Source organism: Azospirillum mesophilum (assembly GCF_053470405.2).
Genome location: NZ_JBPXMQ020000006.1, coordinates 170,022 through 224,602, shown reverse-complemented (window position 1 = coordinate 224,602; position 54,581 = coordinate 170,022). Strand labels below are relative to the sequence as shown.

The 54,581-nt window shown below is 67.9% G+C and carries 60 protein-coding genes (3 of these 60 running past the window's edge); 31 read left to right on the top strand and 29 right to left on the bottom strand.

The features are described from left to right. On the bottom strand, positions 1–18 hold the start of the coding sequence (locus tag ACSVC7_RS09440; protein ID WP_448205486.1) for a sensor histidine kinase. Its footprint begins 1,572 nt before the window's first position; only the first 18 of its 1,590 coding nucleotides appear in the window; the start codon lies at positions 16–18; its stop codon lies beyond the left edge, outside the window. Beyond that, a protein-coding gene (locus tag ACSVC7_RS09435; RefSeq protein ID WP_448205487.1) for a response regulator transcription factor crosses the window boundary here: on the bottom strand, positions 1–799 show its 5' portion. It extends 2 nt beyond the left edge of the window; only the first 799 of its 801 coding nucleotides appear in the window; it begins with the start codon at positions 797–799; the stop codon is cut by the window's left edge — 1 of its three bases falls inside, at position 1. Before ACSVC7_RS09435 ends, ACSVC7_RS09440 begins: the two co-directional genes overlap by 20 nt. After that, the gene (locus ACSVC7_RS09430) at positions 792–1,367 is read right to left on the bottom strand and encodes a hypothetical protein (protein ID WP_448205488.1); all 576 of its coding nucleotides are present in this window, start codon (positions 1,365–1,367) and stop codon (positions 792–794) included. Before ACSVC7_RS09430 ends, ACSVC7_RS09435 begins: the two co-directional genes overlap by 8 nt. A gap of 802 nt (positions 1,368–2,169) precedes the next feature. Beyond that, a complete protein-coding gene (locus ACSVC7_RS09425; protein ID WP_448205489.1) occupies positions 2,170–3,462 on the bottom strand; it encodes a hypothetical protein in 1,293 nt (430 codons plus the stop codon). Between the two features lie 251 nt (positions 3,463–3,713). On the opposite strand from ACSVC7_RS09425, the gene ACSVC7_RS09420 reads away from it, so the two are divergent. From ACSVC7_RS09420 to pepN, 14 genes are all read left to right on the top strand, one after another. Then, on the top strand, positions 3,714–4,757 hold the full coding sequence (locus ACSVC7_RS09420; RefSeq protein ID WP_448205490.1) for a hypothetical protein: 1,044 nt from the start codon (positions 3,714–3,716) through the stop codon (positions 4,755–4,757). Beyond that, positions 4,754–5,170, top strand: coding sequence for a phage holin family protein (locus ACSVC7_RS09415; RefSeq protein ID WP_448205491.1), 417 nt, complete (start codon positions 4,754–4,756; stop codon positions 5,168–5,170). The genes ACSVC7_RS09420 and ACSVC7_RS09415 overlap by 4 nt, the downstream gene beginning before the upstream one ends. Before the next feature lie 62 nt (positions 5,171–5,232). Continuing rightward, positions 5,233–6,177, top strand: coding sequence for a hypothetical protein (locus ACSVC7_RS09410; RefSeq protein WP_448205492.1), 945 nt, complete (start codon positions 5,233–5,235; stop codon positions 6,175–6,177). Positions 6,178–6,453: 276 nt separating this feature from the next. Continuing rightward, positions 6,454–6,918: an SUF system Fe-S cluster assembly regulator gene (locus ACSVC7_RS09405; protein ID WP_448205493.1), complete on the top strand. Its 465-nt coding sequence runs from the start codon at positions 6,454–6,456 to the stop codon at positions 6,916–6,918. A gap of 44 nt (positions 6,919–6,962) precedes the next feature. Continuing rightward, a complete protein-coding gene (sufB, locus tag ACSVC7_RS09400) occupies positions 6,963–8,450 on the top strand; it encodes a Fe-S cluster assembly protein SufB (RefSeq protein WP_448205494.1) in 1,488 nt (495 codons plus the stop codon). A 29-nt stretch (positions 8,451–8,479) separates the two neighbouring features. Next, positions 8,480–8,851, top strand: a complete 372-nt coding sequence (locus tag ACSVC7_RS09395) for a GIY-YIG nuclease family protein (RefSeq protein ID WP_483508211.1) — start codon at positions 8,480–8,482, stop codon at positions 8,849–8,851. A 126-nt stretch (positions 8,852–8,977) separates the two neighbouring features. Then, positions 8,978–9,730 (top strand): Fe-S cluster assembly ATPase SufC, encoded by a 753-nt coding sequence (gene sufC / locus ACSVC7_RS09390; RefSeq protein ID WP_448205496.1) that lies wholly within the window; start codon positions 8,978–8,980, stop codon positions 9,728–9,730. A 3-nt stretch (positions 9,731–9,733) separates the two neighbouring features. After that, positions 9,734–11,083, top strand: a complete 1,350-nt coding sequence (gene sufD, locus ACSVC7_RS09385) for a Fe-S cluster assembly protein SufD (RefSeq protein ID WP_448205497.1) — start codon at positions 9,734–9,736, stop codon at positions 11,081–11,083. Between the two features lie 14 nt (positions 11,084–11,097). Continuing rightward, positions 11,098–12,384, top strand: a complete 1,287-nt coding sequence (locus tag ACSVC7_RS09380) for a cysteine desulfurase (protein WP_448205498.1) — start codon at positions 11,098–11,100, stop codon at positions 12,382–12,384. Further along, complete coding sequence (sufU, locus tag ACSVC7_RS09375; RefSeq protein ID WP_448205499.1) at positions 12,381–12,848, top strand: Fe-S cluster assembly sulfur transfer protein SufU; 468 nt, start codon at positions 12,381–12,383, stop codon at positions 12,846–12,848. The genes ACSVC7_RS09380 and sufU overlap by 4 nt, the downstream gene beginning before the upstream one ends. Positions 12,849–12,905: 57 nt before the next feature. Further along, the gene (locus ACSVC7_RS09370; protein WP_448205500.1) at positions 12,906–13,310 is read left to right on the top strand and encodes an iron-sulfur cluster assembly protein; all 405 of its coding nucleotides are present in this window, start codon (positions 12,906–12,908) and stop codon (positions 13,308–13,310) included. 15 nt (positions 13,311–13,325) lie between these two features. Continuing rightward, positions 13,326–13,673, top strand: a complete 348-nt coding sequence (locus tag ACSVC7_RS09365) for a HesB/IscA family protein (protein WP_448205501.1) — start codon at positions 13,326–13,328, stop codon at positions 13,671–13,673. Between the two features lie 290 nt (positions 13,674–13,963). Next, entirely contained in the window at positions 13,964–15,664 is a 1,701-nt protein-coding gene (locus tag ACSVC7_RS09360; RefSeq protein ID WP_448205502.1) for a right-handed parallel beta-helix repeat-containing protein, read from the top strand. 147 nt (positions 15,665–15,811) lie between these two features. After that, complete coding sequence (pepN, locus tag ACSVC7_RS09355; RefSeq protein WP_448205503.1) at positions 15,812–18,469, top strand: aminopeptidase N; 2,658 nt, start codon at positions 15,812–15,814, stop codon at positions 18,467–18,469. 78 nt (positions 18,470–18,547) lie between these two features. Here the strand turns inward: pepN and ACSVC7_RS09350 are convergent, their stop codons facing one another. The 3 genes from ACSVC7_RS09350 to ACSVC7_RS09340 all read right to left on the bottom strand — a co-directional run bounded on the left by ACSVC7_RS09350 (position 18,548) and on the right by ACSVC7_RS09340 (position 20,290). Continuing rightward, positions 18,548–18,928 carry a c-type cytochrome gene (locus ACSVC7_RS09350; RefSeq protein WP_448205504.1) on the bottom strand — a complete coding sequence of 127 codons (381 nt, stop codon included), beginning with the start codon at positions 18,926–18,928 and terminating at the stop codon, positions 18,548–18,550. A 131-nt stretch (positions 18,929–19,059) separates the two neighbouring features. Beyond that, entirely contained in the window at positions 19,060–19,728 is a 669-nt protein-coding gene (locus ACSVC7_RS09345) for an SRPBCC family protein (protein WP_448205505.1), read from the bottom strand. Between the two features lie 112 nt (positions 19,729–19,840). Then, positions 19,841–20,290 (bottom strand): hypothetical protein, encoded by a 450-nt coding sequence (locus ACSVC7_RS09340; RefSeq protein ID WP_448205506.1) that lies wholly within the window; start codon positions 20,288–20,290, stop codon positions 19,841–19,843. Positions 20,291–20,480: 190 nt separating this feature from the next. Here ACSVC7_RS09340 and folK point away from each other — a divergent pair, with 190 nt between their 5' ends. The 3 genes from folK (at position 20,481) to ACSVC7_RS09325 (ending at position 21,905) form a co-directional block, all read left to right on the top strand. Further along, complete coding sequence (gene folK, locus ACSVC7_RS09335) at positions 20,481–20,984, top strand: 2-amino-4-hydroxy-6-hydroxymethyldihydropteridine diphosphokinase (RefSeq protein ID WP_448205507.1); 504 nt, start codon at positions 20,481–20,483, stop codon at positions 20,982–20,984. Positions 20,985–21,132: 148 nt separating this feature from the next. Then, positions 21,133–21,540: a dihydroneopterin aldolase gene (locus ACSVC7_RS09330; protein ID WP_448205508.1), complete on the top strand. Its 408-nt coding sequence runs from the start codon at positions 21,133–21,135 to the stop codon at positions 21,538–21,540. A gap of 206 nt (positions 21,541–21,746) precedes the next feature. Continuing rightward, the gene (locus tag ACSVC7_RS09325) at positions 21,747–21,905 is read left to right on the top strand and encodes a hypothetical protein (protein ID WP_448205509.1); all 159 of its coding nucleotides are present in this window, start codon (positions 21,747–21,749) and stop codon (positions 21,903–21,905) included. Between the two features lie 63 nt (positions 21,906–21,968). On the opposite strand, the gene ACSVC7_RS09320 is transcribed toward ACSVC7_RS09325, so the two are convergent. From ACSVC7_RS09320 to ACSVC7_RS09295, 6 genes are all read right to left on the bottom strand, one after another. Then, positions 21,969–22,337, bottom strand: a complete 369-nt coding sequence (locus ACSVC7_RS09320) for a response regulator (protein WP_448205510.1) — start codon at positions 22,335–22,337, stop codon at positions 21,969–21,971. A gap of 231 nt (positions 22,338–22,568) precedes the next feature. Next, entirely contained in the window at positions 22,569–24,938 is a 2,370-nt protein-coding gene (locus ACSVC7_RS09315; protein ID WP_448205511.1) for a PAS domain-containing sensor histidine kinase, read from the bottom strand. Positions 24,939–25,054: 116 nt separating this feature from the next. Beyond that, positions 25,055–25,414 (bottom strand): hypothetical protein, encoded by a 360-nt coding sequence (locus tag ACSVC7_RS09310; RefSeq protein WP_448205512.1) that lies wholly within the window; start codon positions 25,412–25,414, stop codon positions 25,055–25,057. A 155-nt stretch (positions 25,415–25,569) separates the two neighbouring features. Next, positions 25,570–25,830, bottom strand: a complete 261-nt coding sequence (locus ACSVC7_RS09305; RefSeq protein WP_448205513.1) for a hypothetical protein — start codon at positions 25,828–25,830, stop codon at positions 25,570–25,572. Positions 25,831–25,975: 145 nt separating this feature from the next. After that, complete coding sequence (locus ACSVC7_RS09300; RefSeq protein ID WP_448205514.1) at positions 25,976–26,842, bottom strand: universal stress protein; 867 nt, start codon at positions 26,840–26,842, stop codon at positions 25,976–25,978. A 139-nt stretch (positions 26,843–26,981) separates the two neighbouring features. After that, positions 26,982–28,520 carry a bifunctional aminoglycoside phosphotransferase/ATP-binding protein gene (locus ACSVC7_RS09295; protein ID WP_448205515.1) on the bottom strand — a complete coding sequence of 513 codons (1,539 nt, stop codon included), beginning with the start codon at positions 28,518–28,520 and terminating at the stop codon, positions 26,982–26,984. A gap of 245 nt (positions 28,521–28,765) precedes the next feature. Between ACSVC7_RS09295 and ACSVC7_RS09290 the strand changes: the two genes are divergently transcribed. The 4 genes from ACSVC7_RS09290 (at position 28,766) to ACSVC7_RS09275 (ending at position 32,117) form a co-directional block, all read left to right on the top strand. Beyond that, on the top strand, positions 28,766–29,335 hold the full coding sequence (locus ACSVC7_RS09290) for a hypothetical protein (protein ID WP_448205516.1): 570 nt from the start codon (positions 28,766–28,768) through the stop codon (positions 29,333–29,335). 163 nt (positions 29,336–29,498) lie between these two features. Beyond that, positions 29,499–30,056: a DUF2934 domain-containing protein gene (locus ACSVC7_RS09285; RefSeq protein ID WP_448205517.1), complete on the top strand. Its 558-nt coding sequence runs from the start codon at positions 29,499–29,501 to the stop codon at positions 30,054–30,056. A 113-nt stretch (positions 30,057–30,169) separates the two neighbouring features. Beyond that, on the top strand, positions 30,170–31,111 hold the full coding sequence (locus tag ACSVC7_RS09280) for a DMT family transporter (RefSeq protein WP_448205518.1): 942 nt from the start codon (positions 30,170–30,172) through the stop codon (positions 31,109–31,111). A 49-nt stretch (positions 31,112–31,160) separates the two neighbouring features. Continuing rightward, positions 31,161–32,117 (top strand): acetyltransferase domain-containing protein, encoded by a 957-nt coding sequence (locus ACSVC7_RS09275; RefSeq protein ID WP_448205519.1) that lies wholly within the window; start codon positions 31,161–31,163, stop codon positions 32,115–32,117. Position 32,118: 1 nt separating this feature from the next. On the opposite strand, the gene ACSVC7_RS09270 is transcribed toward ACSVC7_RS09275, so the two are convergent. The 3 genes from ACSVC7_RS09270 to ACSVC7_RS09260 form a co-directional block, all read right to left on the bottom strand. Beyond that, positions 32,119–33,153 (bottom strand): YihY/virulence factor BrkB family protein, encoded by a 1,035-nt coding sequence (locus ACSVC7_RS09270; RefSeq protein WP_448205520.1) that lies wholly within the window; start codon positions 33,151–33,153, stop codon positions 32,119–32,121. 12 nt (positions 33,154–33,165) lie between these two features. Beyond that, positions 33,166–33,924: a DUF2383 domain-containing protein gene (locus ACSVC7_RS09265; protein ID WP_448205521.1), complete on the bottom strand. Its 759-nt coding sequence runs from the start codon at positions 33,922–33,924 to the stop codon at positions 33,166–33,168. Positions 33,925–34,131: 207 nt separating this feature from the next. Continuing rightward, positions 34,132–34,779, bottom strand: a complete 648-nt coding sequence (locus tag ACSVC7_RS09260; protein WP_448205522.1) for a TerC family protein — start codon at positions 34,777–34,779, stop codon at positions 34,132–34,134. A 206-nt stretch (positions 34,780–34,985) separates the two neighbouring features. Between ACSVC7_RS09260 and ACSVC7_RS09255 the strand changes: the two genes are divergently transcribed. After that, positions 34,986–35,543, top strand: coding sequence for a histidine phosphatase family protein (locus ACSVC7_RS09255; RefSeq protein WP_448205523.1), 558 nt, complete (start codon positions 34,986–34,988; stop codon positions 35,541–35,543). A gap of 21 nt (positions 35,544–35,564) precedes the next feature. On the opposite strand, the gene ACSVC7_RS09250 is transcribed toward ACSVC7_RS09255, so the two are convergent. From ACSVC7_RS09250 to ACSVC7_RS09230, 5 genes are read right to left on the bottom strand one after another with little or no spacing between them, the layout of a single operon-like run. Further along, entirely contained in the window at positions 35,565–36,344 is a 780-nt protein-coding gene (locus tag ACSVC7_RS09250) for an SDR family oxidoreductase (protein ID WP_448205524.1), read from the bottom strand. Further along, positions 36,283–37,047: an HdaA/DnaA family protein gene (locus tag ACSVC7_RS09245; protein ID WP_448205525.1), complete on the bottom strand. Its 765-nt coding sequence runs from the start codon at positions 37,045–37,047 to the stop codon at positions 36,283–36,285. Before ACSVC7_RS09245 ends, ACSVC7_RS09250 begins: the two co-directional genes overlap by 62 nt. Next, positions 37,044–38,108 carry an AI-2E family transporter gene (locus ACSVC7_RS09240; protein WP_448205526.1) on the bottom strand — a complete coding sequence of 355 codons (1,065 nt, stop codon included), beginning with the start codon at positions 38,106–38,108 and terminating at the stop codon, positions 37,044–37,046. The genes ACSVC7_RS09245 and ACSVC7_RS09240 overlap by 4 nt, the downstream gene beginning before the upstream one ends. Further along, on the bottom strand, positions 38,105–38,665 hold the full coding sequence (locus tag ACSVC7_RS09235) for a CDP-alcohol phosphatidyltransferase family protein (RefSeq protein ID WP_448205527.1): 561 nt from the start codon (positions 38,663–38,665) through the stop codon (positions 38,105–38,107). Before ACSVC7_RS09235 ends, ACSVC7_RS09240 begins: the two co-directional genes overlap by 4 nt. Before the next feature lie 58 nt (positions 38,666–38,723). Continuing rightward, complete coding sequence (locus ACSVC7_RS09230) at positions 38,724–40,193, bottom strand: DUF2066 domain-containing protein (RefSeq protein WP_448205528.1); 1,470 nt, start codon at positions 40,191–40,193, stop codon at positions 38,724–38,726. A 156-nt stretch (positions 40,194–40,349) separates the two neighbouring features. On the opposite strand from ACSVC7_RS09230, the gene purM reads away from it, so the two are divergent. From purM to ACSVC7_RS09215, 3 genes are all read left to right on the top strand, one after another. Further along, a complete protein-coding gene (gene purM / locus ACSVC7_RS09225) occupies positions 40,350–41,384 on the top strand; it encodes a phosphoribosylformylglycinamidine cyclo-ligase (protein WP_448205529.1) in 1,035 nt (344 codons plus the stop codon). Continuing rightward, on the top strand, positions 41,372–42,025 hold the full coding sequence (gene purN, locus ACSVC7_RS09220; protein WP_448205530.1) for a phosphoribosylglycinamide formyltransferase: 654 nt from the start codon (positions 41,372–41,374) through the stop codon (positions 42,023–42,025). The genes purM and purN overlap by 13 nt, the downstream gene beginning before the upstream one ends. Positions 42,026–42,110: 85 nt before the next feature. Further along, entirely contained in the window at positions 42,111–42,263 is a 153-nt protein-coding gene (locus tag ACSVC7_RS09215) for an aa3-type cytochrome c oxidase subunit IV (RefSeq protein WP_448205531.1), read from the top strand. A 305-nt stretch (positions 42,264–42,568) separates the two neighbouring features. On the opposite strand, the gene ACSVC7_RS09210 is transcribed toward ACSVC7_RS09215, so the two are convergent. Together ACSVC7_RS09210 and ndk are read right to left on the bottom strand one after the other, a co-directional pair. Continuing rightward, positions 42,569–43,045 (bottom strand): hypothetical protein, encoded by a 477-nt coding sequence (locus ACSVC7_RS09210; protein ID WP_448205532.1) that lies wholly within the window; start codon positions 43,043–43,045, stop codon positions 42,569–42,571. A 169-nt stretch (positions 43,046–43,214) separates the two neighbouring features. Beyond that, a complete protein-coding gene (gene ndk / locus ACSVC7_RS09205) occupies positions 43,215–43,637 on the bottom strand; it encodes a nucleoside-diphosphate kinase (protein ID WP_448205533.1) in 423 nt (140 codons plus the stop codon). Between the two features lie 225 nt (positions 43,638–43,862). Between ndk and ACSVC7_RS09200 the strand changes: the two genes are divergently transcribed. From ACSVC7_RS09200 to ACSVC7_RS09190, 3 genes are all read left to right on the top strand, one after another. After that, positions 43,863–45,755, top strand: a complete 1,893-nt coding sequence (locus ACSVC7_RS09200) for an ABC-F family ATP-binding cassette domain-containing protein (protein ID WP_448205534.1) — start codon at positions 43,863–43,865, stop codon at positions 45,753–45,755. Beyond that, positions 45,752–46,435, top strand: coding sequence for an exopolysaccharide biosynthesis protein (locus tag ACSVC7_RS09195; protein ID WP_448205535.1), 684 nt, complete (start codon positions 45,752–45,754; stop codon positions 46,433–46,435). The genes ACSVC7_RS09200 and ACSVC7_RS09195 overlap by 4 nt, the downstream gene beginning before the upstream one ends. A gap of 250 nt (positions 46,436–46,685) precedes the next feature. After that, a complete protein-coding gene (locus ACSVC7_RS09190) occupies positions 46,686–47,192 on the top strand; it encodes a class I SAM-dependent methyltransferase (RefSeq protein ID WP_448205536.1) in 507 nt (168 codons plus the stop codon). A gap of 100 nt (positions 47,193–47,292) precedes the next feature. Here the strand turns inward: ACSVC7_RS09190 and ACSVC7_RS09185 are convergent, their stop codons facing one another. After that, positions 47,293–48,054, bottom strand: a complete 762-nt coding sequence (locus ACSVC7_RS09185) for an SDR family NAD(P)-dependent oxidoreductase (protein ID WP_448205537.1) — start codon at positions 48,052–48,054, stop codon at positions 47,293–47,295. Positions 48,055–48,179: 125 nt separating this feature from the next. Between ACSVC7_RS09185 and ACSVC7_RS09180 the strand changes: the two genes are divergently transcribed. Continuing rightward, the gene (locus ACSVC7_RS09180) at positions 48,180–49,046 is read left to right on the top strand and encodes a YicC/YloC family endoribonuclease (protein ID WP_448205538.1); all 867 of its coding nucleotides are present in this window, start codon (positions 48,180–48,182) and stop codon (positions 49,044–49,046) included. Between the two features lie 35 nt (positions 49,047–49,081). Then, positions 49,082–49,735, top strand: a complete 654-nt coding sequence (gmk, locus tag ACSVC7_RS09175) for a guanylate kinase (RefSeq protein WP_448205539.1) — start codon at positions 49,082–49,084, stop codon at positions 49,733–49,735. A gap of 116 nt (positions 49,736–49,851) precedes the next feature. On the opposite strand, the gene rsmA is transcribed toward gmk, so the two are convergent. From rsmA to ACSVC7_RS09150, 5 genes are all read right to left on the bottom strand, one after another. Further along, a complete protein-coding gene (gene rsmA / locus ACSVC7_RS09170) occupies positions 49,852–50,721 on the bottom strand; it encodes a 16S rRNA (adenine(1518)-N(6)/adenine(1519)-N(6))-dimethyltransferase RsmA (RefSeq protein ID WP_448205540.1) in 870 nt (289 codons plus the stop codon). A 41-nt stretch (positions 50,722–50,762) separates the two neighbouring features. Further along, positions 50,763–50,963 carry a hypothetical protein gene (locus tag ACSVC7_RS09165; protein WP_448205541.1) on the bottom strand — a complete coding sequence of 67 codons (201 nt, stop codon included), beginning with the start codon at positions 50,961–50,963 and terminating at the stop codon, positions 50,763–50,765. A gap of 232 nt (positions 50,964–51,195) precedes the next feature. Next, positions 51,196–52,041 (bottom strand): alpha/beta fold hydrolase, encoded by an 846-nt coding sequence (locus ACSVC7_RS09160; RefSeq protein ID WP_448205591.1) that lies wholly within the window; start codon positions 52,039–52,041, stop codon positions 51,196–51,198. Positions 52,042–52,098: 57 nt separating this feature from the next. Next, on the bottom strand, positions 52,099–53,025 hold the full coding sequence (locus ACSVC7_RS09155) for a lytic transglycosylase domain-containing protein (protein WP_448205542.1): 927 nt from the start codon (positions 53,023–53,025) through the stop codon (positions 52,099–52,101). Between the two features lie 69 nt (positions 53,026–53,094). Then, complete coding sequence (locus ACSVC7_RS09150) at positions 53,095–53,646, bottom strand: hypothetical protein (protein ID WP_448205543.1); 552 nt, start codon at positions 53,644–53,646, stop codon at positions 53,095–53,097. A gap of 144 nt (positions 53,647–53,790) precedes the next feature. On the opposite strand from ACSVC7_RS09150, the gene ACSVC7_RS09145 reads away from it, so the two are divergent. Continuing rightward, positions 53,791–54,581 carry the 5' end (the start) of a hybrid sensor histidine kinase/response regulator gene (locus ACSVC7_RS09145; protein ID WP_448205544.1) on the top strand. 1,504 nt of this gene lie beyond the right edge of the window, so only the first 791 of its 2,295 coding nucleotides appear in the window; it begins with the start codon at positions 53,791–53,793; its stop codon lies off the right edge, out of view.

The following is a 54,581-nucleotide window of genomic DNA, read 5'->3' as shown; positions in this document are numbered from 1 at the left end:
AATCGGCAGCAGCGCCATCGACCATCACATCGTCGGCGTCGTCGCGCGTCCGGCCCGTGCCGCCCGCGCCGTTGCCCCAGCGGTAGCCGAAGCCCGGATAGTTCTCGATGCAGTCGAAGTTGGCGTCGGCGACGCGGAACTTCTGACGGATGCGCTTGATGAAGGCGCGGACGTTGGCGCGGTAGCCCGACGGACCGTAGCCGGCGACGAAGCCCTTGCCGTGCACGAGGTCGTAGATCTCGCGGTAGGACACGTCCTCTTCGGGGCGCGTCGCCATCAGCTTGACGATGTTGAACTCGGTCAGCGTCAGGTCGATGCGCTGGCCGCACCACAGGGCGCGGCTGTTGTCCAGGCGAAGCTCCAGGTTGCCGAGCGTGTGGACGGATTCCTTCGGAACCTCCGCCTCCTCCGGCGTGCCCTTGGAACCGTCGACGATGAGGCGCATGCGCTTCAGCAGGATCGACAGGCTGCGCGACTTCTCCACGAAGTCCAACGCGCCGCCGGCCAGCGCGGCCTCTTCATAAATCTGGTCCGACAGCACGGTCAGGAAGATGACCGGCAGGTCGATGCCGCGGGCGCGCATCTGCCGCAGGACGTCGATACCGTCCATCTTCGGCATGCGCCAGTCCAGCAGCACGATATCGACCGAACCGCCGTTGGCGAAGAAATCGAGCGCGGGTTCCCCGCGGTCGAAGGTGACGACCTCGTACCCCTCGTCGCCGAGGTTGAGGCTCAAGGACTCGCGGAACAGGTCGTCATCATCGACCAGGGCCACGCGGGCGAGCGTCGCCTCAGTCATTGCGGACATCCCAGCCTTGGGCGAGGAGTTGAGCGAAGCATCGTTTATCGACATCTGGGACATTTTCGCTGCTCTTCAGATCGTAAGAGAGGGCTCGGAAGTCCTGGGAGGACGTCATGTCCATGAAGAAGAAGACTTTGAGCGTGCAATCGCCCTTGGCGTAGTGCCACACCTTCGCGGGTGTCGCCTCTTCCACTGCGGCAGGGGTGCCCAGGAGACGCCGGGTCTGGAGCTGGTCCAGGCCGACGAGCGTATCGGGTGACATCGTGGCGGCCGGCGTCTTGCCGACCATGGATGTTGCGGGCGGCGCGACGGGCAAGGCCGCCACTTCCGTTCCGGCCACGTTGACCGTTCCAGCGGCGTCGCCGGTCGTCGGACCGGGCATCGCACCAGACATCGCGAGCGGCGCCGTCGTCTCCTTTGCCGTGGCCTTGGCCAGCGACGGTGGAGCAGGCTTGGCTCGCGGAACCGGGGGAACGGTCATGGCCGTGCGCCCCGCGGCTGCGGTCTGCGTCTCGGGAGGAACGGCTGTGCCGGGACATCCCGCCAGCAGCAGAACCGCCAGCATCAGGCCCGCACTGCTGCGTCGGCACCCCGCTCCGACAACAGCTCCAGCCACTTCGCGTATGGTACCCGTCATGGTCTTGCTCGGGCCTTTCAAGCATCGTGGTTGAATTCGCGGGCGGTCTTGCCGGCTCAATGCCTGCACTCGCCGCCTCCGTGAGAGCCAAAATCAGTCCATGCTGGTTAATGCGCCGTTAAACGCCCGCTATCTACCCCCTTTTCGTACGCATTTGCGACCACATTTTATTCCCACCACTTTCGATAGGGTGATTTTCGAAACAATTTGCCTCTTACAAAGACAGCGCTTTGCAGACGGATCGCTTTGGATGCGGGGTTATCGTCTTACCATCGACCGGGAGGCGAGCAGCGCAATGGAAGCACGCACAACACGCGAAGGCGCGCGACGCCGGTAAAGGCCGATGGGATGCGCAGAGGGGGAGACGGGGGAAAAGGAATGGCCCAAAAAGCAATCGGCGGCAGGGCCACCCGGGTCTGGCCCCACCGCCGGTCAGCCGGACGGGCAACGATATCGATGCGATGAGCGCGCCGAACAGCGGCTCTCACGGAGGTTGCCGCGTGAACTCCAGCCTTCTATCCGGCCGGTCCCAAGACCGGTCGGCCGCGTGCGTCCAATGCTTTCCAAGCATCAACCTTCACAGCAGAAAGGATGCGCCCACCCAAGGAAATCGTCAAGACAGCGCAGGTCTGCAAAATTGGAGGGCTTACCCCGGTTGGAATACTTCCGTCGGAACGGTCCCTGCTTCAGAGGAAGGAGTGTTTCGCGGCCAGGATCATCAAACCGGCCATTATGCCAGCAGATTCACCACCGTCTGCGCTCCGGACAGCGCCGGGCCGGCGGCAGCCGTGGCAGCGGCGGCCCCTCCCGCGCCGCCAGAATCGGCGCCAGCCTCGGCACCCTCTCCTCCCCCGTTCGCATCGGCGGCTGCGTTCAGAAAATCCTTGATCGAAACGCTGGAGCCGAAGGCGGCCTGACGCAGGCGGTTCACCTCGCCCTGGGCACCGTCGACAATCTTGTCGTAGGCCTTGAAGGATTCCTTGCGGGCCTTGCGGCGCTCCATGACCTGATCCGCCTCGTTGGCGATCTTGGCCTCGCCGATGACCGATTTCACGTCGGACAACACCTTTTCGACACGACGGCCGAATTCGTCGGCTTCGCGGTAGCGGGACATCTTCAGAGTGTTGTCGGCCATCATGCGCTGCATCAGCGCCCGCCCCCGTTCACCCGTCAGGCCGGCGCCGCTGGGGTGCTGGCCGGCCAGGGCCTCGCTCACCGCCTTCGCCAGATCCGCCGGATCCGCGGACGAGGAGGACGTCTCGGACGTATCCTCGTCCGTTCCTTCCCCCTCCGCCGTGGCTTCCGCCTGCGACGCGTCGCTCGCCACGTCGGCGGCCTCGGCCTCGGTTTCGGCCGACGCGCCCTCGGTCTCCTCGGGCGCCTGCTCGGCGACGGCGGCGGCTTCCTGCGCCAGGGCCGCCGCTCCGGCGTTCGGGTTGTCCTTCCCCGGCGGCTGGGCGTCGGGCCGGATGGTCATGGTGACGTTCACCGACATTTCCGTCTGCACGACGGTCAGCGAGGTGCGCGTGATGGTGTGCTCGATCTCCAAGCCCGCACTGGCACTGGCACCCGTCCCGGCGCCGCCGGGCAGCCCCATCTCCGCCGCCGCCGCGACACCCTCTCCGTAGGATTTCGCGGCGCGTCCGGCCTCGCGGGCCAGGATCGCCGCCTCGCGCGCGAGTTGCGCCAGCTTGTCCCGGTTGCCGTGGGAAAAGCGCAGGGTCAGCTTCAGTTCGGCGATCTTGCGCTCGACCTCCTCCAGCTTCTGCTCCGCCGCGGCCTTGGGGCCGCCGACACGCTTCGCCTCCTCCATCGCGTTGACGGCGGCGGTGTGGTTGCGCTGCTGCTCCGGCGTCAGGGAGAAGGTCATGGGCAGCCGGATGGCGTCGGCCTTGTCGGACAGCCGCTGCTTGGCATCCTTGGCGTCCATCGCCTCCATGTCCCGTTCCCAGGTCTTCTTCGCCTGCTGGAGACGGAACATGCTGCTCTGGCTGTCGGCCAAGACGCTGAAGATGCCGCTCACGCCCGCCTCCTCCGGTTCATCTGGGCCGAGTACAATTCGCGGGTAAGTTTAGCACGCTTTTGTGATCTGTCCATTTTCGACGTGCAGGGGCCGCACCGGACCGGCAACCCGGCGTTGCCGCCGCAAAGCCTTGTACACACGCCGGAACTCCGAAGGCCGCGCTGGTGTTTGTGTGGTCGAACATCGGACGCCGCTCAGCGCGGCGAGACGCCGCAGGCCGCGGAAACACGAAATCCCGAGGAGGAAAGCAGATGGCAGACCGCGACACGTCGGGCACCGGCGGACCGAACCACAAGGCATCGGATCCGATGGCCCGTAACCAGACCGGCATAGGTCAAACCGGCATGGGCCACAACAACAGCACGGATCGCATGAGCAGCGACATCAGCCGCATGACGGACGAGGCGACCGAGGCCGGCCGCGACACCATCAGCTCTGCGCAGGGCCGCATCCGCTCGCTTCTGGAACAGCAGAGCCACCGCGCCGCCGACCAGCTCGGCAGCGTCGCGAACGCGCTTCACAAGGCCGCCGAACAGTTGAGCGAGGAGAACAACGGCACCGCTGCCCACTACGCCGGCCAGGCCGCCGACCGGGTGGAGCAGGTCGCCGACATGCTGCGCAACTCCACCGTGGACGACATGGTGAGCCAGGTCGAAGGCTTCGCCCGCCGCCAGCCGGAGGTGTTCGTCGGCGCGGCCTTCGCGGTCGGCTTCCTGTTCGCCCGCTTCATCAAAAGCTCCGGTGAGCGTCGATTTCAGGGCCAGGGCACGTCGCGGCTGAGCTCTTCCGGCACGATGGGGTCGGGGAACATGGGATCGGGGACGATGGGCTCCCGCTCCACCGGGCGCTGGGGTCAGGAAGAGCGCGGCTACGGCCGGTCGAGCATGGGCTCCGGCATGGACAGCGACACCCGCCGCGGCATGGCGGGCGGCCTCGCCGGTTCGACGTCCATGAGTTCGTCGTCCATGGGCTCTGCCGGGGACCGCGCGCGCCAGGGCAACTACGCGACGGCCGGCGCCGCCCCACCCCGCTCGTCGCTCAACGCCGCCACCGCGGCCACCAGCGCCGCGCGCACCCGTGACGCCGCGCAGCTGATGGCCGGCGGCTCGCCGGAACCGACCCCGGCCAGCACGTCCGACATCGGCACGGCGAAGCCCAATCAAGGCAAGCCGTCATCCAACATGGGGGCCACCGTGGGCGCCACCACCGGCGGCAACGCCGGCACCACCTCCACCGGCACGCCGCTCAGCGCAGCGCCGTCGTCCGGCGGCAAGCCCCAGGGTTCGTCGTCATGAGCGCGGCGGAGGACCGTTCCTACGATCCACGGCAGGAGCGTCCCATCGCCGGCCTGTTCGCGGATCTGGCGCGCGAGACCACCAATCTCGCGCGTACGGAGATCGAGCTGGCGAAGGCCGAGCTGACCGAAAAGGCGGGACAGGCGGCGGGCGGCGTCGCCTATGTCGCCGCCGGCGGGATGATCGCCTTCGCGGGCGTTCTGGTCCTGCTGGCCGCCGCCGTGCTGGCGCTGTCGAACGTCGTCGCGCCGTGGCTCGCCGCGGTGATCGTCGGGGTCGTGGTGCTCGCCATCGGCGGCGTGCTGGCGATGATGGGCAAGAGCCGGCTCAGCGCCGAAAATCTCCAGCCGAAGCGGACCATCGAGACGCTGCGCGACGACAAGCGCTGGGCGCGGTCCCAGCTGGCCCGATGAGCGGCGGATCAAGAGACGGTCGGGACCGGTCCGGCGAGGACCGCACCCGCGATTATGACGCGATGCAACGGGACATCCGCGAAAGCCAGACGCGGATCGACGAAACGATCGGCGCGCTGCGGAAGAAGGCCGCGCGGCTCGCCCCCCGGCATTTGATGGAGCAAACCATGAATCGGATGCACAACACGACCAGCGGCGGGCGCGACCAGCGCCACCACGAGGGCGGCTCCTACCGGGGCGGCCAGTCGCGCGGCTGGACCTCCTCGGTCACCGACACGGTGCGCGACAACCCCGTCCCGCTCGCCCTGATCGGGCTGGGATTGGGCTGGCTGGCCCTGTCCGGCAGCGGCTACGACCGCCGCATCGCCCGCAGCGGCACGATGCACTCCGTGCGCGACCGCGCCGGCAGCGCCGCGCAATACGCCCGCGACACCTTCTACAGCGCCAGCGGCAGCGTGCGTGATGCGGCCAGCAGTGCATACGACCGTGCCAGCGACGCGGCCAGCAGCGCTTACGACCGTGCCAGCGATGCCGTCAGCGGTGCCTACGACCGCGCCAGCGACGCGGTGGAAAGCGCCACGGACAGTGTCCGCGGCATGGGCGGCAGCATGACCGGCGGCAACCGCGCCTACGGCGGCGGCCGTTCGCAATCGCACATGCAGGGCGACGGCGGCCACGGTCGCAGCATGATGTCCACGGAGCGCCTGCACAGCGCGACGAGCCGCCTGTGGGACATGGTGGACGAACACCCGCTGGTGGCCGGCGTCATGGGCGTGGCGCTGGGGGCGGCGCTCGGCGCCAGCATCCCATCGACCAGCTATGAGAACCGCTGGATCGGCGACTACGCCGACGAGGCCACCAACCGCGCCAAGGAACTGGCCCAGGAGGCCATGGACCGCGGCACCCGCGCCGCCCGCGCCGCCGTCGAAGCGGCCAAGGACGAGGTGGGCGACGCCGTCACCGCCGCCAGCGCGGCGGCACGCGAGGAGGTGAACAAGCCGGCGTGATCCAGCGGCTTCCGCGTTTTTGAAGTCCCTTCAAGGTCCACGCTCGACTTCAGCGGTCCCGCGCCATTTGGCGGGGCCGCTATTTTCTTATTCCGATTGGGGTTTTTGCGCGAGAACGAGCCCGGACCGCGACAGATCGCCGCAGTGCGCGCCGCGCACCCCTGCCATTAATATACCTGAGTGTTTTCCGTGGGGATTCCCGTCATGGTTCCGCTTGACAACCGTCGCGGCATGGCCACTTAATCGGGACTAATTTAGTCCTGTATTGGGGCGTCCATGATCCGGCTGAGCAAGCTGACCGACTACGCCATCGTCGTCCTGAGCGAGATGGCGCGCCATGTGGGCACGGTGCACACCGTCACCCACTTGGCCGAGCGCACCGGCGTGCCCGCCCCCACCGTCGCCAAGCTGATGAAGGCGCTGACTCCGGCTGGCCTGACGACCTCGCACCGTGGTGCCGCCGGTGGTTATGCGCTGAGCCGCACCGCGGATGCAATCTCCATCGCCGAAATCATCACGGCCCTCGACGGCCCGATCGCCCTGACCGCCTGCGTGGAGGGCGCCGACACCCAATGCGGGGTGGAACGGCTGTGCCCGATGAAGGGCGGTTGGGAAAAGGTCAACCGCGCCATTCGTGGCGCGCTGGAGCAAGTCACGCTGGCCGACATGATGGGGCCGCCCGGTTGGGCCGAAACCGGCTTCATTGGGGACGACTCCGCACCGACACGGCGCGCCGTCTGACGTTCGGCGCACACTGGTAACGCTTTTAGGGAACGGGAAAGAGCATGGCCGCCACGACCGAAACCGTCGATCAGGTCCGCGCCGTCACGGAGCAGAAGTACAAGTACGGCTTCACGACGGACATCGAATCCGACGTCGCACCGAAGGGCCTGAACGAGGACATCGTCCGCTTCATCTCCGCCAAGAAGGAGGAGCCGGAATGGCTTCTCGAATGGCGCCTGAAGGCGTTCCGCGCCTGGCAGGAGATGGAGGAGCCGCGCTGGTGGCCGAAGCTGTCCTTCCCGCCGATCGACTATCAGGATGCGCACTACTACGCCGCGCCCAAGATGAAGGCGAAGCCGAAGTCGCTGGACGAGGTCGATCCGGAGTTGCTGAAGACCTACGAGAAGCTGGGCATTCCGCTCCGCGAGCAGGAGATCCTGGCCGGCGTCGAGGGTTCGGAAAACAAGAGCCCGGCCATCGCCGTGGACGCCGTCTTCGACAGCGTGTCGGTGGCGACCACCTTCAAGGCCAAGCTGGAGGAGATGGGCATCATCTTCTGTGCCATCTCCGAAGCCGTGCACAAGTGTCCGGAGCTGGTGCAGCAGTATCTGGGCTCCGTCGTTCCCTACACCGACAACTTCTACGCCACGCTGAACTCGGCGGTCTTCACGGACGGCAGCTTCGTCTACATCCCGAAGGGCGTGCGCTGCCCGATGGAGCTGTCCACCTATTTCCGCATCAATCAGGCCAACACCGGCCAGTTCGAGCGGACGTTGATCATCGCTGATGCCGGCAGCTACGTCAGCTATCTGGAAGGCTGCACGGCGCCCAAGCGCGACGAGAACCAGCTGCACGCCGCCGTGGTCGAGCTGGTGGCGCTGGACGACGCGCAGATCAAGTACTCGACGGTCCAGAACTGGTATCCGGGCAACGAGGAGGGTGTCGGCGGCATCTACAACTTCGTGACGAAGCGCGGCGCCTGCCGCGGCCGCAACTCCAAGATTTCCTGGACGCAGGTGGAGACCGGCTCCGCCATCACCTGGAAGTACCCGAGCTGCATCCTCCAGGGCGACAACTCGGTGGGTGAGTTCTACTCGGTGGCCATCACCAACAACCACCAGCAGGCCGACACCGGCACCAAGATGATCCACATCGGCAAGAACACCCGCTCGACCATCGTGTCGAAGGGCATCTCGGCCGGCAAGGCGCAGCAGACCTATCGCGGCCTTGTGAAGATCCTGCCGAAGGCCGAGGGTGCGCGCAACCACACCCAGTGCGACAGCCTGCTGATCGGCGACCAGTGCGGCGCCCACACGGTGCCCTACATCGAGAGCCGCAACCGCACCGCCCGCATCGAGCACGAGGCGACGACCGCGAAGATCAGCGAGGACCAGCTCTTCTACTGCCGCCAGCGCGGCCTGTCGGAAGAGGACGCCGTATCGCTGATCGTCAACGGCTTCTGCAAGGAAGTGCTGAAGGAGCTGCCCATGGAATTCGCCGTGGAAGCCCAGAAGCTCGTCGGCATCAGCCTGGAAGGCAGCGTCGGGTAAGGCGTTTCTGGATCCCCGCCTTCGCGGGGATGACGTGGAAAACAAAAGGCTTATTCACCGTCATCCCCGCGAAGGCGGGGATCCAGGGCACCGCAACGAGCAAGGGAATGGAAAAGAGGTTCTACGTCTATATCCTCGCCAGCCGGCGCAACGGCACGCTGTATGTGGGAATGACGTCGAACCTCGCCCGACGGATCGATGAGCACAAGTCCGGAGCCGTTCCAGGCTTCACGAGCGAGTACGGTATCAAAACGCTGGTTTATTATGAGGTCTACGACGATGCCGAAAACGCGATCCGGCGGGAGAAGCGGCTCAAACGGTGGAATCGGGACTGGAAGCTGAAACTGATCGAAAAGGACAATCCCAACTGGCGCGATCTGACGGAGTTGCTGAATTGCTGAGTTCTGGATCCCCGCCTGCGCGGGGATGACGATGGGAAGTGGATGTATTTCCCGTCATCCCCGCGAAGGCGGGGATCCAGGGCACTCCGCCACACGGGCCGATGCGGTTGCGAAGGAACGGACACGATGATCGAAATCAAGAACCTGCACGCTTCGGTGGACGGCAAGGAGATCCTGAAGGGCATCGACCTGACGATCCGTCCGGGCGAGGTGCACGCCATCATGGGGCCGAACGGCTCGGGCAAGAGCACGCTCAGCTACGTGCTGGCCGGCCGCAACGGCTACGAGATCACCAAGGGCTCCGTGAACTACTTCGGCCAGGACCTGCTGGCGATGGAGCCGGAGGAGCGCGCCGCCGCCGGCGTCTTCCTGGCCTTCCAGTACCCGGTCGAGATCCCCGGCGTCGCCAACACCACCTTCCTGAAGTCGGCGCTCAACTCCATGCGCAAGCGGCGCGGCGAGTCCGAGCTGGACGCGATGCAGTTCCTGAAGCTGATCCGCGAGAAGACCAAGGCTCTCGGCATGACCGACGAGATGCTGAAGCGCGCGGTCAACGTCGGCTTCTCCGGCGGTGAGAAGAAGCGCAACGAGACGCTCCAGATGGCTGTCCTCCAGCCGAAGTTCGCCATCCTCGACGAGACGGACAGCGGCCTGGACATCGACGCGCTGAAGATCGTGGCGGAGGGCGTGAACGCGCTGCGCTCGCCGGAGCGCGCGATGCTGGTCATCACCCACTACCAGCGCCTGCTGGACTACATCGTGCCGGACTACGTGCACGTTCTGGCCTTCGGCAAGATCCAGCGGTCCGGCGGCAAGGAACTGGCGCTGGAGCTGGAGAAGAACGGCTACGCCGAGTTCGGCGTGAACGAGGCTGCCTGAGCCATGGCGACGACCTCCCCTGCCCCCCGCGGCTTCGATCCGGCGACGGCCAAGCCCTTCCTGGAGCAGTTCGACCGGGTGAAGGCGAACCTGCCCGGCGGTTCCCTGTCCTGGGTGCGCGACCTGCGCGACCAGGGGCGAGCCCGCTTCGCGGAGCTGGGCTTCCCGACCGTGAAGAACGAGTCCTGGCGCTACACCAACCTGCGCGCGCTGGACAAGCTGGCCTTCCAGCCGGCCGTCGCGGCCGAGACGGGGGTGCGCTTCGACCTGCTGCCGACCGTGCGGGCGGAGGGAACGTCCGGCCCGCGCCTCGTCTTCGTGGACGGGCGCTTCCGGGCGGAGCTGTCCTCCACCGACGGGCTGCCGGCGGGGGTGGAGTTGCTGAACCTCGCCGACGCGCTGGCCCGCAAGCCGGATCTGGTGGGTGAGCATCTGAGCCGCCTCGCCGCCCCGGACGACCGGCCGCTGGTCGCGCTGAACACCGCCTTCCTGGCGGACGGTCCGGTGCTGCACGTCCCGCAGGGCGTGGAGGTGGCGGAGCCCGTCGAGCTGGTCTTCGTCTCCGTCGGCTCCGACGCGCACCCGACCTCCTTCCACCCGCGCACGCTGATCGTGGCGGAGGCGAAGGCCCGCGCCGTGATCGTGGAACACCATGTCGGGCTCGGCACGGGCGTCACCCTGTCCAACGGCGTCACTGAGGTGTTCGTCGGCGAAGGCGCGTCGGTCCACCACTACAAGATCCAGCGGGAGCACGCGGACGCCATCCACCTGTCGCACACCGCGGCGAAGGTCGCCGGCCATGGCGTCTACGACAACTTCATCCTGACCATGGGGGCGAAGCTGTCGCGCAACGAGGTGAACAGCGTCCTGGACGGCGAGCATGGCGACACGCACGTCAGCGGCGCCTACATGGTGCGCGGCGACCAGCATGTGGACACCACCACCTTCATCGACCACGCCACGCCCTGCTGCACCAGCCGCGAGGTCTACAAGGGCGTGATCGACGACCGCGCCCGCGCCGTCTTCCAGGGCAAGATCATCGTGCGCCCCGGCGCGCAGAAGACGGACGGCTACCAGCAGAACCGGGCGCTCCTGCTCTCCGACACGGCCGAGATCGACGCCAAGCCGGAGCTGGAGATCTACGCCGACGACGTGAAGTGCAGCCACGGCGCCACCGCAGGCGAGCTGGACGACGAGGCGCTGTTCTACCTGCGCGCCCGCGGCATCGACAAGGAGACCGCGCGCGGCCTGCTGATCGGCGCCTTCCTGGCCGAGGCCCTGGACGAAATCCCCGAGGAGAGCGTCCGCGAAGCCTTCCAGGGTTACATCTCCGCCTGGCAGAACGCGCGCTGAGAAGGGAACCGGACATGGACACCCAAATCGTGGACAACACCCGGACCGGCTTCGCTCCTGCGGACTTCGATGTCGAGCGCATCCGCGCCGACTTCCCCGTGCTGTCGCGCACCGTGCACGAGCGCAAGGGCAAGCCCGGCAAGCCGCTGGTCTATCTGGACAGCGCCGCCTCCGCGCAGAAGCCGCGTCAGGTCATCCAGGCCATGACGCGCTTCCTGGAGGAGGACTATTCCAACATCCACCGCGGCGTTCATTTCCTGTCGCAGACCGCCACCGACCAGTTCGAGGCGGCGCGCGTCAAGGTCGCGCGTTTCCTGAACGCGCCGTCGGAACGCAACATCGTCTTCACCCGCAACGCGACGGAGTCCATCAACCTCGTGGCCGCCAGCTACGGCCGCACCTGCCTGTCGGAAGGCGACGAGGTGATCGTCTCCGTCATGGAGCACCACGCCAACATCGTGCCGTGGCAGCTGCTCCAGACGGACAAGGGCATCCGGCTGAAGGTCGTGCCGGTGGACGAGCATGGCGTGCTGGACCTGGACGCCTACGCCGGCCTGCTGTCCGACCGCACGAAGCTGGTGGCGATCACCCACTGCTCCAACGTGCTGGGCACGGTGAACCCGGCCAAGACCATCGCCCGGCTGGCGCACGAGCGCGGCATCCCCGTGCTGTTCGACGGCAGCCAGGCGGTGGTGCACGGCCCCGTGGACGTGCAGGACATCGACGCCGACTTCTACGTCTTCACCGGCCACAAGCTCTACGGCCCGACCGGCATCGGCGTGCTGTACGGCAAGTACGACATCCTGAAGACCATGCCCCCCTACCAGGGCGGCGGCGACATGATCGAGGCGGTCAGCTTCGAAGGCACCACCTTCAAGGCCCCGCCCATGCGGTTCGAGCCGGGCACCCCGCCCATCACCGAGGTCATCGGCCTGGGTGCCGCCATCGACTATGTCGAGGCGATCGGACGCGAGGCCATCCAGGCGCACGAGAACGACCTGCTCCAGTACGCCACGCAGCAATTGTCGCAGATCGACGGCCTGCGCATCGTCGGCACGGCGCCGGGCAAGGGTCCGATCATCTCCTTCACGCTGGACGGCGTGCACCCGCACGATCTCGGCACCATTGTGGACCAGTACGGCGTGGCCGTGCGGGTGGGGCGCCACTGCGCCGAGCCGCTGATGGAGCGTTTCGGCGTCGGCGCCACCGCGCGGGCCAGCTTCGCCCTTTACAACACGCGCGCCGAGGCCGACGCTCTGGTCTCTTCGGTGATCGCGGTGAAGGAGTTCTTCGGAGCATGATGGACGAGCTGCGCGAGCTGTACCAGGAAGTCATCCTGGACCACGGCAAGAACCCCCGGAACTTCCGGCATCCCGACGATGCCAACCGGGAGGCCAAGGGCGAGAACCCCATGTGCGGCGACCGCTTCATGGTCTACCTGAAGCTGAAGGACGGGGTGGTGGAGGACGTGGCCTTCCAGGGCCGCGGCTGCGCCATCTCCACGGCCAGCGCCTCCATGATGACGGAAGTCGTGAAGGGCAAGACCGAGCAGGAGGCCAAGGCCCTGTTCGAGACCTTCCACGACCTCTGCACCAAGGAGGACCACGACCACGGCGACCACGGCCCCGTGGACGAGGAAGCCCTGGAGAAGCTGATGGTGCTGTCGGGCGTCCGTCAGTTCCCGGTGCGCGTGAAGTGCGCCACCCTGGCCTGGCACGCGATGAACGCCGCCATCGAGGGTGAGGACAAGGCGTCCAGCGAATAGATTGGGCGCGAATAGCCAGGGCGTTCAGCGAACAGTTTTCCGAGACGGTGACCCGCGATGTCTGAAGACGCGATGACCAACGAAGCCGGGACGGACCCCCGCCCCATGAACCAGACCGAGGCCGACATGGCCGCGGCCAAGGCCGCCTACGACCCTCGCGCCGTGCTGATGGACAACGTCGTGGGCGCGATCAAGACCTGCTACGACCCGGAAATTCCCGTGGACATCTGGGAACTGGGCCTGATCTACCGCGTCGATATCGACGAGGGCAACAACGTCCAGGTCGACATGACCCTGACCAGCCCGATGTGCCCCGTGGCCGGCGAATTGCCGTTGCAGGTGCAGCAGGCGGTTGAGTCCGTCGAGGACGTCGCCACATGTAAGGTCGAGCTTGTGTGGGATCCGCCCTGGCGCCAGGACATGATGTCCGAGGTCGCCCGGATCCAGCTGGACATGTTCTGAGGAGGCAAAGACCCCATGGCCACCCTTGCGCCCCCCAAGGCCCTGACCATCACCGACGCCGCCGCCGAGCGCGTGAAGGCGCTGATGTCCAAGGCGACGGAGGACATCATCGGCCTGCGCATCGGCGTGAAAGCGCGCGGCTGCTCCGGCCTCAGCTACGACGTGCAGTACGCCAAGGACCGGATGAAGTTCGACGAGGTGGTGGAAGACAAGGGCGTCACCATCCTGATCGACCCCGCCGCCGTGATGTTCCTGATCGGCAGCGAGATGGATTACGTGGACGACAAGTTCCAGACGGGCTTCGTCTTTCGGAATCCGAACGAAAAGGGCCGCTGCGGCTGCGGCGAGAGCTTCCACGTGTGAGCGTTCGGTTGGGCGGCCGACCGCCCTAACCGCCTCCGGCCATTTGTCCCGTACTCAACCTCAAGGCCCTTCCTCCGTGAGAGAGAAGGGCTTTTGACTTTGCGCGTCACCGAGAGACCGTTTGCAGCGGGCAAGGCTGTTGCCTCGGCAGGCGAACGCATTCATTGGGCTGCAACGTCACGCATGGCAGGCGGCACACTGTTTTCCGTTCAAATTTCCCTTATAAATATATGGCTATTTAATATATTCTGATGGAAGTCTGAAATACACCTCTTGCGGGTAGATCTTCGATGACGACCATTTTTGTTCGATATGATGCCGCAGGATACAAAAATCCGACCCTCCCTTTTCAGGAATTTGTTGATAGCTTTTTCCGCCAACTCCGCCAATCCGACCAAATAGAGACGCTGTATTTTCACGACTCTTCAACCCAGACGCAAGTCTGTGACTTTAAAGGGCTGCAATTAAAAAGCGGCGATTTCCTATATGTTCCATTGCTATCCAAAACACTCGTTACAAAGAAGGACTTTATTGAAGAAATCGAAATTGCGCTCGCTGCCCAGGCGAAAACACCGGGTATCCGGACTGTATGCGCCATCGGCATAGAGCATGTCGATACGTCGATCCTGAGGATGTTTCCAAACCATATGGAAACCATCCTGAACATCATAAGGCTTTACAGCAGCATATCAGTTCTGGAGCAGATTATTGGCGATCCGACGCAAAACGTCGAACGGTTTGCGGACGCGTCGTTCACGCGTGTGCACAATGAGTCCGTTGTCCTGAACGAGATGCGGCAGTCGCAGCAACTGCCGCAAACGATCGACTACGGCGGCCAATATGCGCCGGCTCACACCTACAATCAGAGCGCCCAGTTGAACCCGTTCAGCAGCATTCCTTCTCCATTCCATGATCCTGCACCCGTAGCGCACTATCCAACGCCTTACGATTCCGATGCGGCGCTCGGGCAAGGCCATTCTTATTTCTCTTCCAGCTGGAATGGTTCCTACGACTATCCAGCCAGCACCGATTTCTCCACTTCCGAGAAAGCTTCCGGTATTGGCGCGCGAGACTACGAGGAAAATTTTGTCTTCATCAAGCGCCGAAAGAAGATCGTGGTCGCAAAGGATGGAAGCGGCGACTTCCGAAGCATCGAAGAAGCGGTCCGAAAAGCCGATGACGAAAGCATCATCATTGTAAAACCAGGCGTGTACGACGCTCCTGCAATCATCAACAAGTCGATCAGCATCGTTGGCGACTGCAACATGAACGACGCCGAAGCGCCAAAGGCTGAACTGGTTATCAACGGTCGCTCGCCGATCCGCTGCCTGCCCTACATAAGCGACGTCAAGCGGGTTAACAGCTTTATCAAAATCAAGAACATTATCATAAAACACAGCAACACTCACTACAACGATGAAGTGAAAAGCTCTTGCATATTGGTCGAGGATTGCGAGCTGTATCTTCAGGAATGCCTTGTTGTCGGTGGAAGCTATTGCCTTTACGCAGGCCGGAACGCGTCGGTCCGGACGCTGGGAGGCGTCTACACCAGGGCGAACAGGGCAAACATCATCGTCGATGGGGCGAACAGGATCGAACTCAACAAAACCCAGATTTCCAAATCGGAAAAGGACGGCATCTTCGTCAAGCATGGCGCTCAGCCGATCATCATGAACTGTAGGGTCAGCGACAACGGCGGGAATGGCATTATCGTTCACGCGCAAAGCGGCGCCAATATCAAAAACTCACAGATATTGCAGAACGGAAAGTGCGGTGTCGTAGTGTACATCGGCGCTTATTGCGACATAACGGGCAGCACCATATCCAGAAATATAGGTTTTGGCATAAGCCTCCACTTTCGGTGCCGCGGGTCTGGAACCGACAACATTCTTTCGAAAAACAAATCCGGCGCGAAGGAAATAAACGGCGAAAAGAAGGCTGGAGACTACAAGACAAACGGATTCATATGGATCCGCAACAAGGAAGAATAAGCAGTTTTTCATAACGATGCCTTTGATAAAGGCACAAACAGCCAATTGGTGCCCCGCAACCACGGCAACCCATTTGGACTTGCCATCGGTGTTCCTTAGCGCCACCCTTATAGACAGCTCCGGAGAATCCACCAGAGATAAGGCACCATGGACAAAGGCACGCCCAAGGCCATTCGCCTCCAGGACTACCGCCCGCCGGCACACCTGATCGACACGGTCGATCTGCATTTCGACCTCGGGGAGGAGGTTACGACGGTGCGCGCGGTGCTCGGCATCCGGCGCAATCCGGCGCGCGACGACGCGGCGAATGAACCGTTGACGCTGGACGGGCAGAGGCTCGATCTGGTCTCCGTCGCGCTCGACGGCAAGGCGCTGACCGGCGACGCCTACACCGTCACGCCGGATCATTTGACCGTCCACAGCGTCCCCGACGCCTTCACGCTGGAAACGGTCGTCCGCATCAAGCCGCAGGAGAACACGGCGCTGGAGGGACTGTACAAGTCCTCCGGCAACTTCTGCTCGCAGTGCGAGGCGGAAGGCTTCCGCAAGATCACCTATTTCGCCGACCGTCCGGACGTGATGGCGCGCTACACCACCACGATCACGGCGGACAAGGCGCGCTATCCGGTGCTGCTGTCCAACGGCAACCTCGTGGAGTCCGGCGACCTTCCTGACGGTCGCCACCGCGCGGTGTGGGAGGACCCCTACCCCAAGCCCTGCTACCTGTTCGCGCTGGTCGCCGGCAACCTGCGGCACAAGGAAGACCACTTCCGCAGCATGTCCGGCCGCGACGTGACGCTGCGCATCTATGTGGAGCCGGGGAACGAGGACAAGGTCGACCACGCCATGCGCTCGCTCATCAAGTCGATGCGCTGGGACGAGGAGGTGTTCGGTCTGGAATACGACCTGGACATCTTCAACATCGTCGCGGTGGGCGACTTCAACATGGGGGCGATGGAGAACAAGTCGCTCAACGTCTTCAACACCAAGTACATTCTGGCGAAGCCGGAGACCGCCACCGACCAGGATTTCCTGGGCATCGAGGCCGTGGTGGCGCACGAGTATTTCCACAACTGGACCGGCAACCGCGTCACTTGCCGCGACTGGTTCCAGCTGTCGCTGAAGGAAGGACTGACCGTCTTCCGCGACCAGGAATTCTCCAGCGACATGAACTCCCGCGCGGTGAAGCGCATTGCCGACGTTCAGCGGCTGCGCACCGTGCAGTTCCCGGAGGATTCCGGCGCCATGGCGCATCCCGTGCGCCCGGACAGCTATGTGGAGATCAACAACTTCTACACCCCGACCGTCTACGACAAGGGGTCGGAAGTCATCCGCATGATGCACACGCTGCTGGGGCCGCAAGGCTTCCGCAAGGGCATGGACCTCTATTTCCAGCGCCACGACGGGCAGGCGGTGACCTGCGACGACTTCGCCGCGGCGATGAGCGACGCCAGCGGCGTGGACCTCACCCAGTTCAAGCGCTGGTACCGGCAGGCCGGCACGCCGGAGCTGGACGTGACCGGAGCCTATGACGCGGCGGCCAGGACCTACCGGCTGACCGTCAAACAGACCGTGCCGCCCACCCCCGGCCAGCCAAACAAGGAGCCGATGCACATCCCGCTCCTCCTGGGCCTGCTCGGCCCCGACGGCCGGGACCTGCCTCTGCGCCTGAAGGGCGAGGACGCGCCGGCCGACACCAGCCGCACCCTGCACGTCAGGGACGCGGAACAGACCTTCGAATTCGTCGACGTCCCGGCCCGCCCGGTGCCGTCGCTGCTGCGCGGCTTCTCCGCCCCGGTGAAGCTTCGCGCCGACCTGTCGGACGCCGACCTGACCTTCCTGATGGCCAACGACAGCGACGCCTTCAACCGGTGGGAGGCCGGGCAGATCCTCGCCACGCGCCTGCTGCTGTCGCTGGTCGCCGACCATCAGGCCGGCCGCGAGCTAGCCCTGCCGGGGAGCTTCGTCGAGGCGGTGGGCGCCGTGCTGAAGGACGCCGACACGGATCCGGCTTTCGCCGCCCAGGCGTTGGTGTTGCCGACCGAGGGCTATCTCGGCACGCAAATGGAGGTGATCGACCCCGACGCCATCCACGCCGCGCGCGAGTTCGCCCGGCGCCGGCTGGCGCAGGACCTCCGTGCCGACTGGCTCGCCACATACCGCCGCAACGCCGGCAACGAGCCCTTCTCGGTGGATGCGGCGGCCATTGGCCGGCGGGCGCTGAAGAACCTGTGCCTCGCCTACCTGATGGCGCTGGAGGACGAGGAGGCGCTGGGCCTCTGCCTCGGCCAATACCACGGCGCGCAGGCGATGACCGACGTGATGGCGGCGCTCCAGTTCCTCAGCAACGCCGACGCGCCGGAGCGGGAGCAGGCCGTCGCCGGCTTCTACGAGCGCTGGAAGGGCGAGCCGCTGGTCGTGGACAAGTGGTTCGGCGTCCAGGCGACCTCCCACCGGCCGGACACGCTGGAGCGCGTCACCGCCCTGCTGTCCCACCCGGCCTTCGAGATCCGCAACCCGAACAAGGTCTACGCGCTGATCGGCGGCTTCGCCGGCGGCAACCCGGTGCGCTTCCACGACGCGGGCGGGGCCGGCTACCGCTTCCTGGCCGATCAGGTGCTGCGGATCGACCCGATGAACCCGCAGGTGGCCGCGCGGCTGATGGGGCCGTTCTCGCGCCTGCGCCGCTACGACGGAAAGCGCCGCGCCCTGATGCGCGCGGAGTTGGAGCGGATTGTCGCCACCCCCGGCCTGTCCCCCGACGTGTTCGAGGTGGCGAGCAAGAGCCTGGAGGCCGCCGGCTGAAAACGAAAAGCTAAAAACGAAACCGGGCCGGAGGTTGCCCTCCGGCCCGGCGCTTCGCGGCGGTGATCAGCGCGATGCTTACTTCTGCTCGCTCAGGAAGGCGATCAGGTTGTCGACCTTTTCCGGCTCCTTCAGGCCGGCGAAGGCCATCGAGCCGCCCGGGACGATTTCCTTCGGGGCGGTGATGTAGGCCTTCAGGGTCTCCGGCGTCCAGACGAGGCCGCCGGCGGCCTTCTCCTTCATCGGAGCGGAGTACTTGAAGCCATCGATGGACGCGGCCGGGCGGCCGACGACGCCGAACAGCGACGGGCCGACCTTGTTCTTGCCCTGCTCGGCGGTGTGGCAGGCCATGCAGACCTTGAAAACGTCCTTGCCGGCCGCGGCGTCGGCCGCCAGCGCGGCGCCAGAGCCCATGGCGATGCCAGCGATCAGAGCGGCGCCCAGGAGATGCTTCTTCATTGGTTGGCTTCCCTTCCGGATAGGGCCGGCGCAAACGGGGTGCCGGCGTGATCGTGCGGCAGCATACACATTCTGGGGTCGAGGCCAACCCCCCAAGGTGTCGCGCCGTTACGATAAACACCAAATACGGGTTATTTCATCCAGGCCAGGACGCCGACGAGAACGGCGACGGCGATCAACGCCGCCCAGGGCACGTAAAGTCCGCTACGCCCCCGCGCCCCCGGGATGGGAAGGGGCAACTCCGGCGGGGTTTCGACCGCCGGAGTCACCGGCGGAGGCACCGTCTCCCGCACGGCCGGCTTCGCCACCATGACAGATTCGGGGGCGGGCTCTGGGATGGATTCCGCGACCGGCTCCGGCGCGCCGACCACGGCGGTGAACCGGGTGAAGAAGTCGTCCGCCATCTTGCGGGCCGTGGCGTCCACGAGGCGGGAGCCGATCTGCGCCAGCTTGCCGCCGACCTGGGCGTGCGCGGTGTAGGTCAGCACGGTGGCGGCGTCGCCGTCCGGCTCCAACGTCACCTTGGCGCCGCCCTTGCCGAATCCGGCGGCCCCGCCCGAACCCTCACCGGTGATGGTGTAGCCGTTCGGCGGGTCGAGGTCCGACAGCGCCACCTTGCCGGAGAACTTGGCGCTGACCGGCCCGACCTTCGCCACCACCTTGGCGGTGAAGGCGGTGTCGGAGACCTTCTGCACCTCCTCGCAGCCGGGGATGCACTGGCGCAGGATGTCCGGATCGTTCAGCGCCTTCCACACCGTCTCGCGCGGTGCTGCGATGCGTTGGCTTCCGCTCATGTCCATAACGTCGTCCCTCCACAAGCCTGAGCTGGACGATACGGCATCGCCGCAATGCTCGACAGCCCCCAATCGGCGAACGGCATCAATGCGGCGTCACTGGGGCATCACTCGGGCGTCACTGCGGCGCGGGGCGGACGCAGTTCTGGACGACGGGGGTGCAGGTGGACAGATCGGCGTTGGCGGGGTAGGACACCTGCTCCACGCCGCCCGGCCCCAGGACGACGGTCACCTCGCAGGTGCGCACGTTGGGGCCACCCACCGGCAGGCCGAAGCTGAGGCCGAGCCCGACGCCGCTGGAGCTGCCGCCGAAGCCGCCCACGCCGATGCTGCTGCCGGGACCGATGTAGTCAGGACCACGTTCCGCGTAGGTGTAGTATTCCCGGCCGTTCGCCGCCGCTTGGCGTGCGGGCACCCCGGCGCAGGCCAGCAGCCGCTCCTTGGGCATGCCGAGCATTTCGGTCTGGGCGCGCCGGGCCACCTGCGGGTCCGGACCGGTCGCGCAGGACGCCAGAAGGGAACCCGCCATCCCAAGGCCCAGGGCCGCCACCACACGCCTGACCGCCATGATTCCCATCCTCCGACACGCGACTGTTCTTCAGGCAAAACCCCGGTGTTGCCTTGCGGTTCCATCCGAAAGATGGCTACCAAAAGCTGGGGTCGGCAATTTGGCAGAGCCTATCGCTTTGCCGATTGCCGCGCAAAAGGAACATGCTATGACAGGCACCGATTTGGTTTCGACTAGCGACGGCAATGCGATGACCACGGTCTATCTCGCCCTCGGCAGCAATCTCGGCGACCGGGCCGCGAATCTGGAAACGGCACAGCGGCTTCTGGCGCCCCGGGTTCGCGTCGATCGCGCCTCCCCCGTTTATGAGACGGCTCCGATGTACGTCACCGACCAGCCGGCCTTCCTCAACATGGCGGTGCGCGGCCAGACCGCGCTCGGCCCGTGGGAACTGCTGCGCTTCGTGAAAGGGATCGAGTCGGAGCTGGGCCGGTCCGAGGGCGGCCTGCGCTTCGGGCCGCGCCCCATGGACATCGACATCCTGCTCTACGGCGAGCTGGTCATGTACGCGCCGGAGCTGGAAATCCCCCACCCGCGCATCGCTGAGCGCGCCTTCGTCCTGTGCCCGCTGGCCGACATCGCCGCGGACCTGCGGCACCCGGCGCTGGGGCGCAGCATTGCGGAACTGCTGGACGCCGTGCCCGGCAAGGAAACCGTCGTCCCGTCCTCCGTCACCCTCCGGGAAACGGTGTAAGCACGCCTTCACGGACCGCCGGGAGCGGTAAGGCGCCCGCGTGGTGGCAAAGGCGGGCGCTTGCGCTATAGTGCTTTCCGCGTAGCGACGACGCGGCCGCCCCGTTCCGGGCTGTGTTGAGGCCGCCGTCCGCCTGGAGACCTCGTTTTTGGCCAACGACACCGCTTCCCGACGCGCCGCCTCCACCGATTCCGGCGCGGCAACGACCTACACCATCCTGCTTCGGGACTTCACCGCGACCGTTTCGGTCGCCGGCCGCGAGGGACGGCCCACCGTGCGCATCAGCCTGGAACTGAAGGTCAGCCACCCGGGCCACGGCTTCCCCGACGACATCAACGCCGTCATGTCCTACGAGGACATCGTGGAGGACCTCCGCCGCCTGTGCGCGGAGGAAACGGTGCCCGGCCCCGACTATCTGGCCGACCGCACGGCCGACCTGTGCCTTGCCCACCCGAAGGTGCAACGCGTCCGCGTGGACGTGGAGCTGCCCTCCCTCCTTCCGGACACCGCCGGAGCGGGGGTGTCCATCACCCGCACCCGCCGGGAGGAGGAGTAGCCCCACCCGTTCGAAGGACATTGGGCGTACTCCCCATGAGGGAATAGGCAATGGGTGGGATGTTGGGGCATGTAGGCTGAATCGTCATTCGCCGGAAGCGCTAATGACATGAAATTTCGCAATGCAGTATCATTGCGCAATTCTATTCCTCAGCATACACTCAAAAAAGCCGGCGCAAGACCGGCTGAACGCCCAGGGAGGGAAACATGGACCATCAGAAGGATCCGACCCTGTCGGAAATCCTGGACGAGCCCATCGTTGTGGCCCTGATGAAGCGCGACGGCATCAGCCGGGAGTGCTTGCATCAGCTCCTTGAGCAGGTACGCCGAAACCTCCGCGCCCGCGAAGAGAGGATGGCGGCCTGACCGGCTCTCCGGCGCCCGAACACTCCACAGATACTTGACCGTCTGGGGACCGGGGGCTGGGCGTCAATCGCCCAGCACCTCGCGCACGGCGTCCATCACCTCCGCCGGGGTGAAGGGTTTGCGCAGCGTCTTCTGCGCGCCCAGCGCCTCGGCCACGGGAAGCACGTCCAGCGAGGCGCGGGCGCCGCCGCCGGAAATCGCGATGATCTTGATGCTGGGAAAGCTGCGGCGAAGCTCCATGATCGTCGCCAGCCCTTCCTGATTCGGCATGAAGATGTCCGTGATGACAAGGTCGGCCGGGTTCTCCCGGAACGCCGCCACGCCCTCGACCCCGTCCCTTGCGCCGACGGCCTGATGGCCGCCGCGGGCCAGCGTGCGCAGAAGCATGGTGCGGACCATGTCGTCATCGTCGATGATCAGCACATTGGCCATGTCGGCGCTCCTTCCGTGTCCGTTGTCTGGGGGGCCATCGTCATGATTCCAGGGCAATCGCAATTCAATTCCCTCTCCCCTCCGGGGAGAAGGTTAGGGTGAGGGGGTTGCGCGTGGCGGAACGTTCGGCAAAAGCGCAACCCCCTCACCGGCCCTCCGGGCCACCCTCTCCCCAGAGGGGAGAGGGCTAAAACGCCAAATGCGATCCCACTGATCATGAGCCGGCGGCCATCATAATTCGGCCGCCGCCGGTTCGGGTTCGCGTGCGGATTTCTGGGCCAGACGCTCGTCCACGAGCTGGCCCACCAGGGTCACGAACTGGTCCGGCACCACCGGCGTGCGCAGGATGCGCGTGACGCCGGCCGCCGCGAAGGCCGCCCCCTCCAGGTCGCTGTCGGGGGTGGCGCAGACCAGGATCGGAATGCCCGGCGACGCCGCACCGAAGGCCCGCGCCAGCGTCAGCAGCCTCCAGGTCTGCGCCGCGGCGCTCTGTTCCAGGACCACGATGTCGAATCGCTCCGGCGCGATGGTGAACAGCGCCAGCCCGCGCCGGCTGCTGGACGAGGTCACGACCCGGAACCCCTGCATCCGCAGCAGCCGCCCGGCCATGCCCAGCATCGTCCGCTCGTCGCCGACCAGCAGCACGCGGCCGCGCCCGCGCTCCATGGCCCGATGCCCCAGTTCGGGGTCGTGGCGCGGCAGGTAGATGGAGAAGGATGTCCCCTCGCCGGGGGCGCTGACCACGTCGATGACGCCGCCATGGTCGGCGACGATGCCGTGCACGGCCGCCAGCCCCAGACCGGTCCCCTTGTCCACCGCCTTGGTGGTGAAGAAGGGCTCGAAGATGCGGTCGAGCAGCGCCGCCTCCATGCCGCAGCCGGTGTCGGCCACGGTCAGGCACAGGTAGCGGCCCGGATTCAGCCGCGCCCGCGCCAGCTCCTTCGGGGCACCGACGGAGGCGTGGGCCAGGGTGACCACGATCAGCCGGACGGGCTCTCCGCCGCCGCGCAGGTCGTCGCCGCCGATGGCGTCCACCGCGTTCTTGCACAGGTTGAGCACCACCTGATGAAGCTGCGTCGGCGCCGCCAGGATGGGCATCGGGCCGTCGTCGCACAGGAAGCGCAGCGTGATATCCAGCGGCACCGTCGGCTGGACGAGCTTCAGCGCCTCCTCGGCCACCTCGCGCAGGTCCACCACCTCCCGCCCGGCCTTTTCCTTGCGCGAGAAGGTCAGCAATTGCTGGACCAGCCCCTTGGCGCGCTGGGCGGCGATGGTCACCTGGGCGACGTCGTCGCGCACCTCCGTCCCGTCCGGCAGGCTGTCCAGCGCCAGATGGCTGTAGCCGAGGATGGCGGTCAGGATGTTGTTGAAGTCGTGGGCGATGCCGCCGGCCAGCACGCCGACCGCCTGCATCTTCTGGGCGCGGCGGATGTGCTCCTCCGCCTGGCGTCGCTCCGTCACGTCGTCGGCGGAGCCGATGAAGTTGGTGATCCGGCCATCGGCGTCCTTCACCGGCGCGATGGTGATCGCCGCCCAATAGAAGCCGCCATCGGCGCGCCGGGCCGGCAGCTCGCCCTGCCATGTGTCCCCGCCCGACAGGGCGCGCCACATCTCCCGGAACTGGCCGGTGCCGGGCTCGGCGAAGCTCCGCGCGAAGGCCTCCAGGTCGTGCACGTCGGCCGGATCGTGGCCGGTCATGGTGGCGAAGCGCGGGTTGATGTAGGCCACCTTGCCCATCGCGTCGGTGATGACGACGGCCACCGGGCTGCGCGCCACGGCCAGCGACAGGGTGCGCAGCGTATCCTCAGCACTCCGCGGCTCGGTAACGTCGCGGGCCACGGCGACCAGCCCCAGCAACTCTCCCGACGGCCCGTAATAGGGCGTCTTGATGGTCTCCAGAAGCACCGCGCGCCCGTCGCGGCAACGCACCGTCTCCTCCGCCCGGTGGGGCCGGCGGGAGCGCAGCACGTCCCGGTCATGCTCGCGGAAGCTGAGGGCGAGGTCTTGCGGGACGAGGTCGAAGTCGGTGCAGCCGACGACCTCCTCCTCCGCCTTGCCGATGAAATCCGCGAAGGCACGGTTGCAGCCCAGGAAGATGCTGTTCGGGTCCTTGAAGAAGATCAGGTCGGGGATGGAATCCAGCATCGCCCGCAGCAGCACCCGCTCCGCACAGTCCGACGCCTGCCCCGGCAGGGCGGCCCGGCAGCCGCGCAGATCCGTCACGTCGAATGCGTGGCTGACCGCGCGGGTCGCGCCGTCCGGCTGCGGGTGCAGGATGGTGACCGTTTGCCACCACAGCACCCGTCCATCGCCGCCGATCACGCGGTGGTCGAGATGGCGCACCCGGTCATGGCCGCAGGCCCGCGCCTTGACAATCTCCGCCGCGAAGCGTTCCCGGTCCAGTGGATGAAGGATATCGAAAAGCGACAGCCCCGGAGCGTTGGACGCACGCCCGAGCCGGTCGAGAATGGCGGACGACACGGCGTCGACCGGATAACCCGGCGTGTCGCGCCAGCGGACCACCAGCAGCGCCCCGTCAGGCTCCGGCCCACCGGTCTCCAAAAGGATGCCAGATTCCGGAAGGATCGCGTCCGCCGCCACCCGTGCTCACCCCGCCCCGATTGGACCCCCGCACGGACTCTACCCGCAGGCGAACGGGAACTGAAGCGTCACGGCATGGACGAAAGGATGGCGCGCGGATTGTCGCAGGAGCAGGGTCAGCGCACGGACACCACGCGGAAGGTCCGCTGCACCCCGTCATGTTCGGTGATGGAGACGTATTCCCCCTCCACCATGCGGTGGCGGTCGAAGCGGAAGATCGGTTCGTCGTCGTCCGTGTCGTCTTCGTCGTAATCGAACAGCCACGTCTTACCGCGATGGACCAGCCGGCCGTTCTGGTCGTCCTCGCCCCGCCAAAAGCGGTGGACCTTGCAGGCGTCCTTGTGGGCGCGCCATTCGTCGAGGTCCAGATGCCCGTCGCCGGTCAGCGGCGCGGTGAACTCGTAGCCATGGTCGGCGCTGCCCTCCGGGTGGTCGGGGGTGCGGGCCAGTTCCAGGCGGATGGTCTTGAGCGGCACGGGCGTTCGTCCTTTCGCGGCGGCCTTACGCTGCAACGGGGAGCGCCTCCTCCGCGCGCTCCCCGCCGTTTCCTCCCTTCCCCAACGGTGCCGGCGGCCCGGTTGTTCCGGCGCTCGCCGCGTCTCCCCAGAACCGTAAAGCTCCCCGTTTCCGCCTACATCGACGCGTGGTGCGACACGAAGCCGTCCAGGACCACGGTCAGCTGTTCGGCGTGCCGGGCCTGCCCATGGCTGCGGGCTTTTTCGATGTCGTCGCGGATGATGCGGGCGATCCGGCGGGATCCTTCGGGGGTGTGGATCAGGCAGCAGCCCAGTTCCACGGCCACCATCTCCGGCAGATGCTCATGCTCCGCGATGGCGTCGATCTCGTCTTCGGTCAGGTCGCTGAGAGCGATGCAATCGTTGATCGTCAACATGGCGCGTTCCCTTCCCCTGTGCCGGGCCGCAGCAGGGCGGCCCCCGTGGTTGTTCACCACCGGCGTGGAGGGCGCCTTCCGCAAAAGACAGCGCCGCGCGTCGGATCTGGGTGCCCGCCCCGGCGATGGCCCGGCCGAGAAGCGCCTAGTGGGCCATCAGGACAGGCAGGCTGGCGTGGTTCAGCACGTAGCGAGTCACGCCGCCCAGGATCAATTCCCGCATCCGGCTGTGCCCGTAGCCCCCCATGACGAGGAGGTCGGACCCAAGCTCCGTGGCCTTTGTGATGATGGTCTGGCCGACGGGTTCCGATCCCGGTTTCAATATAGTTAACTGAACGTTAACTCCATGCCAAGCCAGATAATCGGCCATGCGACGACCTGCCGCAGCTTGGGTGGCGGAGGTCTCGGCGGTCAGCACATGCACCGCCTCGGCCGTGCGGATGAAGGGCATCGCGGCGGCCAGCGCGCGGGCGGACTCGGGGCTGCCGTTCCAGGCGACGGTGACCTTGCGGCCGATGGTCGCCGGCAGGGCGCCGGGCACCAGCAGCAGCGGGCGGGCGGCGCCCAGCAGGGCGGTTTCCACCGTGGCGTAGGCCTGCGTGTCACTGTCCAGCCGGGTGTGGGCGAAGACCAGCAGGTCGGCGAGGCGCCCTTCCACCGGCACCACGTCCTCCACGCGCCCGACCACCTCGCGCCAGCGCGCCGACGGGCCTTCGATGCCGGAGGGCGCGTCGCGCAGTTCCACCTGGGCGTCCTGGACGACCGACTCGAATGTGCGCCGGGCGACCTGGAGGTGCGAGTTCGCCTCGCCCTCGGCGGCGCGCATGATCTCCTCGACCATGGCGCCCGACATGCCCTCGCCCAGCATGGGCACGGCGTCGCGCGGGTCGAGTTTCACGAACAGCGCGTCGACATGGGCGTCGAAGCCGCGTGCGACCTGCAAGGCGGCGTTCAGCGCCACCGGATCGCTGTCGGTGCCGGCCATCGGCACGAGAATCGTCTTCAGTGACATGTTCTCCCCCCGGGCCGTTTCCGCCGGCCCTTTTAGGACGGTGGTCAGGGGCACCGCGTCCAGCGCGGCAAGGCCATCGCACCGGGTTCATGCGGGCATTGTACCGCATCCGAAGGCGGTGCGCCCGTTTCCCCTGGAATTACGCCAGTCTTTCCAGCATGACCGCAAGCGTTTCCGCCGCATCCCTGCCAGCATCGACACGCAGCCACGTCATCGCTCCGATCTCGTAGGCATCCTGCCGGAGCACCACCTCGGCCGTCGCGTCGGAGGCGTCACCGCGCCGCGCCGACACGCGGGCGACGCGGACATCCAGCGGCGCTTCCAGCCACAGCCCGTCGAATCGGACGCCGGCCTCGCGCGCCGCGGCGGCGATGGCGGCGCGTTCCTCCGGCCGGGCGTGGACGGCGTCCACCACGGCGGCGTGCCCGGCCGCCAGCACCGCCCGCGCGCGCTCCACCAGATCCGCGTAGACAAGTGCGGTGACCTCCGGCCGGTAGGCCTCCGGCGGCAGGCGGTCCGTCTCCGCCACCCCGAACCGCCGCTTGCGCAGCACGTCGGAGCGCAGCACGACCGCCCCCGGCTCCGGGCCGAGCGCCGGTGCCACCGACCGCGCCAGCAGCGACTTGCCCGTGCCCGACAGCCCGCCGACCGCCACCAGCCGCGTCGGCGGCGGCTCCAGCGCGCGCAGGGCGTGGTCGAGATGGGCGACAGCCTCGCGCTCCAGCCCCGCCGCGACATCCCGGTCCGGCTGGACAGCGGCGGCGGCGGCCGCAACCTTCGCCCGGATGGCGGCGCGCGCCGACAGGAACAGGGGCAGCAGGGCAAGGCCGCCCACGTCCCCGGTCGCCTCGACATACCGGTTCAGCACGGCGTTGCCGAACCCGCGCAGGTCCCGCTGCTCCAGATCCATCAGCAGGAAGGCAAGGTCGTAAGCGACGTCGATCACGGCGAAGGACTCGTCGAACTCGATGCCGTCGAACAGGGTCGGCTTTCCATCGAGAAGCACGATGTTGCGCAGGTGCAGGTCACCGTGGCAGTGCCGCACGAATCCGGCCCGGCGTCGCTCCTCCATCAGAGGGGCGAGCCGCGCCAGCGCGTCGGCGGAGTGTTCGGCCAGCCGCTCCACCCGCTCCGGCGCGAACAGGGCGGGACGGTCGCGCAGTTCGGCGATGTTGCCCTCGACGACCGCGCGCATGGCCTCGGCCCCGCCGCCGTCCGGGCGGGGCTGCGCGCTTTGGTGGAAGGCCGCGACGGCGTCGGCGAGGTCGCGCATCAGCGCGTCGGTCAGGGCGCCCCGCTCCGCCATCCGGTCCAGCAACGCCTCGTCCGGGAAGCGCCGCATCACGACCACCCAGTCGAGCGCCACACCCTCACCGCCCAGCGCCAACCCGCCGTCGGCCCGCCGCACGACCGGCAGGACGTCCAGATACAGGGTCGGCGCGGTGCGCCGGTTCAGCGCCAGCTCGGCACGGCAGGCGGCCTCCCGCCGCTCCACCGTCGAGAAGTCCAGGTAGGGGTAGCGCACGGCGCGCTTCAGCTTGTAGGCGCGCTCGCCCGCCAGGAAAACCATGGCGGCGTGGGTGTCCACGCGCCGCACCGCCGCGTCGCCGTGGCTGCGCGGGTCGCCGAGGAAGGTCGCGACCTCCTCCTGCACGGGATCGGGGCGGGCCGGCTGCATGGGGCGAGTCTAGCACGTCCGTGGGCCAGGCATACGTCCTCTCCGGTTTGCCACGAAAGAAGGGATCCCATCTCCCCCATTGACGCGGGGCGATTGCGCCACGACATCAAGGAAGTAGCACGGATACCCGCTTGCAGCCGCGCGACGCGCACCCGTAATGACACAACTGTAACGGGGATGGGTCGTGTACGGTGGGCCGGGCCGTATTGTGATCGGGGCCGTAATGTAATCGGGAGTCTGCCGCCGTGGGTCGCAATTCCTGGTTCTGCTTCGTGGTGGCACTGGCGGCGGGCTTCGCGCTCGCGCATCCGGCGCGCGCCCAGGACGGCGCGGCGACCGGTGACCGGATCGGGAACTGGACGATCGGCGCGCTGGCCTACGCGACGGGCGAGCCCTCCGAACCCCGCGTCTCGGACCTCTACAGCAAGGTAAGGATCGGCACCTCGCTGCTTCCCAAGCTGGAGCCTTACGCCGACATCCGCCCCTGGGTGGCGGTGAACCCGCAGCCGGTGGACGGCAGCCTGCATGGTATGGGCGGCATTTTGATCGACGTGCCGCTCGGCTCTTTCGTCTTCACGCCCAGCGTCGGCGCCGGCACGCTGCCGCGGGCGACCCGCACGGCCCGCGACCCGAGCCCCACCATGGAGTTCCGCTCCCAACTCGAACTCGGTTACGAATTCGAGAACAAGTCGCGCTTCAGCCTCGGCTACAGCCGCATCGACACCACGGGTTCCCCGGCCGAATCCGGCAATTCGACGAACAACGTCTTCGGCTTTTACTACCGCCTGCCCATCGGCGCCCTTACCGGCCAATGACCCCGGCGCGATGGAATTTTGCGCCGCAATATAATCGTCATCGACTCACCGCGCGCTGGACTAGTCGCCAGGGCTGCGTGGAAGTCCTTCGAATTCTAGCCTTAACCCTATATTAAGAATGGCCGTTTCTATTGGCCATGGGATTACTGCCGGGGATCCGAACATGGCCACCAAGCGCAAGACCGCCACCACAAAGACCGCCACGAAGGCGGCCGAAACCGTCCAGTCGCCCGAAAACGCCGAGGCGCTCGCCACCGACACCGGTGCGGAAATCGTCCTGCGGACGAACTTCACGATCATCGAGCAGGACGCGGTCGCCCTGCTGCACGCCGCCAGCCTGCTGGTCGAGGCCGACACGCCGGAAAAGGCGAACTTTGCGCTCGACCACAATCTGCGCCTGTGGATCGCCATCAAGACGGTCCTCCAGAACGAGGAAAACACCCTCGATACGGAGGTGAAGGCCAACCTGCGCAATCTTGCGCAGTACGTCTACACCACCACCATGGAAGCGACCAAGGGCTCCATCGAGGCGCGCAAGCTGGTGTCGCTGTCGCGCATCAACATGCACATCGCCGAGGGCCTGCTGCGCGGCCAGCAGAACCGCATGGTCCAGGAACGCGCCTACGAGATTTGGGAGCGCGAGGGCCGTCCGGAAGGCCGCGAGATGGATCACTGGCTGCGCGCCGAGGCCGAGATCGCCGATCTGCTGAAGCAGCGCTGATCCGGCACCGCCGCCGAAGGTCTGGCCGTCGCAGGGCGGCCATTCCGCCAGGGCATGACCGCCCGCGTTGCGGCAACGTGACGCGGGCAGCTTCGCTTTGCTAGCATTCGCGGGTGACCGCTCCCTCGCTCTCCCCCGCCCGCCCGCACACCCGCGTGGACAACACGCCGCTCGGCATCGCCATGATGCTGGGGTCGGTGTTCGTGTTCTCGATGATGAACGTGCTGGTGAAGATCCTCGCCGACCGCTACCCGGTCGCCGAGGTGACCTTCTTCCGCAACGCCTTCGCGCTGCTTCCCGTCGGGCTTGCCGTCTCGCTTCAGGGCGGCTGGCGGTCCGGCCTGCGCACGCAGCGCCCGTGGGGCCATCTCTGGCGCTCGGTCATCGGCGTGACCTGCATGTCGCTGATGTTCTGGTCCTATCACCTGCTGCCGCTGGGCGACGCGGTGGCGCTGAACTTTTCCTCGCCCCTGTTCCTGACCGCGCTGTCGGTGCCGTTGCTGGGTGAGAAGGTGGGCATCCACCGGTGGAGCGCGGTGCTGGTCGGCTTCGCAGGCGTGCTGATCATGGTGCGGCCGAGCGGGGATTCGCTGCTGCACCTGGGCGCGCTGGTGGCGCTGGCGGCGGCCTTCACCCAATCCTTCGCCATGATCGCCATCCGGCAGCTGAGCAAGAGCGAGCCGCCGAACACCATCGTCCTCTACTTCACGGCCATCTCCACCCTGATCCTGGCGCTGGCGATGCCCTTCGTCTGGGTGACGCCGGACAACCTCGCCGACATCGGGTTGCTGGTGGCGATGGGGCTGCTGGGCGGCGGCGCGCAGCTTCTGCTCACCCGCGCCTACTCCCTGGCCCCGGCGGCGGTGGTGGCGCCGTTCAACTACGCCTCTCTGCTGTGGGCGGTGCTGTTCGGCTGGCTGCTGTGGAACGAGGTGCCGACCATCCAGCTCGCATTGGGCGCCTCCGTCGTCGCGGCGAGCGGCCTTTACATCCTGCACCGCGAAACCCGTAAGCGCCTGCCCGTCACCGAACCGGCTCCCGCCGGCGACGATTGAGCGTCGGCAAGGCGTGGACAGCCCGGCCCGGATCCGGCAGAAACGCGCGATGCCGATCCTTCCCCCCTTCCCCGCGCTCTCCAAAGACGCGAGCAGCCGGCTCGGCGCCGTCGACGTCGCGCGGGGCGTCGCCCTGCTCGCCATGGCGGCCTATCACGCATCCTGGGACCTGACCTTCCTGGGGCTGGCGCAATTCGATCTGCTGACCGACCCGCTGTGGCTGGCCGCGCGGACGGTGATCCTCGGCAGCTTCCTGCTGCTGGCCGGGGTGAGCCTCGTGCTGGCGACGGAGCGGGGGCTGGACCGCCGCCGCTTCCTGCGCCGCCTGTTCCTGCTGGTGCTGGCGGCGGGGGCGGTGTCTGGGGTGTCCTACGCGATGTTCCCGGACAGCCCGATCTTCTTCGGCGTGCTGCACCACATCGCGCTGGCGAGCGTGCTGGGCCTCGCCTTCGTCCGGCTGCCCTGGCCGGTGACGCTGGCGTTGGGGGCGGCGGTGATCGCCGTCGGCAAGACCGTGGCGCTGCCCCTGTTCGACGCGCCCTGGCTGCGCTGGGTCGGGCTGATGACCTACGCGCCGGAATCAAACGATTACGTGCCCCTGTTCCCCTGGTTCGGCGGCGTGCTGTTCGGCATCGCGCTGGGCCGCCTCTGGCGCCCACGAAAAGCGGCCGCGCCGCGCAACGCGTTCGGCCGCGGCTTCGCCTGGGCGGGGCGGCACAGCCTCCCCATCTACCTGATCCACCAGCCGCTGCTGTTCGGCGCTCTGTCGCTGGCGGCCCTCGGCATCGGAGTCGAGCCGCCGGACGTGCGGAACTTCCAGGAATCCTGCGCCGCCGCCTGCCTGAACAGCGGCGGCGAAACGGCGCAATGCACCGCCCGCTGCCGCTGCGTCACCGACGACCTCGCCCGCGCCGACCTGTGGACCGGCTTCATCAACGACCGGCTCACCACCAAGGAGCAGGCCTCGGTGAACGGCATCATCCAGCGCTGCTCAGACTCCAAATAGCTCAGGCCCGCCGCCGGCCCACCGTGTCGGCGACATGGGCGTTCCGTTGGCCAAGCGGCTTCTCGCCGCGCCCATCCTCGTCCGTGGTGTCGCGGGCGGTCTGGTGCTCGATCTCGGCGTTTAGCTCCGCCCCCATCAGGATCACGTAGGAGGTCAGGTTGAACCACAGCAGAAGAATGATGCCCGCACCGACCGACCCGTAGGTCTGGTTGTAGCTGCCGAAGTGGGAGACGTAGACCGAGAAACCGACCGACGCGAGGATCCAAAGGATCGTCGCGATGGCCGATCCCCAGGTCACCCAGCGCCATTTCGGCTCCCGCCGGTCGGGGCCGTAGCGGTACAGCACCGCAAGCACCACCATGATCGCCCCCGCCAGGATGGGCCAGCGCGCCAGACTCGCGATCCAGCCGATAGGCGTGTCCTTCAGCCCCAGCATAGTGATCACGGCTGGCACTGCCACGATCAGGCCCAGCGTCACGATGATGAACAGCAGCGCCGCGATGGTCATCGCCACCGAAATGAGCGCAAGCCGGAAGAAGCTGCGCCGCTCCTCCTCGCCATAGGCGATGTTCAGCGCGGTGATGAGCGAGTTGACCCCGCGCGACGCGCTCCACAGTGTCAGCACAAAGCCGAACAGCACGCCGAAGCCCAGCCCCTGCTTTGGCGCGGACGCCACGCTGTGCGCCTGGTCGCGCAGAACATTCAGCGCTTCTCCCGGCAACAGGCCGGCGAGTTGTTCAACCTGCCGCTCCACCCCCGCCGGGTCGAAGACGAGGCCGTAGATCGACACCAGCGCACCGATGGCCGGGAAGATGGCGAACAGCGCGTAGTAGGCTACGCCGGCTGCGACGATGGAGATGTTGTCTTTGCTCTGCTCCTCCCAGGTGCGCCAGAGGATGTCCTTCCAGCCCTCCTTGGGGATGTCCGTCGGCTTCTCGGCGCTGCGGCCCCGGCCGTCCCTCTCGGCGCCGCGGCCCCGGTCGTCCATCTGGACGCGCGGGTATTTGTAATGGTGGCGTCGGCTCAGTCCCAGCATGCCGGCGCCCCCTTACGCGACCGCTTCGCGCAGCGCGCCCACGCGATGGCGCACCGTCTCGATCTCGTGGAAATGGGCGCCGATGACCACCCGCAGCTCTTCCGGCAATTCCTCATGCAGGGCTTCGCGGAACAGCGCCAGGGCGTTGTCCACGCCGCGCTCCAGCCCCGCCAGAACCGCACCCCGCGACCGGGCGCCGCCCAACTCGCCGTGCAGGTCGCCCCAGACCGGGTGCACCTCCTCTTCGAACGCCGGCGCGCCGCCACGGCGCCGCAGTTCGTCGTCCAGCGCCGCGGCGCTGCGGTCGAACTGCGCGGCCACCTGGGTCAGGCGCGGCGTCAGCCCCGGATCGTCAAGCACCAGCTCGGCCTGCCGGAATCCGGTCGCTCCCTGCCGGCAGACCATGACGAGGTCGCTCAGCATGTTGCGGATGGTCCGGTCGTCAAGGAAGCCGGCCGGGCTGCCCGGCGCGGTCGTGGCGAGTTCGGGCGTGCGCGAGACGTTCCAGGCCAGCCACAACGCCCCGGCGGCCATGACGGCCAGCGGCCAGGGGTTGGAGCGGATGGCGCGGGCGATGCGCGTCGGGTTGCCCTGCGCCACATCGCGCACCACGTCGATGACGCCGCCCGACAGCTGGCCGGGGGACAGGCGGAACTCGATCTCGTCGAGCACCGAGTCCATCCGCGCGCGGATGGTGTGGATGTCCTGCTCGATCTCATCTTTCCCGCGTCGCCCGCGCGGGGGCGCCGGCGGGAGCGATGACGGGGACATGGACGATGACGGGGACGGGGGCGTGGGCTCTGCGCTACCCGTGTCGGCGTAAACGCGGGTGGCCCCACCCGTGTTTACATGCGTGTCCGTGGCTCGGTTCATGCCGGCGACTCCCCTCTTGAGGCTGCCGCCAAGCAACACGTACGAAAGGCGAAGGTTCCGCAGGCGCGAGACCGGCCAGGGCCGGCCACGCTCCCGCTCAAAGGGCTAAAGCACGTTCGCGGCGACGACGATTTCCACGCTGCCGCGCCAGATCATTTCCAGGGCCACATAGGCGATCACCGCAAGGCCGATGTAGGCAATCCAGTGGTACCGGTTCAGCAGCCGCGCGATGACGCTCGCCGCGGCCCCCATCAGACCGACCGACAGCAGAAGGCCAAGCGCCAGGATATAGGGATGCTCCCGCGCGGCGCCCGCCACGGCCAGCACGTTGTCGAGCGACATGGACACGTCGGCGACGATCACCTCCCACACCGCCGTCTTCACGGCTTTTCCGCCGCCGACAGGGGACGGCGCGTTGTCGGCGCCCTCCTCCTCCGCGACCAGGGCGGCGGCCATGGCCTCCTCCCGTTGGCCGCGCAGCTCGCGGAACAGCTTCCAGCAGACCCACAGCAGCAGAAGCCCGCCGGCGAAGGTCAGCCCGATGATGTTGAGAAGATGGGTGGTGACCAGCGCGAACAGGATGCGCAGCACCACGGCCGCCGAGATGCCCCAGAAGATCACTCGGGCCCGCTTTTCGCGGGCGACCCCGGCCGCGGCCATGCCGACGACGATGGCGTTGTCGCCCGCCAGCACAAGGTCGATCAGGACCACCTGACCAAGCGCGGCCAGCTGGGGAAGATACGTCTCTAGCACGGCCAATTTTCCTCAATCCGAGCGTGTGGCTGCCCTATTAGCCCCAAGGCGGCGCCCGGCGCAAGCTCGGTCGGCCGCAAGCCTGCGCCGCGTCCGGCACGGAGGTTGCGGTCGCTCCCCCCATTGGGTGAGCCCGTGCCCCGTTGCGCAGCTACAGGTTTTCTGTCGGAATGTCGGGCGCCAACAAGAAACCAAAGCGGACAACAATGAAAATCGGCCTCGTTCGCCACTTCGAAGTCGTCCTCGGCCTGCCGAGCCGGGAATGGATGACGCCGGAACAGATTTCCCAGTGGCTGAACGCGTATGACGGGGCGGAGATACGGCCGGGCGACGTCGACCTGGGCGGCATTCCGTGGACCCGCTGCATCTCCAGCGACTCGCCGCGCGCCTTCAAGACGGCCCAGGCGATCTTCCAGGGACCCATCGAGCCGACCCCGATGCTGCGCGAACCGGCGCTGAACCCGATCGCCCGGACCAACATCCGCATGCCCTTTCCGTTCTGGAAGATGATGCTGCGGATCGCCTGGCTGACCTCTCACCGGTCGCAGCTCGACGCAAAGACGGCCTTCCTCAACAACGTGAAGACCTTCGCCAACGACGTGGTGCCGACGATCACGGAAAACACGCTGGTCGTCGGCCACGCGGGCTTCATGATCTTCCTGCGCAAGGAACTGGTACGCCAGGGCTTCCGGGGTCCGAAGTTCCGCCTGCCGGAGAACGGAAAGCTCTACGTCTTCGAAAAGCCGGACCGCCACGGGCGGTGACGGCCCGGCGTCCCCTTCCCTCTACAGCGTTCCCGGATAGGCGCCGCCGTCCAGCAGCACGTTCTGCCCGGTCATGAAGCCGGCCTGGGCGGAGCAGAGGAAGGCGCACATCGCCCCGAATTCCGCCGGGTCGCCGAAGCGGCCGGACGGGTTGGTGGCGCGGCGGGCGGCCAGCTCCTCGTCGACGCTGCGGTTGGCGGCCTTGGCTGCCCCTTCCATGGTGGTGCGCAGGCGGTCGGTCTCGAAGGGGCCGGGCAGCAGGTTGTTGATGGTCACGTTGTGCCGCACCGTCTGGCGCGACAGCCCCGCGACGAAGCCGGTCAGCCCCGCCCGCGCCCCGTTGGACAGGCCGAGGTTGGAAATCGGCGCCTTCACGGCCGCGGAGGTGACGTTGACGATGCGCCCGAACCGGCGGGCCATCATGCCGTCCACCGTCGCCTTGATGAGGAAGATGGGGGTCAGCATGTTGGCCTCCACGGCGCGGATCCAGTGCTCCCGCTCCCACTCGTGGAAGTCGCCCGGCGGCGGGCCGCCCGCGTTGTTGACGAGGATGTCCGGCTCCGGACAGGCGGCGAGCGCCGCGGCGCGCCCCTCCTCCGTCGCGATGTCGCCGACGGCGGTGGTCACCGTGGCGCCGGTCGCCTTGCGGATTTCCTCGGCCGTCGCCTCCAGCAGGTCGCGGCCGCGCGCGGTGATGGTGACCTGCACGCCCTCGGCGGCAAGGGCTATCGCGCAGGCCTTACCCAGCCCCTTGCTGGCTGCGCAGACGATGGCGCGGCGACCGGCGATTCCCAGATCCATGCTCGTTCCCTCCCGGTTCGTTGTCCAGTTCCGCCAGCACCTCGCGGGCCAGCGGGACGGTCAGGGGACGGTGCGCGGCGAGCGACGCGCGGTCAAGCGCCGCCACGACCCGCCGCGCCGAATCGAGCGACCGCTCCATCCGGGTCAGCAGGTAGGTGATCAGGTCCATGCCCGGCCGCAGCTGGCGGTCGGCGAACAGCTTCACCAGCACCGCGGCAAGCAGCGCGTCGTCCGGCGCCTCCACCCCCACCGCGGGCGCCGCCTTGATGCGGGACCGCAGGTCGGGCAGCTTCGTCCGCCAGCGGGACGGCGGCTTGCGCGAGAGCAGCAGCAGATGGCCGCCCGAGTCGCGCGCGAGGTTGTAGAGGTGGAACAGCGCCTCCTCCTTCGCCGGCTTGCCGGCCACCCGGTCGGCGTCCTCGACCACCACCGCGTTGGCACGGGCGATCAAGGTTGGCAGGTCGGCCTCGTCCAGCGTCTCCCCATTGGCGATGGGGGCGTGGCTGCGCGCCCGCCAGACATGGCCCAGATGCGTCTTGCCGCAGCCGGCCGGCCCGTAGACGGTCAGCGCGGGCGCCGGCCAGCCGGGCCAGCGGTCGAGCCACGCCACCGCGTCGGCGTTGCTGGGCGCCACCAGGAAATCCTCGCACCCCATCGCCGCGCGGTGGCCGAGGTCGAGGGGAAGCTGCGCTGCGAGGCTCATGACGGCACGTTGCCCCGGTAATAGGGGCTCGCGAGATACTGGCCGAGCGCGAAGCGCGTCAAGACGCCGATCACCGCCGCGACCGGCACGGCCAGCAGCACGCCGACGAATCCGAACAGGCTGCCGCCGGCCAGCAGCGCGAAGATGACCCACACCGCGTGAAGCCCGACCTTCTCGCCCACCAGCTTGGGCGTCAGGACGTTGCCCTCCACCGCCTGCCCGAACAGGAAGATCGCGACCACCACGCCGACCCGCCACCAGTCGTCGAACTGCAGCAGCGCGAGCCCGGTGCTCGACACGAATCCGAACAGCGACCCGACATAGGGGATGAAGGACAGCAGGCCCGCCATCAACCCGATCACCAGCCCGAAGTCCAGCCCCGCCGCCGACAGGGCAACGGCGTAGAACACGCCCAGCACCAGGCAGACCAGCGCCTGCCCACGCACGAATCCGGCCAGCGTCTCGTCCACCTGCCGCGCCTGCTGGCGGATGGTGGCGGCGTGGTGCAGGGGCAGCCAGCTGTCCACCTTGGCGACCAGCAGGTCCCAGTCGCGCATCAGGTAGAAGGCCACGACCGGCGTGATGAACAGCACCGACAGCACGTCAAACAACGCCAGCCCGCCCGACAGGAGGCCCGTCAGCACCCGGCCGACCCAGCCGACCACCTCCCCGGCGTAGTTGCCGGCGGCCCCGCGCAGCCGCTCCACATCCTCCGGCGACAGGCGGTGGATCAGCCGGTCGAGCATCGGCAGGACGCGTTCCCGCATCGCCGCGCTGTAGCTGGGCAGAACCTCGATCAGGTGCGCCACCTGGGCCTGCACCAGCGGCACCAGCAGCAGCGTCAAAAGCACGAGGATGACCGCGAAGGACAACAGCACCAGCGTGGTGGCCAGCCAGCGGGGCAGCCGCCATCCCTCCAGCCGGTCCACCACGGGGTCGAGCAGATAGGCGACCGCCAGCCCCACCACGAAGGGCAGCAGCATGCCGGCCAGCAGCCACAGCGCCAGCGCGAACAGGCCAAGCCCGATCAGCCAGAAGCGGAGCTGCTTGCCCGGCGTCAAGGCACGCCCCCATGCCGGTTGAACAGCAGCCCGCCGCGATAGACGTAGGCCAAGCCCGACAGCACCGTCGTCACCGCGCAGGCCCAGGTCAGCAGCGGCACCAGCTCCATCCCGAACAGGTGGATGTCCGGCATGCCCAGCCCCGGCGGCAGCAGCACCGCCGCGGCCAGCGCGAGCTGCACCGCCGTGTTGATCTTGCTGATGTAGAGCGGCTGCATCGCCAGCGACTCCTTCAGCGTGTACAGCAGCATCACGCCGCCGATGATCATCACATCGCGGAACACCACCAGGATCACCAGCCACAGCGGCAGCGCGCCCACATGCCCCAGCGAGACGTAGACGCTGACCAGCAGCGCCTTGTCCGCGATGGGGTCCAGATAGGCGCCGAGCACCGTGCGGGCGCGGAACATGCGCGCCACCGCCCCGTCCACCGCGTCCGAGACACCGGCCCCGACGAACAGCCAGAAGGCCACGCCCAGCTCGCCCGCCAGGATGAAATAGACGGCGACGGGCACGGCCAGGATGCGGCCGAAGGTGATGATGTTCGGGATGCTCACCGCGGCCTCATTCGCCGTTGCACGGACCGTCCTGGGACGGATCTCAATGTTGCGGCTCTCAATAGCGGGGGGCACCCGTGGCGGGCAAGGTGCCCAGCACGCGCGGCGGCGCGCCCGGCGCCTCGACCGGACCGGCGCCGGCCCCGACACCACCCCCAACGCCGCTCATGGGCTGGGGCGCCGCCATCGGCTGGGGGGCGCCCATCGGCGCGGGCGACGCCATCGGGGCGACGCTTCCCGGCTGCACCACCTCGGCCCCGGCGCCGCGTGGCAGCACCTGCAACTGCCACTCCGACCCCGGCGCGGCGAGCTGGCCCGGCGCCGCCGCGACCGGAGTCGCCGCGGCACCGGTGCGGGTCAGTCCCAGGTCGCGGCGCGCCAGCGCCTGACGCAACCGGTCCACGTCGCCGCGATGGGTCAGGGCGACCAGCGCCTCGTAACGGCTCAGCGAGACCACGTCGGTGCGGGTGACGGCCTGCACGCCGGCCAGCCGCTTGCGCGTTTCGACCCAATCGTTCAGCCCTTGGAGCGGCACGCGCACCAGCGTGGCCTGTTCCGGCCCGGTCGCCATGGTGTTGTCGCGGCGCCAGGACTCGTCGATGGCGGTGGACACGAAGGTCACGGCGCGGTTCATGAAGTCGGCCGGACGGTCGGACGGGTCGGCCTTCACGTTGACCGCCTGCTGGTCGCGCGACCCGTCGGGCGCGTAGCGGGTGACCTCCACGGCCAGGGGGCGCGCGGTGTCCGGCCCTTTGGCGGGCATCTCCGTCTTGGCGACGATCACGCCGCCCGCGTTGTAGCGCTGGGCGATCCGGGCGAGCGCCTCCGGGTTGCCGGCCAGCGCCTCGTTCACGCCGATGGCCGAGATGTCCGGCAACTCGCCGTCCGGCACCACCAGCGGCACCAGCGAGCCGCCGGCCGACCGGCCTTCCCACGCCTCGCGCCACGCCGTGCGGTCTTCCCACAGCACGGGGCGCCCGTCGGTCACGGTGATCGGCAGCACGACGAAGGGCCGCGCCGGCGGCTCCACATACTGCTGCGCGGCCATGCCCAGCGACTCGCGCACCGCGTTGGGGCGGAAGCGCACCGTGATGGTGCCGAGGTAGCGCGTGGCCGAGACCTTCTCGTCGTCGATCTCGAAGCCCTGGACCAGCCGGGCGAGGTCGTTGTCGGAGACCTTCGGCGCGCTCGTCGCCGACGGGACGAGGCGCTTGTACATCTCGTTCCAGGCCTTCACCTGCGCCTCGCGGATCGCCTGATCGCGGGCGGCGTTGGCGTTGGCCGCGCTGACGTCCACCTTCACGCCCGACACCGTGTAGCCGTCCGCCGCCAGCGCGGCGTTCGGCGACGTGCCCGGAGCGGCGGCCGGCGCAGCCCCGGCCGGCGCCGCAGCGGCCGCCGTGGGCGGGGCGGCACCCGGCGCTTGCGCCCCGGCGGGACCGGCCGGAACGGCCAGGGTCACGAGGGCGGCAGCCACAACAACGGGGGCGAAGCCCGCAAACAGCGGCGCGCGGCGGCGGTGGAGCATTGCAATGCCTTCCGATTCGAGTATGTTCGGCCCGTTCCGATGGCCCGGCTGGTGAGACGGCCCGGCTAAGGTGGCAAAGGTATATAGCTCAGCCCAAGCGAGGATACCATCAGCACCCAGTCTAATAACACGTCCGACGCCTACAAGCAGGCCGGCGTGGACATCGACGCGGGCAACGCGCTCGTTGACGCGATCAAACCGCTCGCCCGTTCCACCGCGCGCCCGGGGTCCGACGCCGGGCTGGGCGGATTCGGCGCTCTGTTCGACCTGCGCGCGGCCGGGTATCGCGACCCGCTGCTGGTCGCGACCACGGACGGCGTCGGCACGAAGCTGAAGGTCGCCATCCTGGCGAACAAGCACGACACGGTGGGCATCGACCTCGTGGCGATGTGCGTGAACGACCTCGTCGTGCAGGGTGCGGAGCCGCTGCTGTTCCTCGACTATTACGCCACGGGCAAGCTGGACGTGACCGCCGGCCGCGCCATCGTCGCCGGCATCGCCGAAGGCTGCCGTCAGGCCGGCTGCGCGCTGGTCGGCGGCGAGACGGCCGAGATGCCCGGCATGTATTCGGAAGGCGACTACGACCTCGCCGGCTTCTCCGTCGGCGCCGTGGAGCGCGAGAACGCGCTGACCGGCTCCGCCGTGCAGGCGGGCGACGTGGTGCTCGGCCTTGCCTCCTCGGGCGTGCACTCCAACGGCTATTCGCTGGTGCGCAAGCTGGTGGAGAAGTCGGGCCTCGGCTACGACTCGCCCTGCCCCTGGGATGGGTCGAAGACGCTGGGCGACGCCCTGCTGACCCCGACGCGCATCTATGTGAAGAGCACGCTGGCCGCCGTCCGCGCCGGCACGGTGCGGGCGATGGCCCACATCACCGGCGGCGGCCTGATCGAGAACATCCCGCGCGTCCTGCCGGACGGGCTGGGCGTGACGCTCGACGCCGCCGCGTGGCCGCTGCCCCCGGTCTTCCACTGGCTGATGACGACGGGCGGGCTGACGCCGCTGGACATGGCGCGCACCTTCAACACCGGCCTCGGCATGGTCGTCGTCGTCCCGGCGGACAAGGCGAGCCAAGCCACCGAGATCCTGACCCAGGGCGGCGAGACCGTCTTCACCGTCGGCACCGTTCACGCGGTCAAGGACGGCGAGGCCCGCGTCACCGTCACCGGCATGGACGCGGCATGGCGCGCCTAAAAATTGGCGTCCTGATCTCCGGGCGCGGCAGCAACCTGCAGGCGTTGATCGACGCCTGCGCCGCCCCGGACTTTCCGGCTGACATCGCGTTGGTGCTCTCCAACAAGGCCGATGCCTACGGCCTGGAGCGCGCCGCCAAGGCCGGCGTGCCGGTCGCGGTGGTCAGCCACCGCGACTTCCCCGGCGACAAGCGGGCCTTCGAGGAAGCGATGGACGCCCGCCTGCGCGAGGCTGGCGTCGAGCTGGTTTGCCTCGCCGGCTTCATGCGGCTGCTGTCGCCCTGGTTCGTCGGGCAGTGGCAGGACCGGCTGATCAACATCCACCCCTCGCTGCTTCCCTCCTTCAAGGGGCTGGACACGCACGAGCGGGCCATCGCCGCCGGGGTGCGCTTCCACGGCTGCACGGTCCATTACGTGCGTCCGGAGATGGACGAGGGTCCGATCATCGTGCAGGCGGCGGTTCCCGTCCTGCCCGGCGACGACGCCCACACTCTGTCCGACCGGGTGCTGGAGTCGGAACACCGAATCTACCCGCAGGCCGTCCGCCTGATCGCCGAGGGCCGCGCCCGCGTCGAGGGCGACCGCGTTCTGCTGTCCGGCCCGACGCCGGCCCTGTCCGCCGTGGTCAACCCGCCGGCTTGAGCGGAGCCCTTGCCGGAACCGTTCGCGGTCCCCACATTCCCCGCCGGATCAACGACCCAATCGCAAGGGGGGAGAAATGGCGGTCATGGATCATGGACTGGAGCAGGGGCACAACCCGGTCAGCGACGAACTGGTGCGCGAACACGCCGCCGGCTGGCACGCCTTCACCCGCTTCCTGACCTTCGGGACGGCCGGCGTGGTCGTCCTGCTGATCCTGATGGCGATTTTCCTGCTGTAAGCGCCGGATAGAGGGTCCGTGTGTTGAGGTGATTGTTCACCGCCGTTGCATACCGACCCGCGGCGGACGAAACGTCCAAAGCCCCTCTCCCTTGAGGGGAGAGGGGTTGGGGTGAGGGTGAAACGTCGACAACGGAAGAACGTCGGCTTTTTCCGCCCTCCGGGCGTAACGACCCCTCATCCCAACCCTTCTCCCCCAAGGGGAGAAGGGCTTTTTCAATAGGCCCCCGCCGAAACCCAACACACGCTGCAATGCGAAGCTGTTGGGTTTCGCTGGCGCTCAACCCAACCTACAAAAACTCCCGCTCACTGGCCCGGCAGGCGGCCCATCAGCAGGTCGCGCATTTCGCCGGCCAGGGCGTGCACCTGATCTTCCCAACCGCTCTGGCCCGCCTGGATCGCGTACATGACGTGGGTGGCCAGATGGATCAGGCCCGCGCGGACGCAATCCTCCGGCTCGAAGTCCAGGCCCAGCGTATCGCGCAGGAACTGCCCGAGCTGGTCAGGGGAGTTCCAGGGATGCACCACCACCGTGCTGAAGCCGCTGGTGCCCAGGAACACCGCGTTCAGCGCCGTCGCCTGGGCGTTGATCGCGTCGATGGCCTGATCCTGGTCGATGGTGTCCGCCAGGACCTGCTGGAAGGCGTCGAGGCATTGGTCGACATAGCCGCGCACCAGCAGTTCCACCACGCCCGGTTCACCGAGGTCGTTCCGGCCCTGCACGAGCGGCGGCAGCGGCTCCAGAAGAGCGGCGACGATCGGCTTGGTGTCCTGGCGTTCCATCGGGGTACTCCTAGCGGTTGATTCCCCGAATACTCGACTTTTCCACGCCTGTCCACGGGGCTGTGCCGATCGCCAGGGACAAGTTCGAGACCAACCGCAAACGCAAAAAGCAAAGGGCCGCCCCGAATGGGACGGCCCCTCGCAAAACCAGAAAACCGGATGGCTGAATTCAGCCGACCAGTTCGATGCCGGAGAAGAAGAAGGCGATCTCCTGGGCGGCGGTCTCCGGAGCGTCGGAGCCATGCACCGAGTTGGCCTCGATCGACTCGGCGAACTCCTTGCGGATGGTGCCCTCGGCGGCGTTGGCCGGGTTGGTGGCGCCCATGATCTCGCGGTTGCGGGCGATGGCGTTCTCGCCTTCCAGCACCTGCAGGACGACCGGGCCGGAGATCATGAAGGAGACGAGGTCGTTGAAGAACGGACGCTCGCGATGCACGCCGTAGAACTGCTCGGCCTGGGCCTTCGACAGCTGGACGCGCTTCTGCGCGACGATGCGCAGGCCGCCGTCTTCGAACTTGGCGTTGATCTTGCCGGTCAGGTTGCGGCGGGTGGCATCGGGCTTGATGATCGAGAGGGTCCGTTCGACGGCCATGGCGGTGGGCTCCTGCAGAGATGCGTTTTAGGCGCCGCGCGATTGGCCGGGGCGCCGGTTGCGCGGGGTTATATAGGCGCTTTTCAATCACGGCAACCCGTTTGGCACGCCAACCCGTTCGGCGCGGCAGCCGCCGTGGATGGTCGTGGCAGGGCAGCCATAAGGGCAAAGCCGACCGGTGTCCCTTCAAATCGGGGCCGGGCTCGTGCTACACCGGCACCCGACATGCTGCACATCAACGACCTGACGTTCCGCTATGGCGGACGCGTGATTTTCGACCGCGCCACCGCGGTCGTGTCGAAGGGCCATCGCGTGGCGCTGGTCGGCCGCAACGGCACGGGAAAGTCCACGCTCCTGAAGCTCGTCGCCGGCCAGCTCCAGACGGACGCCGGGGCGATCACCGTGCCCACCGGCACGAAGATCGGCATGGTCGCGCAGGAGGCGCCGAGCGGCGCCGTCAGCCTGCTTGACGCCGTGCTGGCCGCCGACACGGAGCGCACCGCCCTGCTGGCGGAGGCGGAGACCGCCACCGACCCCATGCGCATCGGCGAGATCCACGCCCGGCTGGCCGACATCGAGGCGCACTCCGCCCCGTCGCGCGCCGCGCAGGTCCTCTCCGGCCTCGGCTTCGATGCGGAGTCGCACCAGCGCCCCTGCTCCGACTTCTCCGGCGGCTGGCGGATGCGCGTGGCGCTGGCCGGCGTGCTGTTCGCGCGGCCGGATCTGCTGCTGCTCGACGAGCCGACCAACCACCTCGACCTCGAAGCCACCCTGTGGCTGGAGAGCTATCTCAAGAACTACCCGCACACGATCCTGCTGGTCAGCCACGACCGCGACCTCTTGAACTCGGTCCCCACCACGACCATCCATGTGGACCAGGGCAAGCTGGTGACCTACGCCGGCAACTACGACCAGTTCCTGAAGCAGCGCCGCGCCAACCAGGAGCGGCTGCAGGCCATGGCGACCAAGCAGGAGGCCAAGCGCAAGCACATGATGGCCTTCGTGGAGCGCTTCCGCTACAAGGCCACCAAGGCCCGCCAGGCGCAAAGCCGCCTGAAGGCGCTGGAGAAGCTGGAGTCCATCACGCTGATGGAGGACGACGCCGAAGTCGTCTTCAACTTCCCCCAGCCCGAGGAAATGCCCCCGCCCCTGATCGCGCTGGACGGCGTCACCATCGGCTACGGCGAGCGGGCGATCCTTCGCCGCGTGAACCTGCGCATCGACATGGACGACCGCATCGCGCTGCTGGGCGCCAACGGCAACGGCAAGTCCACGCTGGTCAAGCTGCTGGCCGGCCGGCTGGAGGCCATGGCCGGCGAGATGCGGCGGCCCAACAAGCTGCGCGTCGGCTATTTCGCCCAGCACCAGCAGGACGAATTGGACCTGTCGCTCACCCCCATCCAGCAGACCCAGCGCATCATGCCGCTGGCGCCGGAGGAGAAGGTGCGCGCCCACCTCGGCCGATTCGGCTTCCAGCAGAGCAAGGCGGAAACGCGCATCGCCGACCTGTCGGGCGGCGAGAAGGCGCGCCTGCTGCTGGCGCTGATGAGCCGCGAGGCGCCGCACATCCTGATGCTGGACGAACCGACGAACCATCTGGACGTCGACAGCCGTGAGGCCCTGATCGAAGCCATCAACGGTTTCGAGGGCGCCGTCATCCTCATCAGCCACGACCCGCACCTGATCGAGCTGACCGCCGACCGGCTGCTGCTGGTGGCCGACGGCACGGTCCAGCCCTACGACGGCGACCTGGACGATTACCGCAAGTTCCTGCTGGACCGCGCACGGGCCGAACGCGCCGGCGCCAGGGGCGACGCCGCCGACTCCGGCCCCAGCCGCAAGGACCAGCGCCGCGCGGCCGCCGAAGCGCGCGCCACGCTGGCGCCCCTGAAGAAGAAGGCCGGCGACGCCGAGGCCCTGGTCAACAAGCTGACCGAGGAGAAGGGCAAGATCGAATCGAAGCTCGCCGACCCCACCCTCTACAGCGGCCCCAGCGACAAGCTGCAAAAGCTTCAGATCGACCTGGGCGTGGTGGAGAAGAAGCTCGCCGCCGCCGAGGAAAGCTGGCTGGAGTTCCTGGAAGCCTACGAGTCCGCGGCTGCGGAGGCCGGCGTATGAGCGCGTCCCGCGACGTGCCCTACACCGAGTCGGCCGCGCCGGAGGAGGCGGAGGAACGCACATCCGCCGTTCCGGAGGAACGCACATCAGACGTCCTGGCGGCCTTCCGCGACAACCTGCCGGGCGAGCGCGTGTCGCTCGGCAACCTGATCGCGGCCCTGGGCGACCGCTCGCTGGGCACCATCCTGCTGGCCTTGTCGCTGCCGACCGTGGCGCCGGTGCCGCTGGGCGTGTCCTGCCTGTTCGACCTGCCGATCCTGCTGTTCTCCGCCCAGATGGCCTTCGGCCGGCGCGGGGCCGCCCTGCCAGACTGGCTGCTGCGCCGTTCCGTCGGCCATGGCATGGCGCGGCGCATGATCGACGCCGCCATGCCACGGCTGACCGGCATCGAGCGGATGCTGAAGCCGCGCCTGCCCCGCTTCGCCACCATCGACGGGGAACGCTGGTTCGGCTTCCTCATTCTGCTGCTGTCGCTGACCTGCGTGGTGCCGCTGCCCCTCACCGGCTGGCTGCCGGGCTTCGCGCTGGTGCTGCTGTCGCTGGGCCTGATCGAGCGCGACGGGGCGGCCATCGCCGTCAGTCTCGGCCTGACCGTCGCCGCGCTGGTGTTCTTCGCGCTGGTCGCGAGCGGCCTTTCCTACGCTGGTCAAGAGCTTTTTGCCTTAGCCCCATCGACATAACCCCCGACCTTCCTGCGGGTTGCAGGGGGGTGGAGGATGCGACATAAGTGCCCTTACGGGATCGTTAGGTTCGGGACCCCCGGCGGCTCTTGCTTGTTTAGCCCCCGGGGCAAAAATCGCTCAACAGCCAACGGCGAAAGGCCGATCAATGACACCAACGGAAATCACCGTCGCCGAAAAAGAAAAAAGCGGCAAGACGCCGCCGGCCGCGTGGCTTTTCTTCCAGCGTTGGATGGCAAATCCCCTTTCGATGGGTTCCGTTACTCCGTCATCCGGAGCCCTCTGCAAACTGATCCGCCAGCACGTCGTCTGCGCCAAGGACCAGGTGGTCGTCGAATTCGGCGGCGGCACCGGCGCGATCACCAAGTCTCTTCTTCAGTCCGGCATCCCCGGCGAGCGCATCTTCACCTTCGAGATCGACGACCACCTCAGCCACTACCTGCGCGGCCACTATCCGGACGTGAACGTCGTTCACGCCGATTGCCGCAAGGCGCCGGACGTGCTCGGCCCGAATCTGGTCGGTAAGGTCGGCACGGTGGTCATCGGCATCCCCATGCTGAACCTGCCGATGCGCGTCCAGAAGGAGGTCGTGGAGGCCTGTTTCAAGATCCTGCCGGAAGGCGGGCGCTTCATCCTCTACACCTACGGCGTCGGTTCCCCGCTGAACCAGCGCACGCTGGGCCTGAAGGGCAAGCGCCTGGGCTTCACCCCCCTGAACGTCCCGCCGGCCTCGGTCTGGGGCTACTGGAAGGCGTAAGGGTCGCCGTTGGGTTTCGCTGGCGCTCAACCCAACCTACGGTGGATCGTGTAGGTTGGGTTGAGCGCCAGCGAAACCCAACACCCCTCCGAAGCCATTTTCACGGCTTGCGCGGCGCCTGCCGCAACACTCCATCCGTCAGGCCGGGCGGCAGCGCGGCGAGCAGCCACACCGCCGCCGCCATCGGCCAGGGGAAGGAGATCCGGGCCTTGTTCCGCGCCAGCCCGCGCCGGATCACCCGCGCGGCCCGGTCGGTGTCCATCAGGAAGGGCATCGGGAACCGGTTGACGGCCGTCATGCGGCTTTTCACGAAGCCGGGACAGATCACCGACACGCCGATCCCCTGCCCTGCCAGATCGCCGCGCAGCGACTCGCCGTAGACCCGCACCGCCGCCTTGCTGGCGCAGTAGGCGGGCGCCCCGGGCATGCCCCGGAAGCTGGCCAGCGAGGCCATCAGCGCGATCTGCCCGCGCCGCCTCGTCTGCATGGCCGGCAGCAGCGGGTGGATGGTGTTCAGCACCCCGTCCAGGTTGACCTGGAAGATGCGCCGCGCCTGTTCCTCGCTCTCCGTGCCGTGGCCCGTTCCGGCGGAGATTCCGGCGTTGGCGATCACCAGATCGACGGGGGCCCGCCGGTCCACCGCCGCCAGCCAGCCGGACATGGCGTCCCGGTCCGCCGCGTCGAGCACCGCACTCTCCACCGTGGCCCCCAAGGCCCGGCAGCGCTCCGCCACGGCGCCCAGCCGCGCCGCGTCGCGCCCGGTGAGGGCCAGCGCCGCGCCGGTGGCTGCGTAGACATAGGCCAGTTCCTCCCCGATGCCGCTCGACGCGCCGGTGATGACGATGGAGCGCGGGTCGCGCATATCCCCTCCTGTTCTTGTGGCTTGGCCTTGTTGCCTCGGCCGCTCGCCGCTATAACTTGAGCCTCAAGATCCCACAAATTGTAGTCGAGGCCGTTTTGTCCGCCCAACGCCCCGCTGTATCCAGCATGACCGGCTTCGCACGCGTGGACGGGCACGCCGACGGCTATTCCTGGACCTTCGAGGTGAAGAGCGTCAACGGGCGCAACCTCGACATCCGCTGCCGCCAGCCCTCGGGCTTCGACACGCTGGAGGCCGTGGCCCGCGCGGAAATCCCGAAGCGCCTCGCCCGCGGCAGCGTCAACCTGAACCTGACGGTGAACCGCAGCCAGGCGGTGGCACAGCTGCGCATCAACCGCGAACTGCTGGCCCAGGTGCTGGAGTTGGCGCGCGAGATCGAAGGCGCCGGGGCCGCCGCGCCGCGACTCGACTCGCTGCTGTCCGTGCGCGGAATCATCGAGCCGGTGGAGGAGGACGAGAGCGAGGCGCGCGAGCGCGTGGAAGCCGCTCTGAAGGCCGACCTCGCCCGCCTGATCGACCAGCTCGTCGTCGCCCGCCTGTCGGAGGGCGCGCGCCTCGTCACCGTCCTGAACGGCCACCTGGAAGAGATCGAACGGCTGGTCGCCGCCGCCTCGGCCTGCGCCAGCACCCAGCCCGAGGCGCTCCGCGAGCGCCTGCGCAGCCAGGTCGCCGCCCTGCTCGACGCCTCGCCCGCCCTGCCGGAGGAGCGGCTGGCCCAGGAGGCCGCCATCCTCATCGCCAAGGCCGACGTGCGGGAGGAGCTGGACCGCCTGCGCGCCCACATCCAGGCCGCCCGCGACATGCTGAAGGAGGGCGGCGCCATCGGCCGCCGCTTCGACTTCCTGTGCCAGGAGTTCAACCGCGAGGCCAACACGCTCTGCTCCAAGTCCGCCGACGTGGAACTGACCCGCATCGGCCTGTCGCTGAAGGCCGCCATCGAGCAGCTGCGCGAGCAGGTCCAGAACATCGAATAAGTTTTGTCGAACAGGTTTTACCGAACACGTCCGCCATGGCCCCGAAAGACATGACCGCCAAGCCCATTTCCCGGCGCGGCCTGATGCTCGTGCTGTCCTCCCCCTCCGGGGCGGGCAAGACCACCATCTCCCGCCGCCTTCTCGACCGCGACCCCGGCATCACCATGTCGGTGTCCGTCACCACGCGCCCGATGCGCCCCGGCGAACAGCCGGGCGTGGATTACTATTTCGTCGACATGCCGGAGTTCGACCGCATGGCCGAGGCCGGCGAACTGCTGGAGCACGCGCGTGTCTTCGGCAACTGCTACGGCACGCCGCGCAGCACTGTGGAAAAGGCGCTGGGCGCCGGCCGGGACGTGCTGTTCGACATCGACTGGCAGGGCACGCAGCAGCTGGCCGCCAACGCCCGCGCCGACCTGGTCAGCGTCTTCGTCCTGCCGCCCTCGGGTGAGGAGCTGGAGCGCCGCCTGCGCACCCGCGCCCAGGACTCGGCGGAGGTGATCGCCCAGCGCATGTCCAAGGCCTCGGACGAGATCAGCCACTGGGCCGAATACGACTATGTGATCGTCAACAACGACGTGGAAGAGAGCGTGAACGCCGTTCAGGCCATCCTCCGCGCCGAACGCCTGCGCCGCACCCGCCAGGTCGGCCTTCCGGGCTTCGTGCAGGCCGTGCAGGCGGCGCTGTAAGGCGCTTTTGCCCCCTCCCCGACCCTCCCCCGCTCGCGCGGGAGAGGGAGTTTTTGGCAGAGCGGCGGCAGTCCCCTCTCCCTCGAAGAGGGGGAGGGTTAGGGAGGGGGCCGCGGTTATCGCCCGCGATGCGCTCGCGCCAGCGCGGCGAATCCCGCCACATCCACCTCTTCCGCCCGCGCGGTCGGCTCGATGCCGGCCGCGGCCAGCAGGGCTTCCGCGTTTCCCAGGCTCTTCAGGCTCTGGCGCAGCATCTTGCGGCGTTGGCCGAAGGCCGCGGCGGTGACCTGTTCGAGCGCCTTCCACTCCGCCGGCTCGGGGTTGGCGCGCGGGGTCAGGTGGACGACGGTGGAGGCCACCTTCGGCGGCGGCGTGAAGGCCTTGGCCGGCAGGTTAAACAGCACCCTCGCGTCGGCCCGCCACTGCGTGATGACCGACAGCCGCCCGTAGGCCTTGCTGCCGGGCTTGGCAACCAGCCGGTCCGCGACCTCCTTCTGGAACATCAGCGTCAGGCTGACGAACTCCTCGATCCGCGCCAGCCAGCCGATCAGCAGCGGCGTCGCCACGTTGTAGGGAAGGTTCGCCACGATGGCGCGCGGGGCTGGGGCAAGGTCCACCGGATCGACCTCCAGCGCGTCGGCCTCCACGATGTTCAGGCGCCCGTTGGCCGCCTGCACCACGTCCTGCAAAGCCTCGATGAAGCGGTGGTCCCGTTCGATGGCGATCACCTGCCGCGCCTTGGTGGCGAGCAGCGCGCGCGTCAGCCCGCCGGGACCGGGACCGACCTCGATGGCGGTCACGCCGGTCATGTCCCCCGCCGAGCGCGCGATCCGGCCCGTCAGGTTCAGGTCGAGCAGGAAGTTCTGGCCCAGCGCCTTGCGGGCGTCCAACCCGAATCGGGCGATCACGTCGCGCAGCGGCGGCAGGGCTTGCGGGTCGAAGGCGGGGGTGGCGGCGGGGTTGGCGGCGGAATCGGTCTCGGTCATGGCGTCCTTATAAAACGCCACCGGTCGATCGTCACGGGCCATCAACCGTCACGGCGCTCGATGCGGATTTCCGCTTTTCCGGTCAGAAGGCCGATCAGCACGGCCAGCACGATCATCAGCGGAACGCCGACGGCCAGCGCCAGGAACAGCCCCGACGTCACCAGCAGAACCGCCCCGACCGCCAGCCCCACAAGGACCGCCGCGACCACCGCCGAAACCGCATTGGAGACTTGCCGCGCCATACGCCCTCGCTTATGTTTGGAGGGTAGGCGGCCGGGTCATGAACCCGACCACCCACCTGCTAGTTGATCTGAAGGGCGATGTGGATCACGACTCCCATCGCCCTTATTTTCAACCACAGGGTCAGACGCGGCTTTCGCATCGTCTACCCTCCAATCATCGAACGGCAGGATTGCCGCCGACGGGACATCTTTACCGACGCCGGCCCGCGCTGCCCATGCGTCGTAAAGTCCCTCAATCCTCCAGCAGGAACCCGCGCACCACGGCGATCTGATCCTCGGTCATCAGGGCCGGGGCGTGGCCCGCGTGGGGGAACTCCACCAGACGGGCGCCGGGGCCGCGGCGGGTCATCTCCTCCGCCGTCTCGGGCAGCAGGATGTCCGACGTCTCGCCGCGCAGCACCAGCACCGGGCACTGGATGCGGTCCCAGATGGCCCACAGGTCCACGTCGTCCATCGGCTGCGCCTTGAAGGCCTCCGCGATGGACGGATCGTAGGCGAGGCCATAGCGCCCGTCCGGGCGAACCCGCGCGCTGTGCTCGGCCATGTGGCGCCACGCCTCCTCCGGCAGTTGGCCGAAGCCCATCAGGACGAAGCGCAGGTAGGATTCCACCGCCGCGATGTCCTCGAACACCGGGTCCTTGCCCACATAGTCGGCGATGCGCTGCAAGCCGACCTTGGAAATGAAGGGGCCGACGTCGTTGATGACCAGCCGGCGGATCGGGCTGTTGGGCTGGGCCGCCAGCATCATACCGATCAGCCCGCCCATGGAGGTGCCGACCCAGTCCACCCGCTCCACCCCCAGCCGGGCGATCAGCGCCGCCATGTCGGCGCAGTATTGGGGATAGCCGTAGAGCGAGGGCACGGGGATCCAGCCGCTCCGGCCACGCCCGACCACGTCCGGGCAGGCCACCCGGTAGCGGTCGACCAAGTCCAGGGCCAGCGCGTCAAAATCGCGCCCGTTACGGGTCAGCCCATGCACGCAGACCACGGTGCGCTCCGCGTCGTCGCGCCCCCACTGGGTGTAGGCGACACTGTGGAAGCCGGCCGCGCTGAGGCCGAGGAAGCTGCGTTCGGACATCGGCACGGCGGTGGTCTCCCCTTGGTCGTTTTTCCGATCGTTTTCCGCCCGCTGCCGTCAACCCTTGTTGGGCCGCGCCAGTTCGGCGGCTTGGCGCGCCACCAGCGGCGACGGGTCCGCCACCTCCGCGTCGAACGGGTGCCGCGGCGCGTCATACAGGCGCCGGATGGCGCGCACGTAGTTCCGCGTTTCCTCATAGGGCGGCACGCCCTTGAAGCGGTCCACGGCCCGCTCGCCCGCGTTGTAGCCGGCAAGGGCCAGCGTAACGTCGCCTTGGAAATAGGCCAAGAGCCAGCGCAGATATTTGATGCCGCCCCGGATGTTTTCCGCCGGGTCGAAGACATCGCCCACGCCGAACCGCTCCGCCGTGTCGGGAATCAGCTGCATCAGCCCCGCCGCCTCCTTCGGCGACACGGCGTCGGAGCGGTAGGCGCTTTCCACCTGGATCACCGCCAGCACCAGCGCGGGGTCGAGCCCGTACTTCGGCGCCTGCTCCGTCACCAGCGCGACGATCTCCGGGGGCGGCGGCCCGATCTCCCGCAGGGGAGCGGCGCCCGGCCGGCACCAGGGGCGGACATGCCCCAGCCGTCCCGGCACGTATTTGACCAGCTTGCGCGCTTCCGCATGCCCCTGCGAGGCGGCGGCGCGCAGCCACGCCGTGCCGACCCGCCGGTCGCGCCGCACGCCGACGCCGAACAGGAACCGCCGCGCGACGCGGTAGGCGGCGTCCGGGTCTCCCTTCTCCGCCGCCTCGCAATCGCTGAGCCGCGCGTCCCTCTGCGCCGCCGTCACCGGCGCACGGAGCGCCAGCTTGGTCGATGAAAGCGCCAGCTTGGTCGACGTGCCGGTGGTGATGGAAGGATGGGTGCCTCCACGCACCACGGCCGTCCGGTGCTTCGGCTCCGCAGCCGACGCGGCGGGGGCCGCGAGGAAAAGGGAGGCCAGAACCCCCGCCGAAATCATGGATAACGCGCGCACGGACATGCCGACACCTTCCTCCGAACCGGAGAAACTATGCGAGGGAATCCATGAATCGACAGGATTTTGGCCCAATTACCCCCTTTTTGCCAGCCGCCACACCCAGCCGCGCAGGAGCCCCAGCCTGTGCCGCGCCGCCTCCCGCACCCTTGCGGCCACCCGCTTCACGGCGACCCAGGGCGGCAGCGACGTCAGCCAGTCGAGCCAGCGGACCACGCGGACGTAGCACCAAGCGAAGGCGGGAATCGTCAGAAGCTTGTCCTTGCTGATGCGGAACAGACGCTCCACCAGCGTGACCTTCAGCACTTCAGCGATGCCGATGACCAGAACCCCCTGCACCGCATGGCCCGTGCCCAGAAGGTAGAAGCCCACCGGCTTGGCCGGTTCCAGGATGATCAGCGGCACCACGAACAGCGCCAGCGTCGGGTAAGGGCCGAGACGCGAAATCCAGGCGGTGATCCGGGCGAAGAGGCGAAGGCGCCCGATCCACGCCGCCAAAGGCCGGATCGCCGCAAGGACCACCGCGTCGATGAGGAAGTAGAGAACCGCCAGCACCGTCAGCACCGGCCGAACCACCCACCGCTTCAGGCCGCCCTCTTTCCATTGGGGCTCGGACGCCTGGGCCATCTCTCCTCCGATCAGCGTGGTCCCTACAACTTTCGGCAGCGGCGACGGGTCCGTTCGTCGGATTGGGCGGGCCGCCGCTTTCCCCTATGTAACACTCCTGCGCTTGCGCGTCCGCGCCCTTTGCCCTTTCGGTGTTTTCCCATCGTGCTTGGCTATTACGACCCATTCCTCGTCGTGCTGTCGGTGGTGGTGGCATCCTTCGGCAGCTACGTCGCGCTCGACCTCGCCTCCCACGCCCGGGAGGCGCGGCGCGGGGGCAGCGCGTGGCTTGCCGGGGCGGCGCTCGCCCTGGGGGCGGGCATCTGGTCGATGCATTTCGTCGGCATGCTGGCCTTCCGCGCGCCGATGCCGGTCGCCTACGACATCGGCCTGACGGCGCTGTCCTTCCTGCTCGCCGTCGCGGTGTCGGGGACCGGCCTGTTCGCGGTGGCACGCGGCGTCCCGCGCCGCGCTACGCTGCCCGTGGCCGGCGCGCTGACCGGGCTCGGCATCGTGGGGATGCATTACGTCGGGATGGCGGGCGTGCGGATGCCGGCCCGGCTGGGCTACGATCCGGGGCTGGTCGCCCTGTCGGTGGCGATCGCCGTCGCCGCCTCGACCGCCGCGCTGTGGCTCGCCTTCCGCACCGCCAGCGCCTTGCAGCGCCTGGCCGGCGGGCTGGTGATGGGCCTTGCGGTCATCAGCATGCACTACACCGGCATGGCCGCGGCGTCCTTCCACGCGGATCACGCCGCGACAGCCGTTGCAGGGGCTGTTGCGGGGGCCGTTCCAGGGGATGGCGCGGTGCTGTCCACCCCGCTGGTCGCCGTCGCCACGGGCGGCGCCACCATCCTGATCCTGTCGCTGGCGCTCGCCACCACGCTGCTGGACCGCCGCCGCGAAGAGGAGCGCTCGGCCGAGCAGGAGGCGCGCCACCGCTCCATCGTCGATACGGC

Coding starts and splice junctions, on each gene's coding strand:
- ACSVC7_RS09430 (WP_448205488.1), bottom strand. CDS start 1,367: ATGCTGGCGGTTCTGCTGCTGGCGGGATGTCCCGGCACAGCCGTTCCT.
- ACSVC7_RS09420 (WP_448205490.1), top strand. CDS start 3,714: ATGGCAGACCGCGACACGTCGGGCACCGGCGGACCGAACCACAAGGCA.
- ACSVC7_RS09415 (WP_448205491.1), top strand. CDS start 4,754: ATGAGCGCGGCGGAGGACCGTTCCTACGATCCACGGCAGGAGCGTCCC.
- ACSVC7_RS09410 (WP_448205492.1), top strand. CDS start 5,233: ATGCAACGGGACATCCGCGAAAGCCAGACGCGGATCGACGAAACGATC.
- ACSVC7_RS09405 (WP_448205493.1), top strand. CDS start 6,454: ATGATCCGGCTGAGCAAGCTGACCGACTACGCCATCGTCGTCCTGAGC.
- sufB (WP_448205494.1), top strand. CDS start 6,963: ATGGCCGCCACGACCGAAACCGTCGATCAGGTCCGCGCCGTCACGGAG.
- ACSVC7_RS09395 (WP_483508211.1), top strand. CDS start 8,480: ATGACGTGGAAAACAAAAGGCTTATTCACCGTCATCCCCGCGAAGGCG.
- sufC (WP_448205496.1), top strand. CDS start 8,978: ATGATCGAAATCAAGAACCTGCACGCTTCGGTGGACGGCAAGGAGATC.
- sufD (WP_448205497.1), top strand. CDS start 9,734: ATGGCGACGACCTCCCCTGCCCCCCGCGGCTTCGATCCGGCGACGGCC.
- ACSVC7_RS09380 (WP_448205498.1), top strand. CDS start 11,098: ATGGACACCCAAATCGTGGACAACACCCGGACCGGCTTCGCTCCTGCG.
- sufU (WP_448205499.1), top strand. CDS start 12,381: ATGATGGACGAGCTGCGCGAGCTGTACCAGGAAGTCATCCTGGACCAC.
- ACSVC7_RS09370 (WP_448205500.1), top strand. CDS start 12,906: ATGTCTGAAGACGCGATGACCAACGAAGCCGGGACGGACCCCCGCCCC.
- ACSVC7_RS09365 (WP_448205501.1), top strand. CDS start 13,326: ATGGCCACCCTTGCGCCCCCCAAGGCCCTGACCATCACCGACGCCGCC.
- ACSVC7_RS09360 (WP_448205502.1), top strand. CDS start 13,964: ATGACGACCATTTTTGTTCGATATGATGCCGCAGGATACAAAAATCCG.
- pepN (WP_448205503.1), top strand. CDS start 15,812: ATGGACAAAGGCACGCCCAAGGCCATTCGCCTCCAGGACTACCGCCCG.
- ACSVC7_RS09350 (WP_448205504.1), bottom strand. CDS start 18,928: ATGAAGAAGCATCTCCTGGGCGCCGCTCTGATCGCTGGCATCGCCATG.
- ACSVC7_RS09345 (WP_448205505.1), bottom strand. CDS start 19,728: ATGGACATGAGCGGAAGCCAACGCATCGCAGCACCGCGCGAGACGGTG.
- ACSVC7_RS09340 (WP_448205506.1), bottom strand. CDS start 20,290: ATGGCGGTCAGGCGTGTGGTGGCGGCCCTGGGCCTTGGGATGGCGGGT.
- folK (WP_448205507.1), top strand. CDS start 20,481: ATGACCACGGTCTATCTCGCCCTCGGCAGCAATCTCGGCGACCGGGCC.
- ACSVC7_RS09325 (WP_448205509.1), top strand. CDS start 21,747: ATGGACCATCAGAAGGATCCGACCCTGTCGGAAATCCTGGACGAGCCC.
- ACSVC7_RS09320 (WP_448205510.1), bottom strand. CDS start 22,337: ATGGCCAATGTGCTGATCATCGACGATGACGACATGGTCCGCACCATG.
- ACSVC7_RS09305 (WP_448205513.1), bottom strand. CDS start 25,830: ATGTTGACGATCAACGATTGCATCGCTCTCAGCGACCTGACCGAAGAC.
- ACSVC7_RS09300 (WP_448205514.1), bottom strand. CDS start 26,842: ATGTCACTGAAGACGATTCTCGTGCCGATGGCCGGCACCGACAGCGAT.
- ACSVC7_RS09295 (WP_448205515.1), bottom strand. CDS start 28,520: ATGCAGCCGGCCCGCCCCGATCCCGTGCAGGAGGAGGTCGCGACCTTC.
- ACSVC7_RS09285 (WP_448205517.1), top strand. CDS start 29,499: ATGGCCACCAAGCGCAAGACCGCCACCACAAAGACCGCCACGAAGGCG.
- ACSVC7_RS09275 (WP_448205519.1), top strand. CDS start 31,161: ATGCCGATCCTTCCCCCCTTCCCCGCGCTCTCCAAAGACGCGAGCAGC.
- ACSVC7_RS09270 (WP_448205520.1), bottom strand. CDS start 33,153: ATGCTGGGACTGAGCCGACGCCACCATTACAAATACCCGCGCGTCCAG.
- ACSVC7_RS09265 (WP_448205521.1), bottom strand. CDS start 33,924: ATGTCCCCGTCATCGCTCCCGCCGGCGCCCCCGCGCGGGCGACGCGGG.
- ACSVC7_RS09255 (WP_448205523.1), top strand. CDS start 34,986: ATGAAAATCGGCCTCGTTCGCCACTTCGAAGTCGTCCTCGGCCTGCCG.
- ACSVC7_RS09250 (WP_448205524.1), bottom strand. CDS start 36,344: ATGGATCTGGGAATCGCCGGTCGCCGCGCCATCGTCTGCGCAGCCAGC.
- ACSVC7_RS09245 (WP_448205525.1), bottom strand. CDS start 37,047: ATGAGCCTCGCAGCGCAGCTTCCCCTCGACCTCGGCCACCGCGCGGCG.
- ACSVC7_RS09230 (WP_448205528.1), bottom strand. CDS start 40,193: ATGCTCCACCGCCGCCGCGCGCCGCTGTTTGCGGGCTTCGCCCCCGTT.
- purN (WP_448205530.1), top strand. CDS start 41,372: ATGGCGCGCCTAAAAATTGGCGTCCTGATCTCCGGGCGCGGCAGCAAC.
- ACSVC7_RS09215 (WP_448205531.1), top strand. CDS start 42,111: ATGGATCATGGACTGGAGCAGGGGCACAACCCGGTCAGCGACGAACTG.
- ACSVC7_RS09210 (WP_448205532.1), bottom strand. CDS start 43,045: ATGGAACGCCAGGACACCAAGCCGATCGTCGCCGCTCTTCTGGAGCCG.
- ndk (WP_448205533.1), bottom strand. CDS start 43,637: ATGGCCGTCGAACGGACCCTCTCGATCATCAAGCCCGATGCCACCCGC.
- ACSVC7_RS09200 (WP_448205534.1), top strand. CDS start 43,863: ATGCTGCACATCAACGACCTGACGTTCCGCTATGGCGGACGCGTGATT.
- ACSVC7_RS09195 (WP_448205535.1), top strand. CDS start 45,752: ATGAGCGCGTCCCGCGACGTGCCCTACACCGAGTCGGCCGCGCCGGAG.
- ACSVC7_RS09190 (WP_448205536.1), top strand. CDS start 46,686: ATGGGTTCCGTTACTCCGTCATCCGGAGCCCTCTGCAAACTGATCCGC.
- ACSVC7_RS09185 (WP_448205537.1), bottom strand. CDS start 48,054: ATGCGCGACCCGCGCTCCATCGTCATCACCGGCGCGTCGAGCGGCATC.
- ACSVC7_RS09180 (WP_448205538.1), top strand. CDS start 48,180: ATGACCGGCTTCGCACGCGTGGACGGGCACGCCGACGGCTATTCCTGG.
- gmk (WP_448205539.1), top strand. CDS start 49,082: ATGGCCCCGAAAGACATGACCGCCAAGCCCATTTCCCGGCGCGGCCTG.
- rsmA (WP_448205540.1), bottom strand. CDS start 50,721: ATGACCGAGACCGATTCCGCCGCCAACCCCGCCGCCACCCCCGCCTTC.
- ACSVC7_RS09165 (WP_448205541.1), bottom strand. CDS start 50,963: ATGGCGCGGCAAGTCTCCAATGCGGTTTCGGCGGTGGTCGCGGCGGTC.
- ACSVC7_RS09160 (WP_448205591.1), bottom strand. CDS start 52,041: ATGTCCGAACGCAGCTTCCTCGGCCTCAGCGCGGCCGGCTTCCACAGT.
- ACSVC7_RS09155 (WP_448205542.1), bottom strand. CDS start 53,025: ATGTCCGTGCGCGCGTTATCCATGATTTCGGCGGGGGTTCTGGCCTCC.
- ACSVC7_RS09150 (WP_448205543.1), bottom strand. CDS start 53,646: ATGGCCCAGGCGTCCGAGCCCCAATGGAAAGAGGGCGGCCTGAAGCGG.